The organism is Melghirimyces algeriensis (assembly GCF_900182565.1).
Classification (GTDB): Bacteria; Bacillota; Bacilli; order Thermoactinomycetales; family DSM-45169; genus Melghirimyces; species Melghirimyces algeriensis.
Window position 1 is genome coordinate 1 of record NZ_FXTI01000003.1, and the last position, 57,671, is coordinate 57,671.

Annotated in this window: 46 protein-coding genes and 1 pseudogene (1 of these 47 running past the window's edge); 25 read left to right on the forward strand and 22 right to left on the reverse strand. The window is 46.9% G+C overall.

Features of this window, described 5'->3' with window-relative positions; genetic code table 11:
- The coding region (locus FN782_RS05440) for an RNA-guided endonuclease TnpB family protein (protein ID WP_142504781.1) at positions 1-324 on the forward strand (324 nt) is incomplete at its 5' end.
- Positions 325-391: 67 nt separating this feature from the next.
- Here the strand turns inward: FN782_RS05440 and FN782_RS05445 are convergent.
- The gene (locus FN782_RS05445; RefSeq protein WP_142504782.1) at positions 392-2,506 is read right to left on the reverse strand and encodes a heavy metal translocating P-type ATPase; all 2,115 of its coding nucleotides are present in this window, start codon (positions 2,504-2,506) and stop codon (positions 392-394) included.
- 20 nt (positions 2,507-2,526) lie between these two features.
- Positions 2,527-2,856, reverse strand: coding sequence for an ArsR/SmtB family transcription factor (locus FN782_RS05450; protein ID WP_142504783.1), 330 nt, complete (start codon positions 2,854-2,856; stop codon positions 2,527-2,529).
- Positions 2,857-3,039: 183 nt separating this feature from the next.
- Here FN782_RS05450 and FN782_RS05455 point away from each other — a divergent pair, with 183 nt between their 5' ends.
- Positions 3,040-3,996 carry a P1 family peptidase gene (locus tag FN782_RS05455; RefSeq protein ID WP_142504784.1) on the forward strand — a complete coding sequence of 319 codons (957 nt, stop codon included), beginning with the start codon at positions 3,040-3,042 and terminating at the stop codon, positions 3,994-3,996.
- A 213-nt stretch (positions 3,997-4,209) separates the two neighbouring features.
- Here the strand turns inward: FN782_RS05455 and nagE are convergent, their stop codons facing one another.
- A complete protein-coding gene (gene nagE / locus FN782_RS05460; protein ID WP_142504785.1) occupies positions 4,210-5,598 on the reverse strand; it encodes an N-acetylglucosamine-specific PTS transporter subunit IIBC in 1,389 nt (462 codons plus the stop codon).
- 278 nt (positions 5,599-5,876) lie between these two features.
- On the opposite strand from nagE, the gene nagA reads away from it, so the two are divergent.
- From nagA to FN782_RS05490, 6 genes are all read left to right on the forward strand, one after another.
- Positions 5,877-7,064 (forward strand): N-acetylglucosamine-6-phosphate deacetylase, encoded by a 1,188-nt coding sequence (nagA, locus tag FN782_RS05465; RefSeq protein ID WP_142504786.1) that lies wholly within the window; start codon positions 5,877-5,879, stop codon positions 7,062-7,064.
- Between the two features lie 13 nt (positions 7,065-7,077).
- Positions 7,078-7,818, forward strand: a complete 741-nt coding sequence (nagB, locus tag FN782_RS05470) for a glucosamine-6-phosphate deaminase (protein ID WP_142504787.1) — start codon at positions 7,078-7,080, stop codon at positions 7,816-7,818.
- A gap of 16 nt (positions 7,819-7,834) precedes the next feature.
- Positions 7,835-8,557 (forward strand): phosphonate metabolism transcriptional regulator PhnF, encoded by a 723-nt coding sequence (phnF, locus tag FN782_RS05475; protein ID WP_142504788.1) that lies wholly within the window; start codon positions 7,835-7,837, stop codon positions 8,555-8,557.
- A 33-nt stretch (positions 8,558-8,590) separates the two neighbouring features.
- Positions 8,591-9,316 (forward strand): SIS domain-containing protein, encoded by a 726-nt coding sequence (locus FN782_RS05480; protein WP_142504789.1) that lies wholly within the window; start codon positions 8,591-8,593, stop codon positions 9,314-9,316.
- 20 nt (positions 9,317-9,336) lie between these two features.
- Entirely contained in the window at positions 9,337-9,840 is a 504-nt protein-coding gene (locus FN782_RS05485) for an Imm6 family immunity protein (RefSeq protein WP_142504790.1), read from the forward strand.
- Between the two features lie 128 nt (positions 9,841-9,968).
- The gene (locus FN782_RS05490; protein WP_142504791.1) at positions 9,969-10,781 is read left to right on the forward strand and encodes an undecaprenyl-diphosphate phosphatase; all 813 of its coding nucleotides are present in this window, start codon (positions 9,969-9,971) and stop codon (positions 10,779-10,781) included.
- A 55-nt stretch (positions 10,782-10,836) separates the two neighbouring features.
- Here FN782_RS05490 and FN782_RS05495 read toward each other — a convergent pair whose 3' ends face one another.
- From FN782_RS05495 to FN782_RS05515, 5 genes are all read right to left on the reverse strand, one after another.
- Positions 10,837-12,078, reverse strand: coding sequence for a glutamate-5-semialdehyde dehydrogenase (locus FN782_RS05495; protein ID WP_142504792.1), 1,242 nt, complete (start codon positions 12,076-12,078; stop codon positions 10,837-10,839).
- A 19-nt stretch (positions 12,079-12,097) separates the two neighbouring features.
- Positions 12,098-13,213 carry a glutamate 5-kinase gene (proB, locus tag FN782_RS05500; protein WP_142504793.1) on the reverse strand — a complete coding sequence of 372 codons (1,116 nt, stop codon included), beginning with the start codon at positions 13,211-13,213 and terminating at the stop codon, positions 12,098-12,100.
- A 39-nt stretch (positions 13,214-13,252) separates the two neighbouring features.
- On the reverse strand, positions 13,253-13,486 hold the full coding sequence (locus FN782_RS05505; protein ID WP_142504794.1) for a hypothetical protein: 234 nt from the start codon (positions 13,484-13,486) through the stop codon (positions 13,253-13,255).
- Positions 13,487-13,578: 92 nt separating this feature from the next.
- A complete protein-coding gene (nfi, locus tag FN782_RS05510) occupies positions 13,579-14,259 on the reverse strand; it encodes a deoxyribonuclease V (RefSeq protein WP_142504795.1) in 681 nt (226 codons plus the stop codon).
- 41 nt (positions 14,260-14,300) lie between these two features.
- Complete coding sequence (locus tag FN782_RS05515; protein WP_142504796.1) at positions 14,301-14,978, reverse strand: uracil-DNA glycosylase; 678 nt, start codon at positions 14,976-14,978, stop codon at positions 14,301-14,303.
- A 198-nt stretch (positions 14,979-15,176) separates the two neighbouring features.
- Between FN782_RS05515 and FN782_RS05520 the strand changes: the two genes are divergently transcribed.
- A complete protein-coding gene (locus FN782_RS05520; protein ID WP_142504797.1) occupies positions 15,177-16,715 on the forward strand; it encodes a class I adenylate-forming enzyme family protein in 1,539 nt (512 codons plus the stop codon).
- 73 nt (positions 16,716-16,788) lie between these two features.
- Here FN782_RS05520 and gltC read toward each other — a convergent pair whose 3' ends face one another.
- Positions 16,789-17,694 (reverse strand): glutamate biosynthesis transcriptional regulator GltC, encoded by a 906-nt coding sequence (gltC, locus tag FN782_RS05525; protein WP_142504798.1) that lies wholly within the window; start codon positions 17,692-17,694, stop codon positions 16,789-16,791.
- A gap of 221 nt (positions 17,695-17,915) precedes the next feature.
- On the opposite strand from gltC, the gene gltB reads away from it, so the two are divergent.
- The 3 genes from gltB (at position 17,916) to FN782_RS05540 (ending at position 25,730) form a co-directional block, all read left to right on the forward strand.
- Entirely contained in the window at positions 17,916-22,502 is a 4,587-nt protein-coding gene (gene gltB, locus FN782_RS05530; RefSeq protein ID WP_142505062.1) for a glutamate synthase large subunit, read from the forward strand.
- Between the two features lie 18 nt (positions 22,503-22,520).
- On the forward strand, positions 22,521-23,996 hold the full coding sequence (locus FN782_RS05535; protein WP_142504799.1) for a glutamate synthase subunit beta: 1,476 nt from the start codon (positions 22,521-22,523) through the stop codon (positions 23,994-23,996).
- Between the two features lie 237 nt (positions 23,997-24,233).
- Positions 24,234-25,730 carry a class I adenylate-forming enzyme family protein gene (locus FN782_RS05540; protein WP_142504800.1) on the forward strand — a complete coding sequence of 499 codons (1,497 nt, stop codon included), beginning with the start codon at positions 24,234-24,236 and terminating at the stop codon, positions 25,728-25,730.
- Positions 25,731-25,795: 65 nt separating this feature from the next.
- Here the strand turns inward: FN782_RS05540 and FN782_RS05545 are convergent, their stop codons facing one another.
- The 10 genes from FN782_RS05545 to FN782_RS05590 form a co-directional block, all read right to left on the reverse strand.
- Positions 25,796-26,134, reverse strand: a complete 339-nt coding sequence (locus FN782_RS05545) for a YolD-like family protein (RefSeq protein WP_185956062.1) — start codon at positions 26,132-26,134, stop codon at positions 25,796-25,798.
- Positions 26,135-26,276: 142 nt separating this feature from the next.
- A complete protein-coding gene (locus FN782_RS05550) occupies positions 26,277-26,975 on the reverse strand; it encodes a B3/B4 domain-containing protein (RefSeq protein WP_185956063.1) in 699 nt (232 codons plus the stop codon).
- Positions 26,972-27,910 (reverse strand): DMT family transporter, encoded by a 939-nt coding sequence (locus FN782_RS05555; RefSeq protein ID WP_142504803.1) that lies wholly within the window; start codon positions 27,908-27,910, stop codon positions 26,972-26,974. The genes FN782_RS05550 and FN782_RS05555 overlap by 4 nt, the downstream gene beginning before the upstream one ends.
- Positions 27,911-27,985: 75 nt before the next feature.
- On the reverse strand, positions 27,986-29,164 hold the full coding sequence (locus FN782_RS05560; RefSeq protein ID WP_142504804.1) for an aminotransferase-like domain-containing protein: 1,179 nt from the start codon (positions 29,162-29,164) through the stop codon (positions 27,986-27,988).
- 17 nt (positions 29,165-29,181) lie between these two features.
- Positions 29,182-30,726 carry a pyridoxal phosphate-dependent decarboxylase family protein gene (locus FN782_RS05565; protein WP_142504805.1) on the reverse strand — a complete coding sequence of 515 codons (1,545 nt, stop codon included), beginning with the start codon at positions 30,724-30,726 and terminating at the stop codon, positions 29,182-29,184.
- Positions 30,723-31,523 carry an SDR family NAD(P)-dependent oxidoreductase gene (locus FN782_RS05570; protein WP_142504806.1) on the reverse strand — a complete coding sequence of 267 codons (801 nt, stop codon included), beginning with the start codon at positions 31,521-31,523 and terminating at the stop codon, positions 30,723-30,725. Before FN782_RS05570 ends, FN782_RS05565 begins: the two co-directional genes overlap by 4 nt.
- Entirely contained in the window at positions 31,520-31,813 is a 294-nt protein-coding gene (locus FN782_RS05575) for a hypothetical protein (RefSeq protein ID WP_185956064.1), read from the reverse strand. Before FN782_RS05575 ends, FN782_RS05570 begins: the two co-directional genes overlap by 4 nt.
- 62 nt (positions 31,814-31,875) lie before the next feature.
- Entirely contained in the window at positions 31,876-32,430 is a 555-nt protein-coding gene (locus tag FN782_RS05580; RefSeq protein WP_142504808.1) for a hypothetical protein, read from the reverse strand.
- A 3-nt stretch (positions 32,431-32,433) separates the two neighbouring features.
- Positions 32,434-32,763: a hypothetical protein gene (locus FN782_RS05585; RefSeq protein ID WP_142504809.1), complete on the reverse strand. Its 330-nt coding sequence runs from the start codon at positions 32,761-32,763 to the stop codon at positions 32,434-32,436.
- A 6-nt stretch (positions 32,764-32,769) separates the two neighbouring features.
- Positions 32,770-34,395, reverse strand: coding sequence for a phytoene desaturase family protein (locus FN782_RS05590; protein ID WP_342778368.1), 1,626 nt, complete (start codon positions 34,393-34,395; stop codon positions 32,770-32,772).
- Positions 34,396-34,892: 497 nt separating this feature from the next.
- Between FN782_RS05590 and FN782_RS17260 the strand changes: the two genes are divergently transcribed.
- The 12 genes and pseudogenes from FN782_RS17260 to FN782_RS05655 all read left to right on the forward strand — a co-directional run bounded on the left by FN782_RS17260 (position 34,893) and on the right by FN782_RS05655 (position 53,523).
- Positions 34,893-35,018: a hypothetical protein gene (locus FN782_RS17260; protein WP_281285916.1), complete on the forward strand. Its 126-nt coding sequence runs from the start codon at positions 34,893-34,895 to the stop codon at positions 35,016-35,018.
- A gap of 458 nt (positions 35,019-35,476) precedes the next feature.
- Positions 35,477-35,614 (forward strand): annotated as a pseudogene (locus FN782_RS05600) (GNAT family N-acetyltransferase); the annotation flags it as partial.
- Positions 35,615-35,912: 298 nt separating this feature from the next.
- The gene (locus FN782_RS05605; protein ID WP_142504811.1) at positions 35,913-39,578 is read left to right on the forward strand and encodes a dynamin family protein; all 3,666 of its coding nucleotides are present in this window, start codon (positions 35,913-35,915) and stop codon (positions 39,576-39,578) included.
- Between the two features lie 82 nt (positions 39,579-39,660).
- The gene (locus tag FN782_RS05610) at positions 39,661-39,843 is read left to right on the forward strand and encodes a hypothetical protein (protein ID WP_142504812.1); all 183 of its coding nucleotides are present in this window, start codon (positions 39,661-39,663) and stop codon (positions 39,841-39,843) included.
- Positions 39,844-40,277: 434 nt separating this feature from the next.
- The gene (locus FN782_RS05615; RefSeq protein WP_185956065.1) at positions 40,278-42,008 is read left to right on the forward strand and encodes a golvesin C-terminal-like domain-containing protein; all 1,731 of its coding nucleotides are present in this window, start codon (positions 40,278-40,280) and stop codon (positions 42,006-42,008) included.
- A complete protein-coding gene (locus FN782_RS05620) occupies positions 41,957-49,033 on the forward strand; it encodes a DNRLRE domain-containing protein (RefSeq protein ID WP_185956066.1) in 7,077 nt (2,358 codons plus the stop codon). Before FN782_RS05615 ends, FN782_RS05620 begins: the two co-directional genes overlap by 52 nt.
- Positions 49,034-49,104: 71 nt before the next feature.
- A complete protein-coding gene (locus FN782_RS05625) occupies positions 49,105-49,767 on the forward strand; it encodes a hypothetical protein (RefSeq protein ID WP_142504814.1) in 663 nt (220 codons plus the stop codon).
- A 306-nt stretch (positions 49,768-50,073) separates the two neighbouring features.
- Complete coding sequence (locus tag FN782_RS05630) at positions 50,074-50,469, forward strand: Imm10 family immunity protein (RefSeq protein ID WP_142504815.1); 396 nt, start codon at positions 50,074-50,076, stop codon at positions 50,467-50,469.
- Positions 50,470-50,524: 55 nt separating this feature from the next.
- Entirely contained in the window at positions 50,525-51,649 is a 1,125-nt protein-coding gene (locus FN782_RS05635) for an RHS repeat protein (protein ID WP_142504816.1), read from the forward strand.
- A gap of 110 nt (positions 51,650-51,759) precedes the next feature.
- A complete protein-coding gene (locus FN782_RS05640) occupies positions 51,760-52,281 on the forward strand; it encodes a hypothetical protein (RefSeq protein WP_185956067.1) in 522 nt (173 codons plus the stop codon).
- Between the two features lie 476 nt (positions 52,282-52,757).
- A complete protein-coding gene (locus FN782_RS05650) occupies positions 52,758-53,318 on the forward strand; it encodes a CPCC family cysteine-rich protein (protein ID WP_142504819.1) in 561 nt (186 codons plus the stop codon).
- Positions 53,311-53,523, forward strand: a complete 213-nt coding sequence (locus tag FN782_RS05655) for a hypothetical protein (RefSeq protein ID WP_185956068.1) — start codon at positions 53,311-53,313, stop codon at positions 53,521-53,523. The genes FN782_RS05650 and FN782_RS05655 overlap by 8 nt, the downstream gene beginning before the upstream one ends.
- Before the next feature lie 647 nt (positions 53,524-54,170).
- Here the strand turns inward: FN782_RS05655 and FN782_RS05660 are convergent.
- The 3 genes from FN782_RS05660 to FN782_RS05670 form a co-directional block, all read right to left on the reverse strand.
- Entirely contained in the window at positions 54,171-55,103 is a 933-nt protein-coding gene (locus tag FN782_RS05660; RefSeq protein ID WP_246064857.1) for a VOC family protein, read from the reverse strand.
- A 221-nt stretch (positions 55,104-55,324) separates the two neighbouring features.
- Positions 55,325-56,299 carry a quinone oxidoreductase family protein gene (locus FN782_RS05665; RefSeq protein ID WP_246064858.1) on the reverse strand — a complete coding sequence of 325 codons (975 nt, stop codon included), beginning with the start codon at positions 56,297-56,299 and terminating at the stop codon, positions 55,325-55,327.
- Between the two features lie 59 nt (positions 56,300-56,358).
- Positions 56,359-57,270, reverse strand: a complete 912-nt coding sequence (locus FN782_RS05670; protein ID WP_142504821.1) for an SDR family oxidoreductase — start codon at positions 57,268-57,270, stop codon at positions 56,359-56,361.
- 96 nt (positions 57,271-57,366) lie between these two features.
- Between FN782_RS05670 and FN782_RS05675 the strand changes: the two genes are divergently transcribed.
- On the forward strand, positions 57,367-57,671 hold the start of the coding sequence (locus tag FN782_RS05675; protein WP_142505065.1) for a helix-turn-helix transcriptional regulator. 667 nt of this gene lie beyond the right edge of the window; the window shows 305 of its 972 coding nt (coding positions 1-305); the start codon lies at positions 57,367-57,369; its stop codon lies off the right edge, out of view.

Genomic DNA, 57,671 nt, shown 5'->3' on the forward strand with positions numbered 1-57,671 from the left:
TGTATCGAAGACCTCCAAGTAAAGCATATGGTGAAAAACCACAAGCTAGCCAAATCGATCACGGATGCCTCGTGGTCGGAGTTTGTCGCGATGCTGACCTACAAGGCAGCCTGGCATGGAAGAAACGTGGTGAAAGTGGGGAAACAGTTCCCTTCCAGTCAGCTTTGCTCTTCCTGTGGCTACCGAAACAAGGATGTAAAGAACCTCCACCTTCGGGCATGGACATGCCCTACGTGCGGCTCTCACCATGACCGAGACATCAATGCATCCAAAAACATCTTGCAAGAAGGACTTCGAGTACTTGCGGTCGGGCAGACCGTTTAAGCTTGGATATGATCCTATCAGTAGACGGGAGCTCCCAAGAATCCCCTGCCTTCAGGCATGGGGAGTGTCAAATGGTTATGCTTTGGACGGATGGTGCGTTCTTTTGCGGACGTTGCCAGAGAATGCTTAGGCTGATCAGGGTGACAAGAATGGTTGCACCCATGTCGGATAAAATGGCAATCCATAAGGTTAGCCAGCCAGGGATGGTCAGAAGAAGAGCGATCAGCTTCAGGCTGAGAGCCAGCACAATGTTTAGCCGAATGATCCGGTTTACCCGTTTGGCGATCCGAACCGCTTCCGGCAGCTTTTCCAGGTGGTCCTGCATTAAAACGATATCCGCTGTCTCAATGGCACTGTCGGTTCCTTTGCCCATGGCAATGCCGAGGTCGGCAGTGGCCAATGCAGGAGCATCATTGATTCCGTCTCCGATCATGGCAACCTTTCCACGGGAAGCATATTCTTTCACCTTTTCCACTTTCTCTTCCGGCAGAAGTCCAGCGTGGACACGGCTGACCCCTACCTGATGCGCCACCTTTTCCGCAGTGGCCGGATGATCCCCCGTTAACATCACCGTTTCTGCAATCCCGGTCTGGTGCAATGCCTGAATCACTTCAGCACTTTCATGGCGGATTTCGTCTTCCAGCCCGAATATTCCCAGGACCTGTTTGTCATCTGCAATGATGACCAAAGTGGCTCCTTGATCTTTCAACCGTTGAATATCCTGTTGGACAGATTGGGTTTGCAATAAATGGGACGGCAGTATGGCTTCGCTGCCCACTCGGTATTTTTGGCCGTCGACGGTTGCGGTAACCCCCCGACCGGCTTCCGTTTGCAGGTCTTCCGCTTCCGGGAATTGCACCCCCAATTCCTCTACCTTTTGCATAATGGCGCGTGCCAAAGGATGGCTGGAGTTTTTTTCAACCGCTCCTGCAACCTTCAGAAAGAGAGGATCATATTCGACGACTTCTGTTACATAGGGATGTCCTTTGGTCAGTGTGCCAGTTTTGTCAAAGGCGATGGCTTTCAGTTGTCCCATCATTTCCAGAAAAACGGAGCCTTTGACCAGGATGCCGTTTCGGGCATTACGGGTGATTCCGGAAATGTTGGCAATTGGCGAAGACAGGATCAGTGCGCAAGGGCAACCGACAATGAGAACCGCCAGACCTTGATAGAGGGACGCGGTCCAACTTTGCTCCAGCAAAAGAGGGGGCAAAGTGATGACGAACGCTGAAATCAGCATGATCAAAGGGGTGTAATAGCGGGAAAACCGATTGATAAACTGTTCTGTGGGCGTTTTGGCCTCCTGGGCTTCCTGGACGAGATGCAGGATTTTGGCCAAGGCAGAATCTTCGTAGGCGCGGTCCATCCGAACTTTCAAAAGTCCTTCATGATTGATGCTTCCACCGTAGACTTGGCTTCCCTGTTCTTTTTCCACAGGTAAGGATTCTCCTGTGATGGCCGCTTCATTGACGGAGCTTTGTCCGGCTTCCACCACGCCGTCCGAAGGGATTTTTTCTCCGGGACGGACCAGAACCAAATCACCGGCACGCAGTTCATCAATCGAAATGGTGCGTTCCGATCCCTCTTCAATAACGGTGGCTTGTTGCGGTGTTGCTTTCAGCAATTTCTCCATGGAATGGCGCGCCTTTTCCATTCCCAGTCCTTCTAGGTATTCGTTGAGACCAAACAGAATGGCGACAAGGGTGCCTTCTTTCCACTCACCGATCGAAACGGCACCGATCAGGGCGATGGTCATCAGGGTGTCCATATTAAATCGCAGTCGGAACAGGTTTTTGAAACCGCGGATAAAGGTTTGTCGTCCACTGAGGATCATGGCGACCAGGTAAAGACTGACGCCGACCGCTGGAGGCAACCGTTCTTCCAGGAAAATACCGCCCAGGTAGAATGCTGTTGAAAGGATGAGGACAAATTTGATCCCCAATCCTCCTCCCTTATGTGGATTGGCTGGGGAGTCGGAGGAGGTTGTCTGGTTTTCAACGGTTACGCCATCGCTGTCCAATATCTTTTGCACTTGGTTGAGATCCACTTGTTCATCAATGATGAGTTTACTGCTGGAAAACAGCAGGCGGGCAGTGGCAGCATGCGGAAGGTGCCGGATTTGCTTTTCCAGATTTGAGGCACAGTCCGGACAGGATAAGCCCTTTAGTCGGTATTCGTTCACAGTGAATCGTCTCCTTTTCCTTAATCATGCTGGGCATGGTGGATCGTCTGTCTCAGGAGTGTCATCACGTGCTGGTCTTCCGGTGAGTAATAAATAGTGGTTCCATCCCGACGGAATTTGACCAAACGAAGGTTTTTGAGAAAACGCAATTGGTGCGACACTGCGGATTGAGACAGATGCAGCGTTTCGGAAATTTGGGAGACCGAAAGTTCTTGATCAGCCAGCAAGTGAAGAATCCGAACCCGTGTCGGGTCCGCTAAAGCCTTAAAGGTTTGTGCGACAATAAAAAGGGTTTCATCATCCAATGGTTCATAGGTGGTTGATTCCTGTTTATCTTTTGGTTCATTCATGAATGGTGCCCCTTTCGACTCACCAAATTCTATATATGATCACTTGCTCATATATCGATAATGGCATTATATGATAAATCAAAGGATTTGACAACCAGAAAAAGTGTGAAGAGGGGTGGGATTTGTATTTTTGATGGCGAACCTGTATATAGCAGAAACGAATGGGGAAAGGGAGATGAAATCATGAACGGGAGCATCACAGATGTACCTGGGGTCGAGGTGGGACAAGCCGAGGATTTGAAAGCGTTGACCGGATGTACGGTGGTTCGCGTCCCGGACGGTGCGGTTGCAGGCGTGGATGTACGGGGAGCGGCGCCCGGTACAAGGGAAACGGATCTTTTGCATCCGATGAATCTGGTGGGAGAGGTTCATGCTGTCTGTTTGGCAGGAGGAAGCGCCTTTGGTCTGGACGCGGCATCCGGTGTGATGCAGGCTTTGGAGGAAGAAAAGCAGGGATTTGATGTCGGTGTCGGGGTGGTTCCCATTGTTCCCGCTGCGGTGTTATTCGATCTGACGGTGGGTTCTGCGGATGTTCGGCCGGATCAGGCCATGGGGTATCAAGCAGCCAAACGGGCAACGGACCAACCGGTACAGGAAGGAAATGTGGGAGCGGGGTGTGGAGCCACTGTGGGGAAGTTTAGCGGAATGAAGTTTGCCATGAAGAGTGGACTGGGTTCTGCTTCCCGGCGGTTAAAGAATGGGGTGATTGTCGGGGCTGTAGTGGCGGTAAACGCTGTCGGGGAGGTGCGAGATCCTCATACCGGGAAGAGATTGGCGGGAGCACGGGATGGACAAGGGGGGTTCCTGGATTATTTTGAAAGGATGGAAAAGACCGATCCGCGAAATCAGGCTTTCCAAACCAATACAACCCTAGCAGTCGTCGCAAACAACGCAAAATTGACCAAAGCAGAGGCCAACAAGGCGGCGCAAATGGCCCATGATGGTTTGGCCCGGACGATTGTACCCATTCATACGATGAATGATGGGGATACGGTATTTTCTCTGGCAACGGGCCAACGGGAGGCTTCTGTGGATGTGATTGGGGCGCTTTCTGCGGAGGTATTGGCTGAGGCGGTTGTTCGAGCTGTGAAATCGGCCCAAAGTGTCAACGGTTTTCCAGCATCAAGCGAATATAAATAAAAAAATGACTCCTTTTCGGAGTCAGAAAGACCGCTGATAAAGAAAATAGGAGGGGGATTTCCGTTTCCGTATCTCTTTCCTCCAGCAACGAAGTGGAAAGAGTCCGCTTTACCCCCTCCGATCCCACCCAGCGGACAAAACAGGTTATCCGCTGGGTGAATCGAAAAAGGATGCTGGATCGGAAATCGCCTCCTTTTATTTTTCGGTTTGTTCTTAATCAGAATGAGAGCCGTTTTGTTCTCTTAAATGTTGAATCGAGTTGGCGACAAACTCCACATCTGTACCGATAATCACTTGAAGACCCGATTTTCCTGTACGTATAACCCCTTTGGCTCCGTGCTTCTTCAAACCCGCTTCGTCCACTTTTTCCATATCGTGGACCTGAAGGCGAAGTCGTGTGGCACAGTATTCGAGGGAAGCGATATTCCCATCACCGCCCAGGTCCTGCAGAATCAGTGTGGCCCGTTGGTCATTGCTGGATTCGTTTGAGTCTTTTGTATCCTCTGGTGTAGCTTCTTCATCCTCCCGTCCAGGGGTTTTCAGGTTGAGTTTTTTGATGAGCAGATAAAAGACGGCAAAGTAGATTACCCCATACACCAGACCCACACCGAGAAGCGACCATGCTCCTTTGGCCAGACCGAGGTTGAGGAAAAAGTCAATCGCCCCAGCGGAAAATCCAAATCCATGATGGATGTCCATCACATAGGCGACCACCATGGAGCTGGCGGTTAATAAGGCGTGGATTCCGTATAGGAGAGGTGAGAGGAACATAAAGGAAAACTCAATCGGTTCCGTAATTCCGGTTACAAAGGAGGTCAAAGCGATACTTCCCATCATACCGGCCACTTGTGCGCGGCGGCTTTTTCGTGCAGTCAAAATCATGGCGAGGGCAGCGGCCGGCATTCCAAACATCATCACTGGAAAGAATCCAGCCATAAAGATTCCGGCAGACGGGTCTCCAGCGAAAAAGCGATGCAAATCTCCGGTGGCTCCTTCATATTCTCCAAAGACAAACCAGACCAAGGAGTTTAGTACATGATGCAATCCTACAGGGATTAACAGCCGGTTGAGGAAACCGTACACTCCAACCCCGACGGCTCCTGCATCAATAATCCATTGTCCCAGAGAATGAATGGCGCTCTGGATCGGTGGCCAGATGAAGCCGAAGACTCCCCCCAAAAGGACCATGGTTGCAGCAGTGACGATGGGGACAAAACGGCGTCCTCCAAAGAACGCCAGCCAGTCAGGCAGTTTGATCTGATGAAAGCGATTGTAAAGAAGTCCGGCGATTGGACCGGTAATCAATCCTCCCAAAACACCCATATCGATCTCCTTGTTGATGGCGACGACAGAATGGTCCAATACCAAGTAACCGATGGCACCCGCTAAAGCGGCAACACCACTTCCATCGCGGGAAAATCCGATGGCTAGTCCAATGGCAAAGATCAGCGGCAAGTTGTCAAAGATTCCGTTTCCCGCTTCGGCCATAAAGGGAATGTCAAAAAGGTCCTTCTGACCTAGCCGAAGCAGCAAGGCTGCTGCCGGCATTACCGCGATGGGCAACATCAAGGATTTTCCGATACGTTGGAAAAAATGAAGCATTTGTCTCTCCCCTTTGCAAAATGACTTGGATCATCCGACGATAAAACAATTATGGCGAAAACGCTTTCTTTATGTTAACACGGAATTTGTATATATGTCTATACCAATAAGACCCATGATAAAAATAGGTTGTTGTATTATATTGTATGGTATGGCTGTTATTTTGTGATAATCCAGTTGGAATGTGATCAATGGACATATCTGAAGTGGTATAGACATCTATATATATAAATGGTACACTCATTTTTGAATGGGTATGATAAGGAGCGAAATGCTTTATGATAAAGAAACCCGATCTGACAATCCTGCGGGATGTTACCGTTTATACGGAAAATGGAGTCATCGAAGAGGGATATGTGCTTGTTGCCGGAAAGGCGATTCAAGCGGTTGGCCCCATGGACAAACTGGACTCTTTTCAGCACATGGACGCTCAGATTTTGTCCCTTCCGGGTTATCATTTGATTCCGGGAATGATCGATATCCATATTCATGGGGTAGCCGGTGCAGATGTAATGGATGCTACCCCGGAAGCGTTGGAGACGATTGCTGCTGCACTCCCACAGGAAGGAACCACTTCCTTTTTGGGAACGACCATTACGAATGCCCCCGATAAAATTGAGCGAGCCCTTGTCAATGCAGCAGACTACCGCAAACATCAGCAGGATTCAGGAATGGCGGAAATGTTGGGGGTTCATCTGGAAGGTCCCTTTATTTCTGAAAAACGGGCAGGTGCACAACCATTGGAGCATATTCTGGCTCCTGATCTTTCCCTGTTGAAACGCTTTTATCATCTGTCAGATGAATGCATCCGGATCGTTACCCTGGCTCCGGAGAAGGAAGGAGCGGCACAAATGATCCGTTGGTTGCGGGATCAGGGTGTGATTGCCTCCGTTGGGCACTCCGATGCGTTATATGAAGAAGTGGATCAAGCGATAAGCGAAGGAGCCGCACATGTGACTCATCTCTACAACGGAATGCGCGGGATTCATCACCGGGAACCGGGGGTTGTGGGAGCGGCTTTGCTTCGAAACGAACTGACCGCAGAACTGATCGCCGATCATATCCATTGTCGGCCGGAGATGCTGGAATTGGCTTTTCGGATGAAGACGAAGGAGCGCTTGATTCTGATCACGGATGCCATCCGAGCGAAATGTTTGAGAAATGGAACCTATGATTTGGGTGGACAATCGGTGACAGTGAAAGGAGAAAAAGCGACACTGTCCGATGGAACCCTGGCCGGCAGTATTTTGAAAATGGGTCATGCCTTGCAAAATATGATGCGGTCCACCGGATGCACGATGGAAGACCTGGTCTATATGACATCTTCCAATCCCGCCCGTCAACTGGGCGTTTTTGATCGAAAGGGAAGCATTGCTCCAGGAAAAGATGCAGACCTGGTGATTTTGAATCCCGATCATGAAGTGGCCATGACGTATTGTCGCGGACAACTTGCATACCAGAAATAGGAGAGAGCGTTTCATGAACGTGATTCAAGTTGAAAACTATGAGGATATGAGCCAAAAAGCGGCAGAAATATTGATTGGTAAAATCCGTCGCTTTCCCGCTATGAATCTGGGATTGGCGACAGGCGGAACCCCGATCGGTACGTATCGGAGGCTGGTTCAAGACCATCAGATGAATGGAACCTCGTATCAAAACATAACGACCGTGAACCTGGATGAATATGTCGGTTTGTCGGAACATCACCCATGCAGCTATCGGTACTATATGGAAGCCCATCTATTTGGAAAGGTGGATATTGACAGAAGAAATACCCATCTACCCAATGGCAACGCAGAGGATCTCAAAGCGGAATGCGATCGATATGAAGAGCGGATTCGGGAAATTGGGGGAATCGATGTACAGCTCCTGGGGATTGGACGGAATGGTCACATCGGTTTTAATGAGCCTGGAACTCCTTTTGATATGCGTACTCATATCGCCAATCTCAGTCTCTCAACACGACAGGCCAACGCCCGCTATTTTTCCTCGATGGATGAAGTGCCAACCCAGGCCATTTCCATGGGAATTGCCACGATTTTGGAAAGCAGGGAGATCCTGTTGTTGGCTTCCGGAGAGGATAAAGCGGATGCCCTCCAGGGTTTGCTGAACGGACAGAAACGTTTCAGCCTTCCTGCCTCGGCCCTTTTGGATCATCCTTGTGTTACAATTGTAGCGGATAAGGAGGCCCTTTCCAAATCTTCTCTGATTCCGTCCTGAAAGGAGTCATCCGCAGATGATTAATAAAAATTCCCCTCTACCGATCTATGCACAACTGGAAGAACAAATCCGGGAGCAGATCGAAAGTGGAATATTAGGTCCAGGGGACACTCTTCCCTCTGAACGGGAATTCTGTGAACGACATGGTATCAGCCGAATGACCGTACGCCAGGCAATTAATAACCTGGCGAAAGCGGGATATCTAAGACGTGAAAAAGGAAGAGGAACATTTGTTTCAGAAAGGAAAATGGAACAGCAACTGCAGGGATTGACCAGCTTTACGGAAGATATGAAGGCCAGGGGAAGAAAACCGAGCAGCAAACTGCTTCATTTTGAAATTGTTCCAGCTGTTGAATCCATTGCTCAAACGCTTTCCATTCCAAAACATGATCCGGTTTATCACATCAAACGTATACGCATGGCTGATGGAGAGCCGATGGCGTTGGAGACCACCCATATTCCGGCCAATTTGGTTCCCGGTCTTACACCGGAGATTGCAACGGGTTCCATTTACAATTATTTAGAAGAACACCTTTCCATTGCAATCGACTATTCCAATCAGGTGATTGAATCCGTAACTGCAAGTGAGACGGAAAGCCATTACCTCGATATTCCATCCGGATCACCCATTTTGCTGATGCAACGGGATACGTTTCTAAAAGACGGAACACCGGTGGAAACAGTCAAGTCGGCTTATCGAGCGGATCGGTATAAATTTGTCACAGTGATTCGGCGATAGGGTTTGCATGGGAATAAGAGGAGGGATGGGAGGGTGTTTGAACGATATTTTTTTGAAGTTGGAAAACGGTTGCGTCAACTGGAAGAGGAGCAGGGCGACCAGATCAACAAGGCGGCCTCTGAATGCGCTCGTTGTATCAAGGAGGGAGGAATCCTGCATCTGTTTGGAAGCGGCCATTCCTATCTCATTGCACAGGAGGGATATTACCGGGCGGGTGGTTTGGCGCCGGTGCGCCTGATCGTGGCAGAAGACCTTCAGCTTTCCAAGGGGGGACATCGCTGTTCCATCTACGAACGGCAAGAGGGGTATGCCGCCTCTTTTCTGTCTGATCAGGATATTCGACCGGGTGAAGTCCTGTTTATTTTTTCCACATCAGGCCGCAATCCGGTTTCTGTGGATGTGGCCCGGTTTGGGAAGAAACAGGGTGCGTTTGTCATCGGTGTGACCGCCAAAGACTATTCAAATCTCCCGTCCCGTCACTCCAGTGGTGCTTTGTTAATGGAGAGTGTGGATTTGGTCATCGATAACTGCATCCCTATGGGAGATGCGCTTTTATCCATGGAAGAGACGGCTGTGCCGTTTGCCCCTGGCTCCACCGTGCTGGGAACCGCTCTATGGAACGGCATACTGGCCAAAACGGTTCGCCTTCTGGTGGAAGAGGGGATCGAACCGCCGGTTTTTAGGAGCGGTAATGTAGAAGGCGCCGATTTATATAACAAAAAATTAATGGAACGTTACCAAGACCGTATTCGATTTTAAATTTTCTTTGAGGTGCTACATTGATCGAATGGAAAAACATAGGAACGGACAAACAGGTGGCTTTTTATTTAGGTCTGAGTGAAACCGTCATTCCCTTTCTGCATAAAAGTGAGTTTTATCTAGATGCTCGCCAAGCATTGGATTTATGTTGGGAATGGTTTGAAACGAAGCAGGTTTCGGGAGATGAAATCTATACGTTGTTGGATGATGGAACGGAATTCGGCGGGCTGTTTATGCAAATGCAAATGGATGAAGATCAAACGAATGAAACAACATGGGAGTGTATTGTTTCCGCAGTATCATTCGTTGATTATCAGGCTTATGTCTACGAGGGAGAAAGGTTTCTGCCCGCTCTGATAGAAAATGTAGATGCGGTCGATGATGAGTTAATCCATTATTTTTTAGAGTGTTATGTTTCGATGGATCAGGGAAACCGAAAGAGAGCAAACGATTTTTTCCATTATTTAAAAGGGTCTGGGGTCAAAGAAAAAAATGACGTTATGAGCTTTTTCAGTGATTTATAAGTATGTTACTATCGATTTTTCACAATAATTTCTCTCCAAAATAAAAGGAAAGTTGTATTGTTCATGTGATTCTCTTATTGTATGTTATTCTTATCTATTATTTTTGAAGACGTTTGAAGGAGGATCATATGGACCTGGAAACGATCAAATTTTTCTTCTTAGGACTGATTCAGGGACTGACGGAGCCGATTCCGGTTTCCTCCAGCGGCCATCTCTTGATGTTGTCCCATTACTTTGGAGTAGGACTTGAGGAAGACAAACAGTTGGGATTTGCGGTGATGGTGAACTTTGCTTCCCTGTTGGCGGTCTTGTTGATTTACCGGGATGACCTGTTCCGGTTGGCAAAAAACTCCGCTTTATACCTGAAAGACCGGTCGGATGAATATCAGTCCGACTTCAAGTTTGTCCTCTTCATTTTGCTGGGAACCATTCCAGCTGGCGTGTTGGGTGTTCTGTTTAGCGATGTGCTGGAAGAGCACCTGACAGGAGTGAAAGTGATCGGAGGAGCCCTGTTGGTGACGGCTTTTGCCCTCTGGGTCATCCGAAACTTGAAAGGTGCAAAAAATGATGGGGATCTGACCATCCGTGAAGCGTTGATTATCGGTTTTGCTCAGGCGATCGCCCTGATTCCGGGGATCAGCCGTTCCGGTTCCACCATTGTGGCAGGGATGCTTGCTGGATTGAAACAGGATACGGCGTTACGTTTTTCCTTTATGCTCTTTATCCCGGTTAGCCTGGGCGGAGTGGTGCTGGAGAGCGAAGGAATTATGCAAGTGATCAGCAGTACCGATATGCTTCTTTCCTATGCAGTTGCATTTTTTGCTTCGCTGATTACGTCCTACTTTTCTCTGAAATGGTTTATGAATGTGATGCGACATGGTAATCTGATCATTTTCTCCGTTTATTGTGCCATTGTAGGAACATTGGTTTTGGTGTTTTAATGTATAGATAAAACCCGGTCTTCAACCAACAGTTGAGTACCGGGTTTTTTGAATGTTAACGGATCTGTCCAGAGCCTGAGATGCAGTATTTATAGGAGGTGAGCTCCCGCAACCCCATCGGACCACGGGCGTGCAGTTTTTGGGTACTGATGCCGATTTCTGCACCAAAACCGAATTGGGAGCCATCTGTGAAACGGGTGGAGGCGTTATGATAGACGGCGGCGGCGTCCACTCCCTGCATAAAACGATGGGCGGTATCATCGTTTTCCGTCAGGATGGCTTCGGAATGACCGGTGCCGTATCGGTGGATATGATCGATCGCTTCTTCAAGAGAATCAACGATTTTTACTGCCAGGATTAAATCCAGGTACTCCGTTTCCCAATCGGCAGGGACAGCAGGGATACATTGTGGGATCAGCTGTTGGGTGTGGGAACAACCCCGGATTTCCACTCCATGCTTGTTCAGTTCCTCGGACAGCCCAGTCAGATGCTTTTCTGCCCAATCCCGGTGAACGAGAAGGGTTTCTGTTGCATTGCAGACCGCCGGGCGGCTAGTTTTGCCGTTTATTACAATACGGTGTGCCATTACGGGATCAGCCGATAAATCGATGTAGATGTGACAGTTGCCCACACCTGTTTCCAACACAGGGACAGTGGATTCCTGAACCACCCGTTGGATGAGAGCGGCTCCACCTCTGGGGATGATGACATCGATCAAATGGTTCATGGTGAGCAATTCCCGAACGGATGTACGGTCGGGATCTTTCACCAACTGTACTGCCTCCGGTGGCAGGGAAGTGGTTTCCAAAGCCTGTTGAATGATCTCAGCCAAAATGGAATTGGAATGAAGAGCGGAGGAACTGCCACGAAGGAGGATGGCATTTCCGGTTTTTAAAGCAAGCCCGGTAGAATCCACCGTTACATTGGGACGAGCTTCATAGATCATTCCGATGACTCCCAATGGAGTCCGGGTCTGTTCAATACGCAACCCATTCTGGATCCGGGTCTCCATCACTTCACCAACAGGGTCAGACAGGGTGATCAGTTCTTCCAAGCCCGATGCCATCTCTTCCAGCCGTTCTTCTGTCAGTTTCAGACGGTCCAGCAATGCGCGGGAATATTGCCCTTTTTCAGCCTGGTCCAAATCTTTCTGATTTTGTTTGAGAATGGACGCTTTTTCTTTTCTCAATGCCTGAGCAATGGCTTGAAGTGCATGGTTTTTTTGATCCTCGGTGGCGGTTACCAGTTTTTTAGACGCTTTGCGAGCGGCTTGTGCCTGTTGTTGAACATCACTCATCGCGGGTCTCCTTTCTTTGTCATGGTATAACTGAGGCGGGAACCCAGTCATTTCGGTGGATCACCTCTTCCGGATGATGAGGCGATAAGCGGGTGACCTCTTGTGTATGCCAGCCTTTGACCTGATGGAGGAGGGTGGCAGAGTACCGGCAAAGCCCGCGTCCCAGGGGAAGATTTCCCGGTCGGATCACTTCTACAATCTCTCCAGCCTCAAATGTACCAGTTACTTCTGTAATGCCACAAGGGAGAAGACTTTTCCCTCCTGATAACAAGGCTTGTGCAGCACCCTCATCCACAGTTAGCAGACCTTGGGGGCGGGAGCAGGCGGCAATCCATTGTTCTTTTCGACTGAATCGGCGGGGTTGAGCATCCATATAAGTACCAGATCCCTTATCAATAAGCACGTGAAGCATCCAATCAGGGTGGGTTCCGGCAGAGCCGATATAAACCCGTATTCCTGTTTCGGAAGCCTTTTTTGCAGCCAGCAGCTTGGACTGCATCCCGCCGCTGCCCAGTGGAGATTTGCCTGTGGATGCCATGTGAAACAACGACTGATCCCATTGTTTAATGCGTTCAATTTTTTTTGCACGAGGGTGATCCAATGGGTTGGCGGTGTAGAGACCGTCGGTATTTGTAATCAGGATGAGCCAGTCTGCTTGCAGCAATCCGGCAACCAAGGCGGCCAGCGTATCATTATCTCCCCAACGGATCTCATCCACTGCAACGGAGTCATTTTCATTGATGATGGGAATGATTCCTTGATTTAAAAGGCAGTTCAGGGTATTTAATGCGTTTAAATACCGGGAGCGGTGTTCAAAATCGCTCCGTGTCAACAGGACCTGGGCACAGGATTCATTTCTGCGGGCAAATTCCTCCCGATATCGTTGTACCAAGTGACCTTGACCGACTGCGGCAGCCGCTTGTTTTCCGACCAGCGTTTGCGGTCGGCAAGTAAAGCCCAGTTCATGAAATCCTGCGGCAACGGCTCCCGATGAGACCAATACCACCTGGTATCCGGAGTGTTTAAGTCGGTGAATCGATTCGACATGGTGGCTGAGTTGATTTTGATCCAGTTTTCCAGAATCATCCGTCAATGAAGACGTTCCGATTTTAACGATCAGGGTCTTTTTTTTCATATCCACTCCTCCATACAAAAGACAAACACTCCCCTTCGTTCAAGGACGAAAGGGAGTGTTCTTCCGCGGTACCACCTTGGTTGACATCTGAAGTCCACCTCTGACAGCTGTGGTGTCAACCACAGCCTGTTTCCGAAGGTAACGGTCGGGAAACCGGTCCAGCTTGTCGCTGTCCGCATCAGAAGGTGGGTTCAGATGGGCATCCCGGCAACATCTTACAGCCTCTGGATGTTGCTCTCTGGGCGGTAAGCCAATCTTACTGGCCTTCATCATCGCGTTTTCTCTTACTCGGATTTAATTGTGTATTATTATGCACCCAGATAAATGAAAATGTCAAACAAAAATTGTTGGGGTCAGAGAAATGGTTATTGCAAAGATGCAGTCAAGGCTTTTCGTACCCTTTGATCCGCTTGTCTTGTCGTTTCGGGAAGCCGATATCGGGGAGAAAGTTTTAACACCCAATCACAAGCCGTAAACAGTGAGATGCGATGGCCGATGGAGACATAGACGGGTTTCGTGTGATTCTGAGTGCGTAAAACATGGCCAACGACTTCTCCCTGGTCGATTAAGGGGGTAAATGCTCCCCTGGGATCATCCGGCTCCTTTGCGTCTCCAATGAACCGGGTTTTTCCACAACCAATGGTGGGGAGATCATATAAGACACCCAAATGACTCGCTAAACCGAAGCGTCTGGGGTGTGCCATTCCTTGCCCATCACAAACCAGAAGATCCGGTGTCGTCTTTAATTGTTTAAAGGCCTTGATGATGGGAGGGATTTCTCTAAAAGAAAACAGACCGGGAATATATGGAAAGGAAGCGGTGTCTTCTGCGACAACGGATTCAACAACGTCCAGTGACTCTGCATCCAATATCACTACCGCAGCAAACTGTTTGTCCAATCGGGGATGATAGGCAACGTCAACTCCCGCAACCATTTGCACGGTATCCATCTGATCGGTCTGAATCACCTGGGATGCCAACTGGTGTTGCATCGCTAAAGCCTCTTCCTCTTGTACGTTCCAAGGGTGAACGATGACAGGCTCCATGCTTCTATTTCTCCTTCTGTATGATATCGTTAGACCCTCACTTAAACATCAGGAATCTTCCAGTCAATTTCGGAGTGACCCGCTTCCTTCAAGAGACGGTTAATGGAAGAGAAGGGGCGGCTGCCGAAAAAGCCTCGCTTGGCGGACAGCGGAGAAGGATGAGCGGATTCAATCACCATATGCCGCTTTAAATCGATCAATTTCTTTTTCTTTTTGGCATAGTTTCCCCACAGAACAAAAACGACAGGTGTTTCTTTTTCATTTACCTTACGGATCACGGAGTCCGTAAATGTTTCCCAGCCTTTGTTTTTGTGAGAATTGGCTTGATGGGCCCGTACAGTAAGTACAGCATTCAGCAACAAAATGCCCTGACGAGCCCAATGCTCCAGGTATCCATGATTGGGTGGGTCATATCCCAAATCGTCTTGCAACTCTTTAAATATATTTCGCAGTGAAGGAGGGATGGAAACACCATTACGCACGGAGAAAGAAAGCCCATGAGCCTGATTTTCATTGTGATACGGGTCCTGACCCAACAAAAGAACTTTGACCTGGGAGTAGGGTGTCAGTTCCAGCGCAGAGAAGAGATCCGCTTCGGATGGATAAATGGTATACTGTTTTCGTTCCATTTCCAGAAATTCTGTCAATTGTTGGATGTACGGCTGTTTTAACTCATGGGATAGCACATGTTCCCAATCCTGAGGAAGACGAAAGCTCACCAACAATCCCTCCAAATTCAATATGTATTTTATATATAAAATTATGTTCAATTGGACTTTACCATGTTTATATCGAAATGAGAAGCTATATGGAGGTGAAACGAAAACATTTAGTAGGAAATATGCAAATATTATTTCTTTTATATACAATATTTAGTAAAATGATAAGAGATATGATAGAAATGGAGTAAGAGGTAAATGGATGTGTATCCGATTGAAATGACCATAGGGAAAATGTTACAGCGCAGAGCAAGGTTTAATCCTGCTTTGGAGGCATTGGTCGGTCCGAAGCGTCGGGTGACTTACTATGAGTATGATCAATGGACCAATCAGGTGGCTCACTATTTGCTGGATCGGGGAGTACAAAAAGGGGATCGGATCGCTTTGTGTTCCGAGACGAATATCTTATTTCCCCTTTTATATATGGGGGCTGCCAAGATGGGGGCGATTTCCGTTCCTCTGAACTGGCGTTCCAGTCCGGAAGTGATTCAATGGTGTATTGAACATACAGAGCCCAAGATGATTTTTTATGATGAACCCTTTAAGGAATTGATCACCTCTTTGGATCTTGCTGAGTCTCTACCGACGGTTCAGACTTCTTTTTTTTATGACTTCCATGCTGACTTTGAAGCGGAGCTACAATCTTATCCTTCTACTGACCCCGATGTTGACGTAAAAGGTGAAGATCCGGTGGGAATCACCTTTACTTCTGGTACCACAGGAAGACCGAAAGGTGTGGTTCTTACACATAACAATTTTTATGCAGCGGGGATTTTTAACGGATTTGCGATGGAAAACCGTCAGACTGGATTTCGTATGTTATATGCAACCCCATTGTTTCACGCATCGGGAAACAGCATGTTGGGTTATCAGGCATTAAGCGGACTTACATATATTTTTCTCCCTCAGCTGGAACCGGACTTGTTGTTGGAAACGATAGAAAGAGAGAAGGTTCAGTCCACCTTCCTGCCTCCGGCTCTGTTAAATCTGATGTTGCCGATGATCTATCAAAAGAACAAGGTGCTCAGTTCTCTTCAACGAATCGTTACAGGGGGTTCCATTCTTTCTCCTTCCTTGGTGCGGGATTATGCATCATTGGGTTACAACATTGTACAAGGGTATGGATTAACGGAAAGCACTTCAACGGGAACATATTGGAATGTAAGTATGGGCTATCATACATGTGATTCTGTGGGCAAGCCGTTCTTAAATGAGATGAAGGTGCTTGATCCCAATACAAGGGAAGAAGTTCCGACAGGAGAGATCGGAGAACTGGCGATTCGTGGTCCCATGCTGTTTAAAGAGTATTGGCGAAACCCTGAAGCGACGGAAAAAGCCTTTCACAATGGTTGGTTTCTGACTGGGGATGCTGTTCGGATGGATGAAGAAGGGTTTGTTTATATCGTGGATCGTTATAAGGATGTCATCTTCTTCAGCGGATTGGATGCGATCTATCCAAGCGAGGTGGAAAAAGTCCTGAAAAAGATGGATGAGATTGCTGATGTTTCTGTGGTGGGGGTTCGCCATGATCGGTGGGGAGAATTGCCCTGTGCATTTGTTGTCAAAAAGTCGGAAGGAGTTACCCGTGAACAGGTTCTCCAATATGCCCATAACCGATTGGAAAAGCATAAGCTGGCGGATGTGCTCTTTGTGGACGAATTGCCCAGAAATCCGCTCGGCAAGGTGGAAAAGCCAAAGTTGAGAGAGCTTTATCACCCGCAATCCTCTACTTTGTAAGGGAAGTATACTGGAATTTGCTTATCCCAAAACGGCTGGATCATGGATCGTCCGTTTTGGGATTTTGTTATGTCTAACTTCGGAATCGATCCAGGTTGGCGAAAAATTCTTTGATGAATTCATAGAAAAGTTTTTCTGACGGAGGCAGTTCCCGATTGTTGGGTATAATCATGCCCACAGTACGGGTCAGTTGCGGTTCACTGATCGGAATTTTTACCGTGGCCCTCGGAATGCTTTCCATGAGGGTAATTTCCGGGAGAAGGGTAACGCCCAAACCGGCGGCGACCAATCCCTTAATGGCATCGATATCTTCCCCTTCAAAAGAAACTTTCGGCGTAAACCCCATCTGCTGGCAGGCTTCCACCACAATCTGATTTAAAACAAACCCGGATGGAAACAGAACAAATGAGTGCTTTCTCAGTTGATCGAGACGCAAGGCAGGTTGATCGGAAAATTCATGATTGGATGGGAGCAGGGCAATCAGCTTTTCTGAAAAAAAGATCTCCCCTTGATAATCTTTTTCATCCGTTGGAACAGGAGCAATCAAGGATAGTTCCACCTCTCCCCGAACCAGCCAATTGGTTAATTGCCGGACGGAACCCTGACGTAGTTGAAAGCCGATGTTGGGGTATTTCATCCGAAACGCTGAAATCACGCGCGGCAAAATATGGGAGGCCATACTGCTGGGAAAGCCAAGTCGGATGGTTCCCCGTTCCGGATCCAAAAACTCTTCAATCTCCACTTTGGCCTTTTCAATCTCCATAAGTGATTTCTCAGCATGTTCCATGAAAATTTTTCCAAGCGGAGTCAATCTTACATTCCTTCCTTCTCTGACAAACAGTTGAATGCCCAGTTCTGATTCCAGATTGGCGATTTGACGGCTGACCGCTGATTGGGCTACATGAAGGGCATTTGCCGCTTCGGTAACATGTTCCCGTTTGGCCACTTCAATGAAATATTGAATCTGTCTCAGCTCCATATTATTGCCTCCATACGGAATCAATCTCAATATGAGATCGTTTTTATCTAAAATATATATTGTTGTGATTGATTCTACCCCTTAAAATAACAAGTAAACACTTTAAGTGCAATACGGCTACGGATTATCCGTCGAACGACCGTAGTTGTTCGGCATTCCTTTTAAGAGGATAAAACATAGAGGAGATGGAACAGCTATTTTGGGGAAAGAGGGTGAGTGCCATGACATTTACAAAGTTTCCGAAACAGCAAGGTTTGTACAGTTCCCAACATGAGCATGATGCTTGCGGAATTGGACTGGTGGCTGACTTAAAAGGAAATCCAACCCACGATATTGTAAAGGAAGGTTTGGAAATTCTCTGTCGATTGGTTCACCGGGGCGGACGGCAAGGGACTCACACCGGTGATGGATCCGGGATTATGCTTCAGCTGCCGCACCAATTTTTCAAAAAGAAACTGGATTTTGAATTGGTTGAACCGGGATTGTACGGAGTGGGAATGGTCTTTTTTCCGACCGACCCACAAGAGCGTTTAAAATATGAAGAGATGTTGGAATCGATTGTGGCGGAAGAAGGTCAAAGTCTTTTGGGATGGAGAACGGTTCCTGTTGATCCTTCGATGCTGGGAACAGAAGCGCAGGAAACCCGCCCCTTCATCCGCCAAGTATTTATCGCCCGAAACCGGAAACTATCCAATGAATTGGATTTTGAGCGAAAATTGTATGTGATCAGAAAGCGTTTTGAAAAAGAAGCAGGTGATGCTGTCTATATTCCCAGTCTATCCAGTCGAACCATTGTCTACAAGGGATTATTGACTCCGAAGCAGATGAATCTATTTTACCACGATCTCAACGATCCGGACTTTATGTCCGCATTTGCCATGGTGCACAACCGATTCAGCACAAATACCTTCCCCAGTTGGGAGCGTGCACACCCCAACCGGTACTTGTTGCACAACGGGGAAATCAATACCTTGCGTGGAAATGTCAATTGGATGCTGGCGCGTGAGCAAATGTTTGAAAGCGATGCTTTCGGCAGTGACTTGGAGAAAGTGTTACCGGTGATGGATTTGAAGGGAAGCGATTCAGCCATCCTGGATAACTGTTTTGAATTTCTTGCCCTGTCCGGGAGATCGCTTCCGCATGTCGCCATGATGATGATCCCGGAACCGTGGGACAAAAATGATGAACTGTCCGACGCAAAGCGGGCGTTTTATGAATATCACAGCTGCCTGATGGAGCCGTGGGACGGACCGACAGCCATTGCTTTTTCCGATGGCTGGCAGATCGGGGCGGTTCTGGACCGAAATGGCCTCCGTCCAGCCCGTTACTATGTCACCACGGATGATAAGATGATTCTCTCCTCTGAGGTGGGGGTTTTGGATGTTCCGCCGGAAAAGGTGGCTTATAAAGGGCGTCTGAAGCCGGGACGAATGCTGTTGGCTGATCTCCGGGAAGGACGAATTATATCTGATGATGAGTTGAAAGAAGCGATCGCCGCTGCCCATCCCTACAGGGAATGGTTGAAGGAGCACTCCGTTTCCGTAAAAGAGTTGCCCGATCATGAGTACGTGTCAGAAGTGGATGAACAAGAGGCATTAAACCTGCAGAACGTTTTTGGCTACACCTATGAGGAATTGAATAAAAATCTGGCGCCGATGGTGACGGAAGGGAAAGACCCGATCGGGTCGATGGGAAACGACACGCCTTTGGCCGTGCTCTCCAATCGCCCGCAACTCCTGTACAATTATTTTAAACAATCGTTTGCTCAGGTGACCAATCCGGCCATTGATGCGATCCGGGAAGCTTGTGTCACCTCTACACTGACTTATCTGGGCTCCGAGGGGAATTTGTTGAACCCTGAACCAAAACATTGCCGTCGTCTTCGTTTAGATACACCGGTGATTTCAAACGAGGAATGCGAAAAGATTCGTAAAAATCCGTTTTTTGAGTTTGGCTCCCAAACGCTGTCGATCCTGTTCCCGGTAGAACGCGGAGAAGAAGGAATGGCAGAGTCGCTTGAAGCACTCTTCGTTGAGGCGGATCAAGCGATTCGGGACGGAGCGACACTAATTTTCCTCAGCGACCGGGGAGTGGACAAAGAGCATGCGGGAATTCCGGCTTTGTTGGCAACCAGCGGCTTGCATCATCATTTGGTGCGACAAGGAACGCGTACCCAGGTCAGTTTAATTGTTGAATCCGGTGAACCCAGAGATGTGCATCAGTTTGCCATGCTGCTGGGGTATGGTGCAGATGCGATCTGTCCGTACCTGGCGCAGGATACCATTCGCAATATGGTGCAGAAAGGCATGATCCCAGATATGTCAGAGGACGAAGCCGTGAGGAGATATCTCCGTACAGCTACAGACGGGATTGTCAAGGTGATGTCCAAGATGGGGATCTCCACCATACAGAGCTACCGAGGGGCTCAGATTTTTGAAGCGATTGGAATCCATCAATCGGTAATCGATCGGTACTTTACCCGAACCACCTCCCAGCTGGGTGGAATTGACCTTAATGTGATTGCCAAAGAGGTCTTGATTCGACATACAGATGCCTTTGCCTCTAGAGAAATCGGTAATCAGAGTCTGGAGCCGGGAAGTGATCTCCAATGGCGTCGCAACGGGGAGTATCATGCTTTTAATCCAACAACCATTCATACGTTGCAACAAGCTTGTCGCCAGGGGGACTATGATCGGTATCGCCAATTTTCCAAAATGATGGAAGGTGAAAATCTCGCCTTTCTCCGTGGGCTCTTTGAAATGAAAAGCGGTCAAGGCCCCATTCCCTTGGATGAAGTGGAATCGGTTGAATCCATTGTTCGTCGCTTTAAGACCGGAGCGATGTCTTATGGAGCACTGAGTGAGGAAGCACATGAGGTATTGGCAATCGCCATGAACCGGATCGGCGGGAAAAGTAACAGTGGTGAAGGCGGAGAAGATCCCGGTCGATTTGTACCGGATAAAAACGGGGACCTTCGTCGGAGTGCCATTAAACAGGTAGCTTCTGGTCGCTTCGGGGTTTCCAGCCATTACTTGGTCAATGCAAATGAAATTCAGATTAAGGTGGCACAGGGAGCAAAGCCTGGGGAAGGCGGGCAACTTCCAGGAAGCAAAGTCTATCCTTGGATTGCAAAAGTGAGAGGCTCCACTCCAGGAGTCGGATTAATCTCTCCACCGCCTCACCACGATATTTACTCCATTGAAGACTTGGCGCAGCTGATCCATGATCTGAAAAATGCCAATCCGGAAGCCCGAATCAGCGTAAAGTTGGTTTCCAAACCGGGTGTGGGAACGATTGCTGCCGGTGTTGCCAAAGGGTTGGCCGATGTGATTGTCATCAGCGGATACGAGGGAGGAACGGGTGCCTCTCCCCGGACCAGCATCCGGCATGCTGGGATGCCATGGGAGATGGGGCTGGCGGAAACACACCAGACCTTGCTTTTGAACCGTCTCCGTGATCGGGTGACCCTGGAGACCGATGGAAAGATGATGACCGGTCGTGATGTGGTTGTAGCTGCCCTGCTTGGTGCAGAAGAGTATGGTTTTGCTACGGCACCGTTGGTGGTGATGGGATGTGTGATGATGCGCGCCTGTCATTTGGATACCTGTCCGGTGGGTGTGGCCACACAAAACCCGGAACTGCGGAGGAAGTTTACCGGAAATCCGGATCATGTCGTCAACTATATGATGTTTGTCGCCCAGGAAGTCCGGGAAATCATGGCCCAACTCGGTTTCCGCCGGATCGACGAAATGATTGGCCGTACGGATGTGTTGAAGAGGAACCAACAGGCTTCCTCCCATTGGAAGGCGAAGCATTTGAACCTTTCCCCGCTTTTGGTTCAGCCGGATGTACCCAAAGAGGTGGGACGTTTCCATCAACGGGATCAAGATCACCAGTTGGATCAAACATTGGATCGCCGAAAGTTGTTGCCGTTGAGTCAGCCTGCACTCCAATCCGGTCAATCGGTGAAGGCCTCCCTCTCCATTAAAAATACGGATCGGGTAGTGGGAACTCTTCTTGGAGCCGAAATAACGAAAAAATATGGCGAAAAAGGCCTTCCGGAGGATACCATTCAACTTCAGTTCAAAGGTTCCGCTGGACAGAGCTTTGGAGCGTTTGTGCCGAGAGGGGTGACACTCTCCCTGGAGGGAGATGCCAACGATTACGTTGGGAAAGGACTGTCAGGAGGTAAGATTGTTGTTTATCCTCCTGAAAAATCCTCCTTCATTCCTGAGAAAAATGTCGTCATCGGAAATGTCGCTTTTTATGGGGCGACAGGTGGCGAAGCCTATATCCGGGGATTCGCCGGAGAGCGATTCTGTGTTCGGAATAGCGGTGTTCATGCAGTGGTTGAAGGCGTGGGAGACCACGGATGCGAATATATGACCGGAGGACGTGTCGTGATCCTGGGAGAGGTGGGCAAAAATTTCGCCGCCGGGATGTCTGGCGGGATCGCCTATGTGATGACGGATGATCTGGATGCGTTTGCCGCTCGTTGCAATCAGGAGATGGTACTTCTGGAAGCGTTGGATGATGATATGGAAGTGGCTGAGGTGAAGCGGATGATTCGCAATCACCTGCACCATACCGGAAGTCAACAGGCGCAAAAAGTACTGGATCAATGGAAGGAATCCGTCAATCAATTTGTCAAAGTGATTCCAAATGAATATAAACAGATGCAACAATCGATTGAAACCTTGATGGAAAGAGGACTAAACCGTCAGACAGCGATGGAAAAAGCGTTTGACCAGAAGAAAAGGAATCGTTCCGCGCAAAAACATTCAAAAAGAGAACCGATACTCACGTAAAAGAAAGGAGTGTGACAGATGGGAAAAGCCACGGGATTTATGGAATATGAACGAAAAACGGCTGAGGAGCGAAACCCACTTTCCCGACAGAATGACTGGAATGAATACCAGAAACGCATGCCCGTGGACGAATTGAAGCGTCAGGGTGCCCGTTGTATGGATTGCGGCACCCCCTTCTGTCATACGGGAATCCAACTAAACGGTACGGATTCTGGATGTCCTTTGTATAACCTGATCCCTGAATGGAATGATCTTGTCTATCGGGGGCATTGGAAAGAGGCACTGGAACGGCTCCTGAAAACCAATAACTTTCCGGAATTTACCGGAAGAGTGTGTCCTGCTCCCTGTGAAGGGGCCTGTACGGTAGCCATTTATGATCCGCCTGTAGCGATTAAGAGTATAGAGAGAGAAATCATTGACAAGGGGTTTGATGAAGGTTGGATTGTTCCCCAGCCACCGAAGCGTCGTACTGAGAAAAAAGTGGCGATTGTCGGTTCCGGTCCCGCGGGTCTGGCTGCGGCGGATCAATTAAACAAAGCGGGTCACTGGGTAACTGTATTTGAGCGGGATGACCGCATTGGCGGTTTGCTGATGTATGGAATTCCAAACATGAAGTTGGAGAAAGCGTTGGTTCAGCGTCGGGTTAATCTGTTGAAAGAAGAAGGGATTGTTTTTATCACCAACACAGAGATTGGAAAAGACTTGACATTGGAACAGATCCGTAACCAATATGATGCGGTGATCCTCTGTGCGGGAGCCCAAAAACACCGGAGTCTGCCGATTGAAGGGCACGATCTGAATGGAGTTCACTATGCCATGGATTACCTGACACAATCCACCAAAGCGTTATTGGATTCCAGTTACCGTGAATCAATTCATGCGGAAGCCAAAGACGTGATTGTAATCGGTGGTGGGGATACCGGAGCGGATTGTGTGGCCACAGCCCTGCGACAGAAGTGCAGCAGTGTTGTCCAATTCGGTCGTCATCCCCGACTCCCCGATCAACGGACAGATGAGAATCCTTGGCCAGAATATCCATTCGTATTCTCGCTGGATTATGCTTATGAAGAGGCAAAATCCCGTTTTGGAAACGATCCCCGTCAGTATTCCATTATTACCAAGCGAATTGTGGGAGATCATCGGGGGCATGTGAAAGAACTTCATACGGTGGAAGCGGAGAAAATCGTGGATGACCAAGGGAACTATACATTCCGGGAACTGCCGAACACCTACAAGGTGTGGCCTGCTCAATTGGTGTTGGTGGCCATTGGTTTTGAAGGAACAGAAGATGCCCTGCTCCAGGGATCTGGCTTGGAGCATCATCGACGTAAGGTAAAAGCTGAGTATGGAAAATATATAACCAACGTTGAAGGGGTTTTCGTTGCCGGTGATATGCGCCGGGGACAGAGCTTGATTGTATGGGCGATCCATGAAGGCCGGGAGGCAGCCCGTGAGTGTGATCGCTTTCTGATGGGAACCACCCAATTGCCGTAAGGTAAACGGAATCGGATTGAACCGGTGTAAATCACACGCCGGTTCTTTTTTTGTTCTTATGAACTGATCATTTTATAAATACTCCTATAAAGTATGTATTTTGTGGGAAAACCGTCCTTTTTTGATGATAAAAACATATAGAATGTATTTTTTAGAATGATTAAAGCGTAAATATGTTGCTTTTCTATGAATAATGTCTTTATGATGAATATAGAAAATGAAGGAGGTAAGGCAGATATGAATGTCATTGGAGAATTGCTCAGGGATCGAAGTCGCCTCAATCCGGATCTGGAAGCGGTGGTGGAAGGAACGAAGCGTTTGTCATTCAAGGAATACAATGAGACGGTGAACCAACTGGCACATTATCTCCTGGAACGAAAGGTTGAAAAAGGAGATCGGGTAGCTTTGCTGTGCAAAAACAGTGCAGCTTTTCTCCTTGTTTATATGGCCGCTGCCAAGGTTGGAGCGATCACGGTTCCTGTGAACTGGCGATTAAAGCCGGATGAAATCCAATGGATTCTTCATGATTCCGGGGCCAAGGTGTTGTTTTATGATGATTCCTTGGAATCCGGGTTGCCATCATTGGATCGTTTGGAAGCGATTACGACGGATATTCGTGTGTTTGAGGAAAAGTTTCCCGATGCATTAACCATGGGGCTTTCAACCGAGGAACCGGAGGTCTTGGTAGAGGAAACAGATCCTGCACTGATTATCTATACCTCTGGAACGACGGGCAGACCCAAAGGGGTTGTATGTACCCATGCCAATGTCTTCGCTGCGGCCATGAGCAATTCCTATACGCTGGATCAACGGTTTAAAGATCGTTTTTTGTTTGTCACCCCGCTGTTTCATATCAGTGGAATGGTGTTAAGCATCAATGCATTGATGGAGGGAATTACCGTTGTATTGCGACCCACGTTTCATCCCGTGGACTTGTGGGAGACCATTGAATCGGAACGAATCACCGGGATGATGTCGGTGCCGTCGATGCTTCCGTTTATGTTGGAGATGATCAAAAACAGCGATAAGGATGTCTCCTCCCTTCGCTCTATCGTTTGTGGCGGTTCCAGGGTTCCCGAAGATCTGATTCAGGAATTTTATGAACTGGGTTTTCCCATTATTCAAGTTTATGGTGCTACGGAATTTACGGGTGCCATTACCTATTGGATGCCGGATATGGGCCCCATGGATCGTTGCGATTCTGTAGGAAAAGGGTTGTACCTGACAGATATCCGGATTTTGGACCCGATTACGCATGAACCGATGCTTCCAGGAGAAGTGGGGGAAATCGTCTGTCGGGGGAAGCAAGTGTTTTTGGGGTATTGGAACAACAAAGAGGAGACAGAGAACGTTCTTAAAAATGGATGGTATCATACCAGAGATGTGGGGAAATTGGATGCTGACGGATTTCTTTATGTGATTGACCGGCTGCGGGATATGATCATTTGCAGCGGTGAAAAGGTTTTTCCGGCTGAAGTGGAATCTGTGGTCGTTCAGCTGGACGGCGTGTCTGAAGTAGCTGTCATTGGTGTAGAAGACCCGGTTTGGGGAGAAATCCCCCGTGCGTATGTGGTCAAGGAGAAGGAGTCACATCTGACGGAAGAAATGGTGATTTCCCATGCCCGCAATTTTTTGGCGGACTACAAGCTTCAGCAAGTGGAGTTTGTGGAAGAGTTGCCAAAAAACAGCATGGGTAAGGTTTTAAAATATGTTCTCAGGGAATATGCAAATTAATAATTGAATTTCATTCCTTGTGGTTAATAAACCATAGCGGTTCTTACCGGACCGCTATGGTTTATTTATTCCGCTTCGGGTGGTTCTTCCGCATCCAGGATAAGAGCGAAGGGGATTCGTTTTTGTCTTTCGCCATTTTGTATGAGAATGAACTGTTCGGTTGAATTGATTTTCATGACGTATCCGCAAATCTTCCTGGGACCGTATGTGTCTGCGTATGTGATCACAATGGGCGTTTCATCCATATAGGAGTGTTGAATCTGCCGTTCGATGTTTTCCAACACATCCGGATGGAGATCTGGGGGTCTGTATACGCTTTTTCGCTTACGCTCCAGCCACAGCCCCTCTTCATATTCAGGGAGGATCATCCGGTGTCCTTCCCACAGTTTGTTGCCACGATCCATGTCAATCACCTCTTCTTTATCATACACAAACATATATTCGCATATGAGATGTAAATATTGGTCCTTCTTAAAAAAAGAAAAAACCGCCTGAGCCTCCACGGTTTTCATTGCGGAGTCAGACGGTGTTTGTTTGGATCGGGCTTTAGGAAGTGCTTAAGCGCTGTTCGGTTAATACCGTTGTTTCCGGAACGACACCAAAATGCTTCACCAAGCCCTGCTTAAATGAAGAGAGAACCTGATCGACAAGACTTCCCTCCAATCCTCCCAGAATCTCACAAACGAGAATCACGTTTCGGGTGTGCGGGGTGATCAGAGCCGTTTTTGCCTGACGCCAGACGAAGTGCCGGGTTAGAATTTCCGAACCGCTTGCATATGCGACCTCGTCGGAAGGCAGGGCCACGGGTTCTTGGGCATCCAGAGCTGTAAATTGGTCCCCTGGTTTGGTAAGACGCAGTTCAAGTTTCGATTGGATCTGATCAAGATCAAATCCTCCAACCGGCACGATGTGACGAAGAGAAACCGCATTGTAGAAATCAACCAGGGGATTAATCTGAAATGGTTTTCCTCCTTTCAAGGCCCGTCGTAGCATCGATTCGATTGAACTGGGAAATTCGGATGCTTTTACACCCATCTTTTTAAAGTGTTCTCGCCAAGGTTTAATGGATGGATGAGATTGTGCATTCCCATAGACGGATGCTTCTTGGGCGTTGTACCAAGCTTCCTTGAGTTCTTCCGTCACTTTGGGGTTTGTAGACGTATTGTTGATATCATGGGCAATAGCGACGACAACCTGCATATTTGGAAAGTATTGAAAGATATCTTTGTGAATAACGAACTTCATGAGTGAATGTCCTCCTTTTGGTGCTGATCTTGACGAGGAAGTTGTTGATCCGCACGAGAATTCGTTCGATTCACCAGCCATGCACCCAGAATAACGGCGATGATGCCTATAGACATCGTGAACGTGATGTTTTCGTCCAGAAAGATCACCCCTAAAATGACGGCAACAATCGGGTTAATCAACATGATGTATGAGAATGTTACACTGTGGAGGTTTTCTATTAGAAAGAATGTTAGCCAATAGGCTAGAGCCGAACCGATCAGAGCCAGGTAGAAGAGGGAGCCTAATCCGGCCCAGCTCGTAACCGAATCAATGGATACGGAAGGGTCCAATATGAGGGAGAGTCCGAATAAGTAGAGACCGGATGCCCCCAGATGAATTGCCGTATTCGCGTATGTATCCCCTCGAATATAGCGTTTACTGTAGGTGTAGGAAAGAGCATAGCAAAGTGCTGCACCGATGACTGCCAGCTGTGCAATAAGGCGCATTTCTTCACTCCCGGTAAAACCGGTACCTGTTCGCTGTCCGGATGTCAGTACGACACCGATAAATCCAATGACGACAGCTAAATATTGCGTTGAGTGGATCTTTTCATGCGTCCAGAACCGGGCGAGGATCAGGGAGAAAAACGGCACAGTGGCCACAAGAATGGCTGTTTGTCCGGATGGAATGTAGCGTTCCGCCCAGAAAATAAGCGCAAATGCACTTCCGTTAAAAAATGCAAATATGAATAGATTACGCCATTCCACCCAACGTTTTGGTGGCTTGCGGCGAATCGCTACCATCACCATAGCGATGGCAACACAAGCGACCAGGTTTCTTAGTGCAGCCAGCATAAAGGGAGGCCAGAACTGAACACCAACCTTGATAAATAGGTAAGTAGATCCCCAAATAAACGACATGGCAATAAAACCGATTGCTACAGAAAGACGCACCTACACCATCCTCCCCCATATTTTTATTATGAATATTTAATAACAAACATAAATATAGAATGTTTTGAAGGTATTTTAAATCAAGTTGGCGAGAGTGGCAATACCTTGTTCGATTCGTTCTTCTTCTGCATAACTAAAGGAAAGGCGGAGATAGGGTAATCCCTGGGTGGGGTCGGTAAAGAAATACGAACCAGGGATATAAGAAACCCCTTGATCTAGTGCTATCGGTAAAAGTTTAGATGTATTAACATATGGTAAATGAACCCAAACAAAAAAACCACCAAGGGGCTTGCTCCATTTTGCTTTTTCGGGCATATGCTTTTTTAAAGCTCTCAACATGGTTTTCAAACGTTGAGAGTAACTATGGCGTAATTGTTTGATATGGGAATCAAAATCGAATTCAGTTAGAAAGCGAGTAGTCACAGCCGAGGTAAACGGGTGGTCTGCATCTTTTTTGAAGTGGGCCATAGCGGTGATAATAGGCTTTGGAGCTGCTGTCCATCCAATACGTAATCCAGGAGCAACTACTTTGGACATGGAACCTAAATAAATGACCCGTTTCTTCGTATCTAATGCCTTAATGGGTGGTGGTAGATCCGGTCCTGAGAGTTGCCCGTAAGCATCATCTTCTATGATAAGGAAGTTATAAAGTTCAGCCAGAGATAACAAGTCCTTACGCCTTTGCAGTCCAAGGCTTACACCAGTGGGATTGTGAAAGGTCGGGATGGAATATAGTACTTTTGGAAGGGGAAGTCCTCTGGCATGCCTCATCTCTAAATCGTCCGCCAGAACCTTAACGTCAAGCCCTTCATGATCGATTGGATATTCAATTAAATGCGGGGTATAATTTCGAAAGATTTCAAGGGCTTCCATGTAGGTGGGAGATTCTACTGCTACCAGATCGTTTTTATGTAGAAGTACTCGAGCTGCAAGATCCAAGGCTTGGGTACTTCCAGCGGTAGCGAGAACTTCTGACGTTGTCGTTGAAATCCCACGAATGGCGGAACGCGACTGTAATAATGGCTTTAAATTTGCCATCGCTGAACTGCCTAAGTACTGAAAGGGTCTATCTCCTTCAGTTAAGCAAAGCACTGATACAGATTGAGAGAGCTGATAAACCGGAATTGCCTCTGGGTATGGATAACCCACGTCCAGACGTATACAATCTTTTGAGGGGGAAGGCGCCCACTGTCCTGGTGGACCGAGAGCGAGCGCCTGTCTGATTAATGGCGGGAAGGAATAATCATTAACCATAGATATAGCACCTTCTACTACAAGTTATCCAGTGAAGGAATAGGAATGTCCTTGCTTACCTCAAGAGCCAACTTCTGCAACGTATCCCACAATTGTTTAATGTCATCTTCAGTAGTATGAATATTACCAATTGATATTCGGATTACATACCCATCTCGAATGACCGCGTGTGATGCAAAAGCAGTTCCAGATTGATTTAAGCGAGCTAGCAACTCAGCATTAAGCCGATCCAGATAATCGCGAAGAACCGCTCGTTGTTCCAATGTTACTCGTTCCCATACGGTCTGAATAGAATAGGGAACATAGCGTAAGCAAACAAGGGCAAACGGGGAAGTGGCAGAGCAAGCAAAATCCGGATGGGAAGTTGCTTGCGCAGCTAACCATCGTGCTAACCGAACACTTTCTCCTAATCGTTTGGCTAATCCCTCTCGACCAAAACTCCGGATTACCCACCATAGCTTCAAGGCACGGAAGCTACGACCGAGTTGTAATGAGAAATCCATAAAGTCAACACTACCGTCTTCTTTAACCGTTCGAAGGTATTCTGGAACAAGGCGAAAGCTGTTGGCTAAGGCGCCACGGTGGTGGCAAAACAATGCCGTAACCTCTAGCGGAGTGTAGAGACACTTATGGGGGTTAACTACAACAGAATCCCCTTTCTGAAGATCTTCGGCATCAGTCCGAATTTCCGGAACTAAATTCCAGAACCCACCGTACGCAGCATCGATATGTAGCCAAGTATCATATCTTTTACAGATTTCTGAGATTGAAGAAACAGGATCTGTTGACCCCGTTGCAGTAGTACCAACGGTTGCGACAACCGCCATTGGGCGGAAACCGAGATCTAGGTCAAGCTGAATGGCTTCCTCAAGCTTATCTGGAATCAGGCGATATTGTTCATCCGATGATATCTTAACGACATTCTCGGTTCCTACACCCAGTGCAATGGCAGCCTTCTCTATGGAGGAATGTGCTTGATCGGAAGTATAGATGCGTAGACGGGGGATATATCGTCCGGTCAAACCCTGTGTACGTACGTTCAAATCTGACTGTTGATCTCGTGCGGCAGCAAGTGCGTAGAAGGTAGCTAAAGATGCACCGTTGAGCAGTACTCCATCTCCAAAAGGGTCATACCCGACCATCTCTGCAAGCCAACGGAGGATAACCGATTCAAGAGCAGAAGCAGCTGGGGCTGCTTTCCAAACCATTGCATTAACGTTTAAACTTGAAATTAGTAGATCCGCAAGAATTCCAGGGAAGCTTGCGGAGATGCTGAAATAGGCATGAAACGATGGATGGTTCCAGTGGGTTAAGTGAGGAATGATCTTCTCCCATGTTTCATCTAGAGTTGATTCAAAAGATCTAGGCTTTTCCGGTATCGGACTGTCAAGCAAATCAAATAATTCCTTTGGAGAGATGTTTGTAGTAACTGGTAATTCATGGATTGTCTCGAAGTGCTCCCGAATCAGCTGTAATAATTTCTGACCATGTTTCTCAAACTGAGACGGGTCCCAGTCACCCAAATTGATAACAGGATGAGTTGATGAAGATGGTTTAGTCATGAACGTTCCCCCACGAACAAATCGTAAACCTCATTATCATGGTTGGTCGGTCGATCATCCCAATCCCACGCTCCGGAGACGCTTAAATTTGCTCCAGAAATATAAGAGGCTTTTTTGGAAACTAGAAAGGTAACTGCATTGGCCACCTCTTCAGGTCGTCCCAGTCGCCCCATAGGGACGCGTTTTTCCATCCATTTGGCTTGTTCTGGTGGTAAATAACCGTTGTCTATTAGACCTGGTGACAGACAGTTAACGGTGATTCCGTAAGGAGCTTCTTCCGAGGCGAGTGTACGAGTAAGGATTAGTACACCAGTTTTTGAGATCGAATATGCTGCAATATTAGGTGCGCTTCGAACCATGTGGGTTGGACTTAATCCAATGTTTATAATACGCCCCTTGCGTCGCTCACGCATCCCGGGAAGAATGGCATGACACATGTAAAAGACACTGTGTAGATTACTTCTGACCACGTTATCCCATTCAGTTGGGTCCATCTTAGCAATGGGTTTTAAGAAAAAGTCACCAACATTGTTCACAAGAATGTCTATAGGACCCAATTTTTTATTTACACTAGAAACAAGAGTTGTAGTATCTTGTGGTTTTGTAACATCCGCTTGTATGATTACAGCCCGCCGACCCATAGACTCAATCTGATCTTTAACTTTATTTGCATGCTCCTTTTGGTTTCGATATACAATTGCCACGTCTGCTCCTTGTTCTGCTATTGCTAGAGCAATAGCTTTCCCAATGCCTCTTGAACTTCCAGTGACAACTGCAACCTGGCTCTGCAAGCTCATATTTGACCTCCCGCTGTTCTTCCATGTTGATGATCATGATTGTGCTCCACCTCTACTTGTAAATCGTTAAAATAATGGATGTCCCGAGGTTTAGAGCAGTACTTACCATAGAATTCAGCCAATTTCGGCTCTTCCTGAGTTGTAAGGTCTTCATGAAGTTCACGGCTTCGCCAAGGATATTGCATAATCACTTCGGTCGGCTTTTCCATTCGTTGGTGAAATGATGCGTGACCGCACCATCCTGGATGTTCGTGAGCAGCGGGCCCTACCATGTCATCCATCTGTTGCATCAGTTCTAAAGCCTAGCTTTCAAGCCCAGGTTTCAGGTACCAGGTTTCCATGACTGTAATCATCAGGATTCCTCCCCTGTATTTTGCTCGGCATTTTGTTTGTATGCATAAAACTCCTGAAGTAACGAAGCCCCGTCGTCTACGAATTTCTGACAAACTAATGCATGATGTTTGCGATTCTGACTTTGAGACTTCGATAGCCGGGTCCATGCTTCCACTACATCGGCCGGCCATTGTTTTCGAGTACCCAGTTCTGCTTGCAGGCAGTGACGAAGATTAAGGACTCCGTCGACCATGACCTTATGCTCAGTGTTTAATTCACCCGTGAAGCCAGGACTAAGGTATGGAGGCATCATGGATGGCCGAATTAAGTTTTCATAACGATCCTTCGAGAAGTCGGCTGCATACTTCATGGTAGAGGTAGAGGCGTCGTAGAGTGCGGTTAGCCTGTTCAGCGAACTGACCAGCCTAGACCAGTCACGTTGTACTAAAGCATTCATGCTGTCATCTAATACTGTATTCATGGATACCAGAAGCACATGGAATACATGGTGACCTTGTTTCCAACGTAAAACAGCCTGCCAATGATCGTTGGAAACAGTGGTACTGTCCCCCATAACTTACCTCCTTTGCTGCTCTTTCTCACATATTTGTACCCATTTTTCCTGTGTAACCTGGAAGACATTTAACCATCCTTTGATACTCTTATACTTATCTTCCACATCAAGATTGCTCCTTTCCAAATCCTTGACGTGATTTTGGTATAAGTTTAAACAGGACTTTGACCAATCTACAAGATCTGGTGAGTTACGTAACAAGTAAAAGTACTGATCGTATTCCTCTTCAGTGGAGTTTCCGTGGACAGAATCGGGTACTTTAGATTCTGGCGGAATAGTAAGAGGTTCAATTAATCCGTAATCAAAGTTCTTTCGCTCTTTTTTGTCAGACATTTGGTTTTACCCCCTTGTTACCGTGGAAGTCTCTATAAGTCCTTCCTTAAAATCTTTCACAATTTCCTGTGAAGCGTTTCGTCCGGGTACACCAAATACTCCTCCGCCAGGATGAGCTCCGGACCCACATAAAAATAGATTATTAACCGGAGTCCGATATTTGGCCCATCCTAGAACAGGACGTAGAGAGAAGAGTTGATTTAGGGACATGGCACCATGATAGAGGTTTCCGCCTGTTAGACCAATTTCCCTTTCCAAATCCTTTGGCGAGTATACTTTGCGTGCGAGAACAGAATCCTTAAATCCAGGCGCGTACTCCTCAATACAATCGAGAACCTTGTCCGCATAGGATTCCTTAATTTCATCCCAGGTTGCATCTTTAAGGGTATAAGGAGTGTACTGCAAGTAGATACCCATTAGATGTTTTCCTTCTGGGGCAAGGGATGGATCAAGTACTGTTGGAATGGAGCATTCAATGTGTGGGCGGTGGGATGGTGAACCATGACGGGCATCTGTATAAGCATTCTCAAGATAATCCATAGATGGAGCAATAAGTACGGTTCCTTGGTGTTGGGGACCTGGATTTGAGTTGTCGAATCCGTAAAAATCGGGTAACCGATCCAAGGCAAGATGGATTTTCATTGCTACACCTTCAAAATCCATATTAGAGACAGCATTCCGGAAATCGGCCGGCAGATCACGGGACTCAAGTAATTTAAGGAAGGTAAGATGAGGATCAGCAGCGGAGACAACAGCCTGAGCGCGAATTTCTTCCCCGTCTTCAAGTACAACTCCGGATGCTCGTTTGTTTTCGACTAGAATTTTAGTAACCGTAGCTTCGGTTCGAATTGTTGCCCCAAAGCTTTTAGCAGCAGTGGCCAGCGCATGGGTAAGGCCACCCATTCCACCTCGGATTTGACCCCATGCCGGACGTCCAGTCTCAGTGCTCCCTATCATATGGTAAAGCATTAAGTATGCAGTCCCAGGCATTGAAGGACTAGCATTAACACCAGTGATACCATCTATTGTGAGAGCTGCTTTGAGAACTTCTGACTCAAACCAACGGTCAAGGAAGTGGCGAGCACTGCCCGATAACATTTCTATAAAGTTAACAAAATCATTATCAGGTAATTCTAACAGATGATGCAGACCGGCCTTCATAGAGCTGGCGTTATCAGGAGAACAATCTGGAGGAGTATTGAGTATAAGGGGTTCCAGAAATTGTGCTAGACGTCCCATCATGCGACCATAGATTGGGTAGTTTTTGGCATCTTTAGCTGAAAATTTTTGTATTTGTTTAACAGACTCTTCTTCATTCTTTCCGAGCATCAGATGCTGTCCATCTGGCAGAAGAGAGATAACAGATGGATCTCTGGGAATAAATTCTAATCCGAAATTGTAAAGAGAAAGGTCTTGGATGATTTCCGGTCGGAACAAAGAATTGACAAGGCTAGCTGTTGAACAGCGGTAACCTGGAATCAACTCTTCTGTGACACATGCACCACCAACAGTGTATCTCCGTTCCAAGACGCAAACCTTCAAACCTGCCTTGGCTAAATAACCAGCACAAACTAATCCATTGTGACCTCCTCCGATAATTACAACATCATAAGTTTGGGAATTCGCAATGATCGACTACACCCCCATCATTTTTTAATTGGTGTTATGTTACTTTTGGAATCTAGTAACAGTCAAAAACAATAGAGAGTAGTATTTTTTCATTTTGGACTGAATAACTCCACACAACTGATTTTATCTTCGGAAAACTCAAAATTCCTTTTTAAGACAAAATAAACTTAATATTTGAATTAAAGGAATTATAGGGAAGAGATATCGATAAGGTATTATACTTTCGATGTTCCGTCTGAAGTTATTCTCAGGGCAAAAAGCCACTGAATAGACGTGGAAACACATATGGTATGGATTTGTTTGCACAGGTTCAACACCTAGGTTTCCAACCCTTACTAGTCAATAGAAGCGAATTGCCGTTGATTCAATGTGTTTGTGTCATAACTCCCTCAGTGCTAGACTCAGAAGCAAAATAAAGTTCATAGTTATTAAAGAAATCCTTATGCTAACCTAGAATTCATGAAAGCAAAGGCTTGAAATAGTCAGCGAGGGTGAGACAGATGAATGTTGTTCCAAGCGATCAATTACCCAAACGGAAGGTGACGGATTTTTTCATCACACATTGGGGGAGTCCCCGGATGGTGTTATCCAGAGGGGTCTTTCCCTGTGATGAGTTGGACGGATAGGCAGTGGTTGAGGAAAAGGGGAAGATCATCGGCTGATTACCTATGTGATGGATGAAAAGGCGTGTGAAATTATATTCTTTGCGAGCGGGAAAACCCCTGACTTCAGCTATGGGGATGAAAGCGAGTGTCGTTCGGTATCCTCCATGTGGGGATGCTAAGAACGACAAATTCTGAAAAGCCATTTACAAACATACGTTCTATGGATACAATAAGATTAGTTGCTCCTTGAAAAGTGGATAGCATATAGGGTTGTGCAAGCCAATCGTCTTGTACGTAAAATGCTATGCGTAACTCAATAGTTGGAATGAAATGCGAAAACCAAGTAGTCATTCCAAACGTAAGATCATAGCAACGACACTCTTTTTAACCGTGGGGCTCACGGGGTTCGCTTGGTAAATTTCTCCGGGTTACTGGAGATTACCCAAGAATCTCCTGCGTTTACGCATGGGGAGTGTCAACAACGGAGAGGCTACCGATTGGTGGAAGTGTATATGGATGCAGTTCAAAAAGCAAGAGAGATCAAGCCGGAAATCCCCCTGATTTCTGATAATGGTATACCGATTCACGATGAAATTCTTTTGGTAAAAATGTTATAAAAGAAGTATTTTCTGGAGAAATGGACAGTATATTTTTGTAAATTAAATTTGTACGCAGTATTTTTTTGAAAAAAGGACCCAAAATCGATTTCTCCATACGAATAACCCATCAGGAGCAAAATGAATATCTCTTCATTTTTGGTCTGGTCTCTTTCTTGCCTCGCGCCGATTGTTCGGTTGTGGGGTCTTTTTTACTGCCTGAGTTGGGAATTTACTTTTTCCGTGAGGCTGTATTAACATAGAAGTATTGTGTACAGACATGTGATGATACGGAAAATCGATTAAAGGGGAAACGAATGTGATTGAAACAGTAACATCAACGATGATTGATCGGTTGGCAGCAATTTATGAGCTCATGGATACTCGGAATGACAGCATACACCGGGACAGGGTTCGGGATTTAATCCGGAAATGTCACGATCGGGAATTTGCTTTGGCTTTTTGCGGTCATTTTTCCGCTGGGAAGTCCACCTTGCTGAACCGATTGTATGGAGAGGAGTTGCTTCCCACAAGCCCCATCCCCACCAGTGCCAATGTGGTAAAGGTTCGTAAGGGTGAGGACCAGGTGATTCTGACACTCGCCTCCGGTGAACGGCAGGTGGTTCCAATGACGGACTCGGATCAGGATATCCAGCAGTTGTGTAAAAGTGGAGCAGATATAACCGCCGTTGAAATCTCCCGCCGTCAAACCCCGTTTCCGGAAGGGGTAGCCCTTTTGGATACACCGGGGGTGGACTCTACCGATGCGATCCATGAATCCGCCACAGAATCGGCGCTTCATTTGGCGGATGTGATCTTTTTTGTGATGGATTACAACCATGTTCAGTCTGAAGGGAATATCACGTTTGTCAAACGCCTGAAGGACCGCAACAAACGGGTCTTTTTGGTGATTAATCAAGTGGATAAACACCGGGATGAAGAACTTTCATTTGGCCGTTATCTCCAACGGGTAAAGGAAACGTTTTCCCAGTGGGGGGTAGAGGTGGACGGCCTTTACTGCACATCCTTGAAAGAGCCGGATCATCCCCACAATCAGTTGAATAAATTGGAAGAGAAAATCCAGGAGCTTGTGGACCGGCGAAATGCTTTATTGGACGAGAGTTTGGAGCAGGAAGCGATTTACCTGATCGGTGAACATCAGCGTGTTTTGGATGAGCGGACTCAGGCGTCCATGGAAGAGATCATGGAACAGCTGGGAGAAGAGTTACCTCAAAAAGAAAAGATTGAACAGGAAATTCTTCAGTGGAACGAGGTTTCAGACCGTCTGACCCATGAGTTGATGGACAAGCGGTCCGACTTTCAGAAGGGTCTCGATGAAATTCTGAGAAATGCCTATTTAATGCCGTATGAAAATCGGGAAGTCGCTCATCGCTACCTGGAAACGGAGTTAACCCGTTTCCGTGTGGGATGGTTTTTTTCCAAAGGAAAGACGGAAAAAGCAAAAGAAGAGCGGCTTCAGGCGTTTTTGGCAACATTGAGGAAAACAGTGGATACCCAACTGGATTTTCATCTGAAACAGTATCTGGTGGATTTTTTGCAGGCAGAGGATTTATACACGGAGGAGCGCGGCGAAGCGATTTACTCGTTGAATGTATCGATCCGTCCGGACTTGCTAAAAGAAGTGATCAAAGAAGGAGCAGGGCTGACAGGAGATTATCTGCTGAAGTATACAGAGGATTTGGGGGATCGGATCAAACAGGAATATCGCCGTCAGGCCCATGAATGGTTTGCTTCGGTTTTGCCGCTTTTCCAGGAACGGATGGAAGTCCGTCAAAAGGAAGCAAAGGCGCAGTTAACCCGTTTGAATGCGATGCTGGAAGCGACGAATCAAATGGAACAGCTTCAAAAGAAACAGCAGGAAGCGATCGAAGAATTAACCGGAATTCTGGAAGGCAAACGGGAATTGCATCCCCCTGATCTGGAGGCTATTTTGAAAGAAGAAGAGACGGTGACGATCAAAGAGAACCCTGATGATGCCATGATTCCGTTTTCGTCTACGAAAATGAAGATAGATGAAGGGGGATCATCGGACAGTTTATCCCAACCGTCAAGCTCAGCAAACCGGATGGAAGAGCAGTTGCGTAGTATCCAAAAGGCAGAAGAGGTGATGCAACCCGTCAAGGCGCTTCATTCGGTTCGCAAGGAATTGCTTGAAAAACGGAAGCGCGTGGAAAATCGTCGTTTTACCGTTGCTTTGTTTGGTGCCTTCAGTGCGGGGAAATCCTCATTTGCCAATGCGCTACTGGGAGAAAAACTGTTGCCGGTTTCACCCAATCCCACCACCGCAGCCATCAATCGAATCTCAGCTCCCCATGGAGCGTATCGCCATGGGGATGTGGTGGTCCGGTTGAAGTCGGAAGAGATCGTGTTGGAGGAACTACAAAAGGTCTTTCGCCGATTTGGGCGGCAGGTGACATCTCTGCAATCCGCCATCCAACAGATCGGGGAGTTGTTGGAGATCTCCGATCCGGACCCCATGCAAAAAATGGCCTTTCCGTTTCTGCGAGCCGTCAGAGAGGGTTATCCCGCGGTATCTTCGCTGTTGGGGAGTGTTCGTACCGTTTTGTTGTCGGAATTTCACACCTATGTGGCGAATGAATCCCTTTCCTGTTTTGTGGAACTGGCTGAACTGTATGTGGACACCCCCCTGACCCGCCGCGGGATCACTTTGGTGGATACACCGGGTGCCGATTCCATCCATGCACGTCATACTGAGGTCGCCTTTCGCTATATTCGGGAAGCGGATGCCATTCTTTATGTCACCTATTATAATCATGCTTTTTCCCGCGCAGACCGGGAGTTTCTCATCCAGTTGGGCCGGGTGAAAGATGCGTTTTCCATGGATAAAATGTTCTTTATCATGAATGCGGCCGATCTCGCATCTTCAGCGGATGAATGTCATGACGTGATGAGCTATCTGAAGGATCAACTGCAACAGTATGGAATCCGCAACCCGCGAATGTTTGCCGTTTCCAGCCTGATGGCGCTGCAACAGGATGCAGATCACCGATTGCCACCGGAAGGATCAGGGGTTGGAGCGTTTCAGGAAGCCTTTACGGAGTTTTTGGATGGGGACTTGATGTCGGTTTCCCTTCAGGGGATGAAAGAAGATCTGAAACGATCCTGTAACATTCTGAAGCGATTGACCCAAGAGGCTTGTCAGGGGAATGAGGAGAAGCAGGCAAAGATCAGGGCCTATCAACAGGAAAAAGAACAGATCGTGCAACGCTTATCTCATTTGGATGCTCGCTCGGATGCCTATGCGCTTCGCCAGGAGATTGAAGAACTGTTCTACTATATCAAACAACGCCTCTTCCTTCGTTATCAGGATGTGTTTATTGAGATTTTCAACCCCTCGGTTTTAAGTGGGGATCGACGGAAAGCGAAAGAACGGTTGAAGTCCTGTATTCGGGAAATGATCCGTTTTATCCAGCAGGACCTCTTGCAGGAGCTTCGCGCGACGTCCCTTCGTGTGGAGCGCTGGATCATCAACAGACTGGATGGATGGATGCAATCCGTCCAGAAAGATTGCCACCAAGTGAATGAGAGCCTTCCATTTTCAGGGGATCTGGAAGTGAAACTTCCTTCCTGTGAATGGTCTGAACCGTTTCCCACTTTGGAACCGGACGCCTTTAAAACGGCGATCACAACGTTTAAAAACAGCCGGGACTTCTTTGAAAAAAACGGAAAACAGAAGATGCGCGAAGAAGTGAAAATGGTGTTGGAACATGCCGTGGAATCCTATCTTCGTGAAGCGTTGCCCCTTTGTCTGTCCCATTACGAGCAGGAATGGCAGAAAACTGTACAGCAAATGAAAGAGAAAATGATCTTGGAAGCGACCACCTATTATACTGATATGATCGATGGGCTCTCCGAACAAACGGACCCTTCCCTCTATGAGCAAACGATGGACGAGCTCATGAGCATCATTCAGGAAATGGATGCTTCAGGGGTGTCTTCATAGATGGTTTTCGGTTATTCATTCTGATTGAGCCTGTTCGCAGGCTCCGAGACTGCTGACAAAGATAATAAGAGGGGGATTTCCGGTGGAGCATCCTTTTCCGACGACCCAGCGGAACCCCTGGAGGTTCCAACCGTTTAGCGGACAACCTGCTTTCCCCTTTTGTCCGCTGGTTGGGACCGAAAGGGGCGAACCGGACTCATTCCACTTCTTTGCTGTAGGAAAGAGATGCGGAAACGGAAATCTCCCCTTCACGACTTTGTTATGAACCTCCGAGCCTGTACACAGGCTCTTTTTTATTGTTACTTTTAAAGAATATTAATAAATGAATAAAAATAAACGATTATCTTTTTGCAAGGGGATAATATCCAACTTTTAAAGGTTAATCGAGAGAAAACAAGTCATATATTTATTTTTATATTAATATTTCATTTATAGATTAATGGATGAAAGGGAGGTCTAAACAACCTATGGTTTCAGATTTTGTTAAAAAATAGATAATGGTTGTCGAAAAATAAGTGCTTTATTTTTTATTTTAATTAAAAAAGGGTTGTTTCTAGATAAAATATTTCATAGAATAGAACAGAAAGATTACTACTTTTGTCTTATGTTTGTTGAAAATATCGAATATTTTCATTTTACAGGAGGTGATGGGTTTAGCGTGGGATGGAGTGAAAGAAAGAATATGAAAGGAGAAGTCGATTGCGAACAAAAGGTATCATACGTAAATGTTCTGTTTGGTTGTTCCTGCTTATTTTTGTTCTTATGAGTGTACAACCGACACCCATATTGGCGGCAGAGAAGATTCACAACCGGATTCAAATGGCTGCTGTCACAAAAGAGCCTGGCTGGTTGGACAAATTGATCAACTTCTTCAAACCGGACGGACCCCAAGTACAACCGGCTGATGAAGAAGAGCGTGATTTCTGGGATACCGTGCAAGGTTATCTGGGAATGGAAGATGCTTATGATGAGAAAGGACAAGCCCGGGTTACCGATGCCCTCCCCCAGAAAGAAAAGGCTCCCAAAGGGAAGAGAATTCCGAAACCGAAGCGGGTAAAGGAACTGAAGAAGAAACGGACCGCTTATGCCAAGTTTTATAAACTGGAAGATGGGCGCATTCAAGCGGAGGTTTCCTCCAACTCCCCTGTCCACTACCAAGATCAAGAAGGGGACTGGAGGCCGATTGACACTCAGATTGAGTCTACCGATCAATCAGGGTTTGTCTATCAGAATAAGAAGAACACCTTCCAAAGTTTCTTCGGCAAAAAATCGGATAAGCTGGTCAAGTTTAAACTGAAGAAACGGCATCTCACATTGGGGATTAAAGGAAAAGAAAAACGTCTTTCTCCCAAAACGAAAGACCATACCATCACCTATCCCGATGTATTCGGAGATGCGGATCTGGTGTACGATGTGACACCCACCTCCTTGAAGGAAAAGATTATTCTGGAGAAAGCACCAAAAGAGGCTACCTATACTTTTACAGTAAAGATGGGTGGCGTGAAAGCGAAAAAACGAAAAGACGGTTCCATCGCCTTTTACCACAAGAGTGGGGAAGGAGAACCCGTCTTCATTATGCCGAAGCCGTTTATGATGGATGACAAAGAGGATGACTCCTCCCCTTATGGAAAAGTGTGGAGTGATAAAGTTACCCAGTCCGTCAAAAAGAAAGGCTCCCACATTGAAATTACGGTGAAAGCGGACGAGAAATGGCTGAAGGCGGATAAACGGAAATATCCCGTGGTGATTGATCCAACCATCAAGGTGGAACCAACTCCTACTGATGGTCAGGACGCCATGGTGATTAACAGTGCTGCCTCGACCAACTATGGAGACAATTGGAAACTTTCGGTTGGAACGACAGATACATATGTCGCCCGGAGTCTTGTAAAGTTTTCCCTTCCTTCGGAGCTGGCTGGACAACAGCTGGATTCTGCCCAGTTGAAGCTTTACTATGACCAGTCGTTCTATACCAACTCCAATGATGTCAAAATGGAAGCCCGTCCCGTCACCACCCCGTGGGATGAGTCCACCGTGACCTGGAATACCATCGGGGATCAATACGGTGCTGTAGGCTACAATCGGGAGCTGGTGGATAACAGTGACTCCGCCAAGACGGCTGAATCCGGTACCTGGCCGGCTTCCACCAACTCGACCTATACTCAATATGCGATCAATCAAAACTATCAATACAACAACAACACAACAACCGGAGCCGCGTTTACCCGGATTCCCCGGATTACGGAGAATGGGAATTACAAGGTGGAAGCGCATTATGTTCCGGCTTCTGACCGGGCCACCAATGCCCCCTACACCGTTCACTATGATGGCGGTCAAAAGTCCTTTACGGTGGATCAGTCGGCAGGAACGGAAGGCGTTTGGACCACGCTGGATACGCTTCCCTTTGTCACCGGAACCACCCAAAAATAGTACTGGGCGATGTGAGTGACGAAGCCGTCATCGCCGATGCGGTCCGGCTGACCAAATATGCGACAGACACCAAAAAAGCGGGGGACCAAAACACCTGGCACACGTTTAGTGTCCGGAGCACCGTTCAAGATTGGCTGGATGGCAAATCGACGAATCACGGATTTATGATCAAAGCGGCTGACGAAACCTTGGGACAAGGCGGCGTCCGCTATGAGGCCAGCGAATATGCTTATAACTCAGAATCCGCCAACCGTCCCAAACTGATTCTGACGTATGGAAAACCCGGAGTCAGCTTGGATGCTCCGACCAAAATCCATGCGACCGGGGCAGAGTTGAACTGGTCAGCATACCAGGACCCGGATGGGAACACCACCGATGACAACATTGTGGAATACCAGGTTCACCGCAGTGTAAATCAAACCTTTACGCCGGGACCCAATACCTTGGTTGCGCCTGTAAGCCCGGGAACGACCCAGTACACGGATACCACAGCAGAGCCGACACCGGCAGATGATCCGGATCCGTTTGGAAAAGCCTATTACTACATGGTCGTGGTAAAAACCAAAGACGGCTCCCTGGTTCCGTCCCCTACCCAGTTGGTGCGGTTACCCAAAGCCGGTCACGTAGTTCAAATCTTTCAGGGGAGTGCCGCGGATACCACCATCGCCAGTGGCCAGCCGGATACCAACCATGACACGGTGGCTGGAGAACCCTGGCTGGAAGTGGGAAATAACAGTGGCACATACGGAAATGCCCGTGCCATCCTGAAATTTAACACGGATACGCTACCCAGCGATGCGACTATTCAGGATGCCGATCTGAATCTGTGGACCTCCAATACCGTTGGAAGCGGCGGGACGTATGATCTTCACGCCTTGACCACAGATTTTGATGAGACGACGGCTACCTGGAACAACGCCGATGCCTCCACACCTTGGACCACTGGGGGCGGGGGAGACTATGATGCCAGCATTTCAGATTATGTCTCTCCGATTACCAACGATCCCAAGTGGCACCGTTGGAATGCAGAGAGCATCGTTCAACAGTGGGTGGATGACCCCAACTCCAACCACGGTTTCATGGTGAAGCGCAACGACGAAACCGGTGCCGGGGAACGCGTTCTCTTCCTGAGCAGTGAAGCGGAAGAGCAAAACTTGCGGCCCAAGCTGGTGGTAAACTACACCACGGAAACGACCGCCCATACTTACTACGCGCCCAAAACCCCGTCCCGTATGATTCCGGGGGATGAGTATACCGTAGAGGTGACACTGACCAATACGACGGATACTACATGGAGCGCTGCTGACTATGTTCTGTCGTACAAATGGGCCCTTCCCGATGGCACAGATAAAACGACTTCGGGGAACCGCTTGGAAACGGCTTTGCCCAACGACCTCGCTCCAGGCGAGACCGTCACCGTTCAAGCGAATGTGAAAACCCCGATCCAAAGTGATTCGGGAAATAAGCGGGAAGCCTTTGTTCTGAAGTGGGACATGAGGGATACCTCCACCGGTCAATGGATGTCGGATCAATCCGCCACGGACAACCTGGAGACCTTGGATCAGAATGTCTCCGTGGAAGATCCCACCTCCGGACAATTGGGGCTGGAGAAGTTCTACCAGTACGTGGGCAAGAACACTGGGGCTGGTTCCAACGTGATGGTCAACCAGTATGCCGGAAACACCATCTTCAGCTACAATCCCATTTCCAATCCGAGTCGGGGGCTGGCCTCTTTCCTGCGGATGACCTACAACAGTCTGGATACCTCAGACTCGTCCATGGGTTACGGTTGGTCTCTTTCCGCCACCAGTCTGATGCGGTTGGGCACTCCCTTGGATCTGCATCCCAAAGGACAGGACTGGCCCACGGAAGTGGCATTGACCGACGGGGATGGTACCAGTCACATTTTTGAGTTGAAAAAGCCGGACACGGCGGATGAAAGCACCTGGTACTACCAACGTCCCGCAGGTGTTCACTTCTATCTGCAAAAGGATGGCTCCCAAGCGGAACGTCAATGGGTGATGACCCGTCCCGACCGAACCCAGTTCTTCTTTGACGGAGAAGGGTTCCTGTCTGCGATCCGGGACAAGAACGGAAACGAAATGCTCTTCACCTATGAAGAGAAAAAGTCCAACAATAAACCGACCAAGTTTCTGAAGTACATCACCGATCCAACCAGCCGGCAAACCCTGACGCTGGACTATTACGACAAAGGTGATGACTACAGTTACTTTGACGGGGATACCAAAACCCAGGATCCCAATCTGACCAATCCGAAAATTATCGATAACGTGAAGTCGATCACGGACATCTCCGGTCGCCAAATCACCTTCACCTACAGTGACAAAGGCTTGATGCGGGAGATGGTGGATGGAGCGGGTACCAGTGATGCGAAGACCTTCCACTTTACCTACGACGCCACCAACACCAACAAAAATACCAAGCTGGTGAAGATCACCGACCCCCGGGGAAATGCGACAAACCTGGATTACTACATGCCGTCCGATCTGGAGACCAACAACATCAATAAGTGGATGCTCCAGACCCTGATCGACCGGGAAGGTGGAGAAACCTCTTTCGACTTCATGGACCCGGATGGTACCGGCGGTTCCTATATGGAGTCGGCCGTAACCGACGCCAATAACAAAACCACGGAGTACCGGATGGACGGATTTGGACGTCCGGAGACGACCACCAACGCCAAGTCGGAGACAACCCAACTTTCCTGGGATGCAGATAACAATGTGACTCGCCTGGAAGAAGCGAACGGAGCGGTTACCACTTGGACGTATGACGCCAAAACGGGGTACCCCTTGACAGTAAAGGATGCCGAGGCCAACGCCAACAACACCGCTGCCACCACATTGTACTATGAGACGGATATCAACGGTTATGTGGCCGATCTTACCAAAAAGGTGACCCCGGAAGGCAGAACGTGGACCTTTGCTTACGACAGTGTGGGGAACTTAACAACGGTCACCGACCCGAAAGGGAACGCGACACCGACGGTGCCGGACGATTATCAAACGACCTACACCTACGATAACGTCGGACAACTGTTGACGGCTACCGACGCCAACGACAATACGACAACGTACAGCAACTTCCACCCAACCGGGTATCCAAAGACGATTACCGACGCATTAAATCATGAGAGTACCACCGCCTATGATGAGCGGGGAAATGTTCTCTCCATCACTGATGCCAAAGGGAAAACAAGTACGTATACGTATGATGTCTTTGGTCGACCGCTGAAGCAGGAAGTGCCCAAAGATCAGGATGCCAATGAAATGATCGTCACTCCGGCTCCGGTTTACGATCCAAACGATAACGTAACGAAAACAACGGCTCCTAATGGTGCTGTTACCACGTATACGTATGACAAAGCCGACCAGATGGTCTCTACCACCGCACCCAAGGATGAAGCAACCGATCCGGAGCGGAAGACCACCTATCAGTATGACTTGGTCGGAAATCTCCTAAAACAGACCGAACCCAAGGGGAACCTGACCACGTCCAATCCGGACGATTTTGTCACCACCTATACCTATGACGACATTTATCAGGTCACCTCGGTCACCAACGCCGACGGAGACACCATCACCTATGAATACGATAACGTCGGCAACGTCGTCAAAGTGTTGGACCCCAAGAAAACGGCGTCCACCGATAGCACAGATTACACAACAAAGACCACCTATGACAAAAACCATCGGGTTACCCAAGTAACGGATGCCAAAGGGCACAGCTCACAGGTGGCGTATGACCTGGATGGCAACAAAACGTCCGTCACCGATAAAGAAGGAAATACGACGGAGATCCAGTACGATGAACGGGGAATGGTCAAAGAGACCAAAGTGCCTCATGAGGATAACAGTGGCACCATCACGTACCGGACGACCCAATACGTCTATGACGAAGTGGGCAACCGGACCAAAGTGATCACTCCCCGCGGGGTAAAGACCACTGACAATACGGATGACTTTATCCATGAAACAAAGTATGACGCCTTAAACCGGGTGAAAGAACAGATCTTCCCCCATGACGGTGTCAACGTTGATTCTGAGTCCAAGATGGTCTACACCTACGACGAAGTGGGCAACCGGGTGAAAGTGAGCGCACCGCCGTCCCAGGGACAGACCGATCCCGACGGAGGCGCCTTGCGCAATGAAACCACCTATGAGTACTTTGACAACGGCTGGGTGAAAAAGAGCGTTGACCCGTGGGATATCTCCATCACCTACGACTACAATGATCTGGGTCAACAGATCAGCCGGACGCTTACCAGTGCCGGGGGCTCCAACAGCCGCACGATGGGCTGGAGCTACTATCCGGACGGAAAACTGAAAGCCAAATCGGATGATGGGATTCCGGTAGGGAAAGACGTTGTCCTGGTGGACAACTCCGACACCCAGAACGTAGAATCCGCCGGCGATTGGAACACGTCCAACAACGTGGATGGACATCAGGGCTTCAGCTACCAATATGACTACCAGGATTCCGGCTATCCGGATACCGACACAGACAACCATTATTTCACCTGGAACCTGAACATCCCGAAAGACGGGGACTATGAAGTCTGGGTCAGCTACCAGAAATACAAAGACCGGGCGACCAATGCACCCTATACCATCGACTATGATGGTGGTAGCACCACGGTGGAAGTCAACCAGAACATCGCTTCCGGCTCGGAGACCGAGTGGAAAAAGTTGGGCACCTACGCCTTTAAGGCAGGGAACACCCACAAGGTCACCCTGACCGATGATGCCGACGGTGTAGTCATCGCCGACGCGGTGAAACTGGTGCGGGACAACAGCACCGAGACGGATACCGAAGCCAAGGACTTCACTTACGACTATGACGTCAACGGCAACCTGGTCACCATGACGGACAACAGCTCCGGGGCGAAGGTGGACACCTATGCCATCACCTACAACGGGCTGAACCAGGTGCAGAAGGTGGAGGAGAAACTGAATGGTACCGTTCAAAACACCACCAGCTACACCTATGATCCGAACGGGAACCCCTTAAAGCGGACCCACGACGATCAGATTGCCGAATACCAGTATGACATTCGGGACCTCGTGGATCAGGTGACCAACAAGAAATCTACCAGCGACCCTGATCCCAAGGTGACCCAGTTCACCTATACCCCCAAGGGGCAGAAGCTGAAAGAAACCAAGGACAACGGCAACACCGTCGACTACGACTACTACCTGGACGGCCTCCTGAAACACCAGATCGAGAAGAAGTCCGACGGCACTGTAGTCAACGAACATACCATTGAGTATAACGCCAACGGTCACCGGGTGAAGGACACGGCCAAGAAGATGAACGCGGACAATCACGCAGATTACATCAATCACGTGATGACCTATGAATACGATCCACGGGACCGGGTGACCAAGAAAACCAAATCCACCACAGGTGGCACGGTTCTGGAGACGGAGACCTACCAACACGACGCCAACAACAACGTCATCCAGCAGACCGTGGATGGAACCACCACCACTTACAACTATGACCGGAACCGGTTGTTGTCTGCCTCCGCAGGTGGAACAAGTGCCAACTATAACTACGATCCCTTTGGTCGCTTAAACAGCGTTACCTCTGCTGGAAAGGTGATTGAGAAGTACACCTACGATGGCTTCGACCGGGTCAAGGAACACAGCAAGATGCAAGAGGATGGTTCCACCAAGAAGACAAGCTACACCTACGACCCGATGGACCGGACCACCAGCCGGACGGAAGGGACAGAGACCACTGATCTGAACTACCTGGGTCTGTCAGGAGAAGTCCTTTCGGAGGAAGTGGCGGGAGAAATCCAGAAGTCCTATCAATACAGCCCCTGGGGAGAACGCCTGTCGATGGTGAAACACAACAGCGACGGGACGGAGGAAGACTCCTATTACGGATACAACCCCCACACCGACGTGGAAGTGCTCACCGATGAAAACGGGGATACCCGGGCGACCTATGGTTACACTGCCTACGGGAAACAGGACGAGGACGAATTCACCGGGGTAGACAAACCCGATCCACAGACACCGGATCAAGAGCCGTACAACGTCTACCGCTTCAACGCCAAACGCTGGGATGCGGTTACCGGTGAGATCGACATGGGCTTTAGGAACTATGATCCAGGCTTAAACCGCTTTACCACCCGGGATATGTATAACGGAGCCCTGGCGGATATGAACCTGGCGACGGATCCATGGAACATGAACCGGTATGCGTTCGCAGGTGGGAATCCGATTAGTGGAGTAGAGATCGATGGGCATATTCCCATTGAGGTAAAAGATGGCGATATCTCGGCGGAGGAGTATCACCAAGTTACGGGACATACCATCGGTGGAACCGAGGTTCCTTGGGAACCTGACATGTCTCGCGTTAAGGATGACAGCAGTAGTGAGGGGACCAGTAAGGAAACGAGTTCAGTATATGGTGGCTACTGTATTTCGTGTGGGAGAAGTGGTTCCTCGGGATATCCTGCTTCCTATCGGGGAATCCAAGCTCAAGATCGAGGGGATCTTCTCACAGATAGCCAGAGACTCTTTTTAGAGGGAGTTGGCTTTGCCCTCGCTGTATTGGAACCCACTCCAGTTGGCGAAGTAGCATTCGCTTCAATCGTTGGTTTATCAAGGTTTGAAAGGTTAGCTATTCGGTTTAGTAATGGAGGTGCTAAAGGGAGTAGACTTATAAACAAAAGGCCAAGTGTTGATGATATATTACTTAAAGAAGACACGAAGGCGCATATTTTCTCTAAAAAGCATTTAAACGATGGAATAATGGAATTAGGTAACGATAGACGAGATATTGTTGAGAAGTTTGTTAAAGTTATAGATGATATAGATTCACAGGGGCTTACAAGGAATGGACATAACGCAGTATACACAACAATTAATGGATATAAGACTCAGGTAAACTTCTTTATTGTAAAGGGGGAAGTAAAAAGTATAGATGGATTCCGTGGATGGTCACCTAGAAATGCCAAAAATGCCATGAGGCATCAAGGTCTACCTTAAAAAACAATCTATTGAAAACGAAGCGCATTTTGTGCTTCGTTTTCAATAGAACAAGATAAGGAGAGCTAGTTATGGATAAATATCTTGAAGAAGGTATAAAAAATATTTTGGTTCAGAACACAGAAAACATATATGAAGAAATTGAGAATTTCTTGGATAAATATTTAAAAAGAAATCCAAATTGCATTGAAGCATGGTTACGCCTAGCTGTCCTTGTTTTTGAACCTCCAATAGCTGATTATGAAAAAAGTGAAACCTGCTTAAAGAATGTACTTGAAATAGAATATGATAATTTACAAGCCATACTGATTCTATCTTTTATTCAAAGCGTAATATACGGTGAAGTGACTAAGGAAACTTTTTTTAGATTGCAAAATATAAAAGTACATGATTCTGAATTAGAATCATTACAACTGCTTGCTAAGTCGTGGTATTATGAATCTAAAAATATGGATACGCAAAGAGAATCATTATTAAAGAAATCATGTAATCTGGGTCCTAGATATGTATCTAACCATGTTACCCTAGGTCAGTTATTGATCCAAAAAGGAATGTCAGAAAAGGGGAGATTATACATTAAGAGAGCACTTCAAAATGTAAAACAAATATATGATCAAGTTGACGATCATGAACTCGATCATACTGATTATCATGAATTTATAAATGAACGCATTAAAGGAATCCACCTTACCAGTGTAACTTATGAGAGTATAAGAAAATATTTACAAAAATAAATGTTGTTTTATTATAGTGATGTAGCTTGGACACCAATCATATGGAAGATGGAGAATGCAGTGCTTGGGTATATTCATACGTCTATAAGATATGAACTGTATGATAAATTGGAAACCGTATAACCGCCAGTGATATCCAAATGAGTGGTAGAAGAAGTGGTTATAAGGCTCATATTAAAGATGTTTTATAGTTTATTGGGATGATGGCTATTAAATTATTAGATCCCCCTTTAGGGGGATCTAATTCAATTGGAGAGAAAATGGGAGAACTCATCGATGGACAACCAATAGATAGGAGGAACAAAAATGGCAACAATCGTAAAATCCAACTTTCTATATGCACAAAAGGAGAATGATGTTGTCATGGTGGGTTTTGCTGATGACGAATTTGATACCAAAGAATATGTGTTGCTTCAAAGATCAATTGTATATGACGATCAAGATAAGATACTTGGACTTGATAAGGTGTATATTGAATGTAATGACCAATCGCATTCAGTATATGGGGGAATTGTAAGATTTGTTTTAAGTAATGGTATCGCCGAAATTTGGATTGACTCTAATGCAGCTAACATGTTAGGTACAGATGAGAAGATCAAGATAGTCTTTCCTGTAAATTACAATGATTTAGCTGATGTTGAAGAACTTTTAAGAGAAATATTCAATAATCAACACGAAGTGTTTGTAAGTAAAATAAAGTAATATTTGTTAAGAATAGTGGACGGGAGTTATCTATACTCCTGGTCCTTTTTATAACATGGTGAAGCCCAACACCGACGGGACGGAGGAAGACTCCTATTACGGATACAACCCCCACACCGACGTGGAAGTGCTCACTGATGAAAACGGGGATACCCGGGCGACCTATGGTTACACCGCCTACGGGAAACAGGACGAGGACGAATTCACCGGGGTAGACAAACCCGATCCACAGACACCGGATCAAGAGCCGTACAACGTCTACCGCTTCAACGCCAAACGCTGGGATGCGGTTACCGGTGAGATCGACATGGGCTTTAGGAACTATGATCCAGGCTTAAACCGCTTTACCACCCGGGATATGTATAACGGAGCCCTGGCGGATATGAACCTGGCGACGGATCCATGGAACATGAACCGGTATGCGTTCGCAGGTGGGAATCCGATTAGTGGAGTAGAGATCGATGGGCATATTCCCATTGAGGTAAAAGATGGCGATATCTCGGCGGAGGAGTATCACCAAGTTACGGGACATACCATCGGTGGAACCGAGGTTCCTTGGGAACCTGACATGTCTCGCGTTAAGGATGACAGCAGTAGTGAGGGGACCAGTAAGGAAACGAGTTCAGTATATGGTGGCTACTGTATTTCGTGTGGGAGAAGTGGTTCCTCGGGATATCCTGCTTCCTATCGGGGAATCCAAGCTCAAGATCGAGGGGATCTTCTCACAGATAGCCAGAGACTCTTTTTAGAGGGAGTTGGCTTTGCCCTCGCTGTATTGGAACCCACTCCAGTTGGCGAAGTAGCATTCGCTTCAATCGTTGGTTTATCAAGGTTTGAAAGGTTAGCTGCTCGGTTTAGTAGTGGAGGAGCTAAGGGTGCAAAGTGGAAAAGTGTGAAAAAGTTTGGACATACTTTTTCAAGACATGGAGCTGGAAAGAAAAATTTCAATAGTTTAAAAGGACGTGCTGCAAGTTCTCAAAAAGATCAGGGACAATGGTTAGACAATCAAAAAGCAGTTGATTTTATTGATTCCTTAGGAGAGATTAAAGAAGTAACAAAGGTCGAAATACCTGAAGGCTTAGGACATGTAATAACTCCAACAGGTGAAGTTGTATCTGCTAGTCATGCACTAATAGTTCCTTCCCGAACTGGAATTAAGACTGCTTATCCTATAAGGTAAACAGTTTTTACGATTGACTAAAAAATGAGACAGATCTAGACACATGTAATATATGATTTATTACATTAAGCTGGATCTGTCTCAAATTAAGTACAAAGGAGAGCTTTTTAATGTTTTCTATTAGGTTGTCGTTTAATAGTAAACTTATAAAATATTCAACTATGACATATTCTGCAAAATGTTATGATGATGAACTAGACGATGGAAGGTCAATAATTGATGATATATGTGAGATTTTTGAGGAAACAAAGGAAATTAAATTTATTGTTTCAGGGTTTGGACAAGAATATTGGCCTGTAAGTTGTTTATTTGACCTTTCAGTGATTATTGAACAGTTGCCTGAGGTAATGAATAAGATCAACAGTGATGACTATAATTTTTCTTTAGACTTTTATGAACAAGGAATTGAACGCGAGATCATATTTAAAGATAATGGTGATGGTTATATAAAATTAAATTGTAACAGTCGAACTGATTGGAAACCTAATCCTGATACAATTATGATGAAAAAGGGAGACATTAATATGATTATTTCCGATTTATTAAATGATTTTATTTATTTAGGTAAGCGTTTATGTCCTAGTTTAGTAAATCATACATTATTAAAAGAATGGATGGGGTTTGAAGTTTAGTATATCCTTTTAAAGGAAGTTGGCTTTGCCCTCACTGTATTGGAGCCGACTCCAGTTGGCGAAACGGCCTTCCTTTCAATCGTTGGTTTAACAAGATATGAAAAGTTAGCTGCTCGGTTTAGTAATGGAGGGGCTAAAGGTTTATCTACATCTATTAAATGGAAGGGATTTTCTAATAAGAAACTGAAACCCCACTACAAGAAACATGTAATTGACGGAAGAGAATTTGGAGATATTTCACAAAATCAATATTTGAAGATGGCAAAGGAGTTTGCGTCGGAATCAAGCTCTATTTTTAAAGGAAGCAAAAGTAGGTAACTTTGTGGTAAAATATGATCCAAACTCTCGCCGTACTTTTAATTGGACATATGGAAAAACGTGAAATTCGAACTTTTTATAGAGCAGATTATAGAGATGATGATCCTTTCCAGGCTGCACTTGAAAAGGCAAGAAGCCTTAGTGGGATGTGATGTATTTTGGAAAGAAACAAGGCAATATCTATAATTGCAAGATACGAGCTAGAGAACCTATCAAAAAAAGAGCGTGAAGAGGAGTTGTTGAGTTGGTGGGGAATTGATCATGAAAACCCTGAGTTTCATGTTTTGCCAAGCGAATTACAACAGGAGATTCTCCAATCTGATGAACCCGTAACAGATGTTAGGGATCGGGGATATGATCCTTTGTTGACCATCAGTTTGAAGAGTGAGTTTGTTGGTGTTAAGAATGAATATTTATCCGAACGTATTTCTAAAATATTGGGAAAGAAAATCCTCGTTGAGGGAAAAGAAGAAACATTGTTGACTTGCCCATGCTGTAAATACCAAACGTTAATGGAACGTGGACAGTATGACATTTGCCCAGTATGTTTTTGGGAGGAAGATGGTAGTGATGAGCCGACACATTATAGTGGACCCAATCATATGACACTGGCTGAGGGTCGGGAGAATTTTATCAAGTATGGGGCTGTGACGGAAATGTCATTGCAATTTATTAAAATAGATGCAAAAAGACGTTATTTTAAAGCAGACAGTGAATAAGTGGTTATTAAATGAACGTGAAACCGAGTTGGTATTTCCTTCTCGGTTTTTTTATATATTAGATAATTCGGAGTTAATAAACAGCTCCGGGGCGAAGGTGGACACCTATGCCATCACCTACAACGGGCTGAACCAGGTGCAGAAGGTGAAGGAGAAACTGAATGGAACCGTCCAAAACACCACCAGCACCTATGATCCGATGTGAAGAGAGGTACAGCGTACTTTTCCTCTTTTGCTTTTTATTGTAATCCAGATGAAGTTTAATGGAATGAACCGTAATCTAAATATAGTTTTCGACCAAAGTCATCTTGTTAAGCTTATTAAAAACGGTCGAACAGTATTTGGTTTAGATCCCAATAACAAACTGATTATGATGCAGATTCAGGTATTAACGATTATGAAATGGAGGTATTGAACCACTTTTACTTAATGGAACCGAGTTGAAAGGCGTTGTTTAGGTGAAAACATATAAAAAGGGCATTAGAAATTTTTAGTCGAGGAAAATGAAGAAAACAGGACTGATTATTCCAGTGTGATTGTTTATCACTATAATAAGTCGGGTTGATATCGATATCAATTGGGCGAACAAAGATAGGATTTTCATTTCCACCAGGGTTGAAACACTTTTATCTCTTCATAACGGACAAATGGAATAAATACTTCATGGGTGTGTTTGGTGATTATCATTTTTTAAGTGTGGAAGAGATTGTTGGGAATATAAATCGAGTCCATGGTGCCACCGCCCAACAAGAGGGCGGTGGCACCTTCAATGGTCTGCCTAGTGCATGCTCCACGTGTTTCACTATTGTACAGCGAATAGCGAGATCCATTCAAATGCAACGATTTTCATGATCAATCTCCTTTAAATGCTTTTTTTAATTCCGCAATGTTAAACTTTTTCATCTTCAAGAACGCCTGCGTGACGTGATCGCGCTGTTCCGGCGTGCCCTTGGTTATCATCTCGTCCAGTGTGGCGGGGACGATCTGCCATGAGACGCCGTATTTGTCCTTGAGCCAGCCGCACTGTTCAGATTCGGGTACAGCGGAAAGTTTTTCCCAATAGCAGTCAATTTCCTCTTGCGTTTCACAATAGACTCTTAGGGAAATCGCCTCATTGAAGTTGAATGCGTGTTCCCGCGCGCTGTCCATTGCCGCAAACCAAGTGTTCTCCAACATAAAGTCGGTGAACATCACGGTTCCTTCTTTGTCCGGCTCTTGCCCAGGCTTATACCGAAAGAGAGCGCCAGGTTTCGAATTTCGGAAGACGGAAAGATAGAACTCACGTGCCTCTTCCGCCTTGCCACAGTTTTTGCCTACGAACATCAAGGAGGGTACAATCGTGGGCCGCGGCTCCTCCTCTGGATTCGTAAGAATGAGCTGCCATGAGACACCGTACTTGTCCTTGATCCATCCATACCGTTCGCTGAACGGGTACTGATCAAACGGCATAAGCGCAGTTCCGCCTTCGGACAGCTTATTCCACACCTCGTCGATCTTTTCTTTCGCGTATGGATCAAAATTGACGATAAACGATATGGAAGGATTGAACTGGAAGAGTGGCCCCGCAGAGATACCCATAAACGGATGTCCACAGACGGTGAAGGAAACAACATCGCAATCACCCGATGGCGTATTGTGCAAAGTCGTTGTGCTCGTGATTGTTGAATCGGGGAATACGGAGACATAGAACTCTGCGGCTTCTTTCGCCTCCTCATCGAACCACAGGTGCGGGGTGATGGGGTTGATAAGCGACTTTTGAAGCATTTCAGAATTGGCTTCACTCATGATATTTTCCTCCTTTTTAAATGCAAAACACCATTTTTTCAAATATATCACAAAAATTGATTTTACGTTTTTTCCCGATTGTTATATGGAAGTTCCCCTCTTATTATCTTTATCAACAGTTTCCATACGTTTCTTAACTCCGGAAGAAAAATAGTACGAAGAAAGAGGTAGTGAAGGAACTTTAGGTGACACTTTGGATTACTGAAGGGTTCACCAGAGAGCTAATGATTAACCTTGAGACAAAATTTACCCAGATAGTGATGATTCATGGCGAGATGGGCTTTATGGGCCTCTTCCAGTAAAAATGTCTGATCAATGTGAACGGTGAGGTTCCCGGATTGGATGTGATGGTGGAGTCTATGGATAATCTCACGATCCGGGTCACCGTTATAATCCGTTAAGCGAAGATCCGGTCGAACGTGTGGTACGGGATCGATTCCATTGGGATAGGCGATACGACCATCTATACGTACACTCTGAATCGCTTTTTGTGCAATTTCCCCACCCGCAGTAAGCAGTGCAGCATCGAACCCCTCAGGTGCAAATGAACAGGCGGCAGATGAAATATCCTCTTTGTGTCCATCGACTACAGCATCGATGCCAAGTCTCTTTACCATGGCGACACCATCATTACCTGAAGCTACTGCAAATACTTGGGCGCCCATATTCTTAGCCAGTTGCACGGCCACATGTCCGACTCCACCGCTGGCGCCGAAAATCATGATGGATTCACCTGGTTTCAGTTTTAAGATATCTTCTAGTCCACGCAGTGCCGTGATACCAATTCCTGATATGGTGCTCGCTTCCTGAATGGATATAGAATGGGGAATACAGGATACATATTGGGAATCGAGAGCAACATATTCAGCGTAAAAACCGCCTTTTGGGTTGAGAAAGCCTGGAGCGTATACCTGATCTCCAATATGAAAACCATGAACCTCTTCACCCCATGCGATCACCGATCCAGCCCCCTCTGATCCCAGTACATAGGGAAATGTGGGGTTGATCCCCAACAGGTCGGCATACCCCCCTTCCCGTTCAAACAGATCCCATTCCCCCACGCCTGCATATTGAACGCGAATCAACACATCATGAGGTCCAAGCTCAGGTACTGCAACCTTTTGTACCACAAGCTCGTCTGGACCCCCAAACCGATTGAGCACAACAGCCCTCATAGTATGGAGAGGTGTATTCATTACAATACTACCTCCTTAAACATCATTACACTGCCGAAAGTTACATCCGTTTTTTACGGTTATCTATACCCCTTTGCATTGGCCGGTTTTCCGGCTTCCTGAACCTCCACTAAGTATCTGAAACAATCGGGTTGGGATCCATCAACGTCAACAAAATTGTACATTTTAGCCAATTGCCCACTTGATAGGGAACACCCATTTAAGCGGTATTTATATGGATCTTTTGCGATGGCAGTGACAGCTCGTCCGATAAAGCGAGGGGTTTCCGAGATGATAAAATGGGGCTCATTCTCTGTTGCATCCCGCCAATTTTCTTCGGTAACCCCAAAATGCTCCAGCATGATTTCTGACCGCATCCAGCCGGGAGTAACCGAAACAGCCGTACATTCATGCGGGGAAAGTTCATGGGCCAAAGCCTTGGCCATGCGAATAACGGAGCTTTTGGCCAAATCGTAAAACAACGATAGGCGGTAGCGATTGTGATTATATTCTTCTGTACCGTCTGTCACTTCAACCACCAATCCCCCCCTATTTTGAATCAGAAGCGGGAGAGCGTAATGGCTTGTGATGATGTGAGTATCAATCGCCAAGCGCAACATTCTGAACCCTTTATCTAGGGAGTGATCCCAAACCGTCGTATTCCACTCCGCCAAGTATTCCCCTCCCCAAATATCATTGACCAGGATATCCAATCTTCCCTGTTCCTTCTCAATTTTTTCTATCAAGCCCTCCACCTGTTCAGGTACAAGATGGTCGACCTGAACCGCAATTCCAACCCCGCCGAGATCATTGACGAATTCTGCTGTTTCCTCTATGGTTTCAGGACGTCCGTATTCAGAAATCTCATTTCGTGTTGTACGACCGGTCACATAAACGGTGGCTCCTGCAGCACCCAATTCCATTGCGATCCCACGTCCTGCTCCTCTGGTGCCACCTGCAACCAGAGCAACCTTGCCTTTTAATGAATTCACTCTATCACCCTCCAATTCCCAAGATATCCATAGTATAATTTTTAATAATGACATCCTTTGTCATATATGAGTCATTCTTTTATGAAGGTGATCAACATGCGTGCAGATCGACTGATTTCGATTTTGCTGTTGTTACAAAATAAAGGGAAGTTGACGACGAAAGAATTGGCCAAAGAATTGGAAGTGGCGGAACGTACCATTCATCGAGATATGGAAGCGCTAAGTGCAGCAGGTATTCCTGTTATAGCGGAGCGGGGAAAATTTGGGGGATGGAGACTGCTTGACCAATACCGGACAAAATTGACAGGGCTCAAGGAGAATGAATGGATGTCTCTCTTTATTTCCCCATCGTTTCAATTGCTTGCTGATTTGGGTTTATCAAAAGACTGGCAAAAAGCGCG

What these genes read in the sequence shown, in the direction of transcription:
- FN782_RS17260 (WP_281285916.1), top strand. Translation starts at nt 34,893, where the DNA reads ATGAATGTTGTTCCAAGCGATCAATTACCCAAACGGAAGGTGACGGAT.
- FN782_RS05550 (WP_185956063.1), bottom strand. Translation starts at nt 26,975, where the DNA reads ATGAAGTTCGTTATTCACAAAGATATCTTTCAATACTTTCCAAATATG.
- FN782_RS05640 (WP_185956067.1), top strand. Translation starts at nt 51,760, where the DNA reads ATGTTTTCTATTAGGTTGTCGTTTAATAGTAAACTTATAAAATATTCA.
- FN782_RS05625 (WP_142504814.1), top strand. Translation starts at nt 49,105, where the DNA reads ATGGATAAATATCTTGAAGAAGGTATAAAAAATATTTTGGTTCAGAAC.
- nagE (WP_142504785.1), bottom strand. Translation starts at nt 5,598, where the DNA reads ATGCTTCATTTTTTCCAACGTATCGGAAAATCCTTGATGTTGCCCATC.
- gltB (WP_142505062.1), top strand. Translation starts at nt 17,916, where the DNA reads ATGACATTTACAAAGTTTCCGAAACAGCAAGGTTTGTACAGTTCCCAA.
- FN782_RS05580 (WP_142504808.1), bottom strand. Translation starts at nt 32,430, where the DNA reads ATGGGGGACAGTACCACTGTTTCCAACGATCATTGGCAGGCTGTTTTA.
- gltC (WP_142504798.1), bottom strand. Translation starts at nt 17,694, where the DNA reads ATGGAGCTGAGACAGATTCAATATTTCATTGAAGTGGCCAAACGGGAA.
- nagB (WP_142504787.1), top strand. Translation starts at nt 7,078, where the DNA reads ATGAACGTGATTCAAGTTGAAAACTATGAGGATATGAGCCAAAAAGCG.
- FN782_RS05450 (WP_142504783.1), bottom strand. Translation starts at nt 2,856, where the DNA reads ATGAATGAACCAAAAGATAAACAGGAATCAACCACCTATGAACCATTG.
- FN782_RS05635 (WP_142504816.1), top strand. Translation starts at nt 50,525, where the DNA reads ATGGTGAAGCCCAACACCGACGGGACGGAGGAAGACTCCTATTACGGA.
- FN782_RS05665 (WP_246064858.1), bottom strand. Translation starts at nt 56,299, where the DNA reads ATGAATACACCTCTCCATACTATGAGGGCTGTTGTGCTCAATCGGTTT.
- FN782_RS05535 (WP_142504799.1), top strand. Translation starts at nt 22,521, where the DNA reads ATGGGAAAAGCCACGGGATTTATGGAATATGAACGAAAAACGGCTGAG.
- FN782_RS05560 (WP_142504804.1), bottom strand. Translation starts at nt 29,164, where the DNA reads ATGGTTAATGATTATTCCTTCCCGCCATTAATCAGACAGGCGCTCGCT.
- proB (WP_142504793.1), bottom strand. Translation starts at nt 13,213, where the DNA reads ATGAAAAAAAAGACCCTGATCGTTAAAATCGGAACGTCTTCATTGACG.
- FN782_RS05575 (WP_185956064.1), bottom strand. Translation starts at nt 31,813, where the DNA reads ATGCAACAGATGGATGACATGGTAGGGCCCGCTGCTCACGAACATCCA.
- FN782_RS05585 (WP_142504809.1), bottom strand. Translation starts at nt 32,763, where the DNA reads ATGTCTGACAAAAAAGAGCGAAAGAACTTTGATTACGGATTAATTGAA.
- FN782_RS05660 (WP_246064857.1), bottom strand. Translation starts at nt 55,103, where the DNA reads ATGAGTGAAGCCAATTCTGAAATGCTTCAAAAGTCGCTTATCAACCCC.
- FN782_RS05520 (WP_142504797.1), top strand. Translation starts at nt 15,177, where the DNA reads ATGGATGTGTATCCGATTGAAATGACCATAGGGAAAATGTTACAGCGC.
- FN782_RS05545 (WP_185956062.1), bottom strand. Translation starts at nt 26,134, where the DNA reads ATGGATCGTGGCAACAAACTGTGGGAAGGACACCGGATGATCCTCCCT.
- FN782_RS05565 (WP_142504805.1), bottom strand. Translation starts at nt 30,726, where the DNA reads ATGACTAAACCATCTTCATCAACTCATCCTGTTATCAATTTGGGTGAC.
- FN782_RS05505 (WP_142504794.1), bottom strand. Translation starts at nt 13,486, where the DNA reads ATGATGAAGGCCAGTAAGATTGGCTTACCGCCCAGAGAGCAACATCCA.
- FN782_RS05455 (WP_142504784.1), top strand. Translation starts at nt 3,040, where the DNA reads ATGAACGGGAGCATCACAGATGTACCTGGGGTCGAGGTGGGACAAGCC.
- nfi (WP_142504795.1), bottom strand. Translation starts at nt 14,259, where the DNA reads ATGGAGCCTGTCATCGTTCACCCTTGGAACGTACAAGAGGAAGAGGCT.
- FN782_RS05630 (WP_142504815.1), top strand. Translation starts at nt 50,074, where the DNA reads ATGGCAACAATCGTAAAATCCAACTTTCTATATGCACAAAAGGAGAAT.
- FN782_RS05540 (WP_142504800.1), top strand. Translation starts at nt 24,234, where the DNA reads ATGAATGTCATTGGAGAATTGCTCAGGGATCGAAGTCGCCTCAATCCG.
- FN782_RS05495 (WP_142504792.1), bottom strand. Translation starts at nt 12,078, where the DNA reads ATGAGTGATGTTCAACAACAGGCACAAGCCGCTCGCAAAGCGTCTAAA.
- FN782_RS05570 (WP_142504806.1), bottom strand. Translation starts at nt 31,523, where the DNA reads ATGAGCTTGCAGAGCCAGGTTGCAGTTGTCACTGGAAGTTCAAGAGGC.
- phnF (WP_142504788.1), top strand. Translation starts at nt 7,835, where the DNA reads ATGATTAATAAAAATTCCCCTCTACCGATCTATGCACAACTGGAAGAA.
- nagA (WP_142504786.1), top strand. Translation starts at nt 5,877, where the DNA reads ATGATAAAGAAACCCGATCTGACAATCCTGCGGGATGTTACCGTTTAT.
- FN782_RS05490 (WP_142504791.1), top strand. Translation starts at nt 9,969, where the DNA reads ATGGACCTGGAAACGATCAAATTTTTCTTCTTAGGACTGATTCAGGGA.